General features: G+C 68.4%; 55 protein-coding genes (1 of these 55 only partly in view). 24 read left to right on the top strand and 31 right to left on the bottom strand.

Features of this window, described 5'->3' with window-relative positions; genetic code table 11:
- From NL1_RS05265 to NL1_RS05250, 4 genes are all read right to left on the bottom strand, one after another.
- Positions 1-128 carry the 5' portion of a hypothetical protein gene (locus NL1_RS05265; RefSeq protein WP_067834876.1) on the bottom strand. It extends 70 nt beyond the left edge of the window, so 128 of the gene's 198 nt are visible here — the first part of the coding sequence; it begins with the start codon at positions 126-128; the stop codon falls past the left edge of the window.
- A 152-nt stretch (positions 129-280) separates the two neighbouring features.
- A complete protein-coding gene (locus NL1_RS05260) occupies positions 281-520 on the bottom strand; it encodes a DUF397 domain-containing protein (protein ID WP_067834874.1) in 240 nt (79 codons plus the stop codon).
- Positions 517-720 carry a DUF397 domain-containing protein gene (locus tag NL1_RS05255; RefSeq protein WP_067834872.1) on the bottom strand — a complete coding sequence of 68 codons (204 nt, stop codon included), beginning with the start codon at positions 718-720 and terminating at the stop codon, positions 517-519. The genes NL1_RS05260 and NL1_RS05255 overlap by 4 nt, the downstream gene beginning before the upstream one ends.
- Positions 717-1,562, bottom strand: coding sequence for a helix-turn-helix domain-containing protein (locus tag NL1_RS05250; RefSeq protein WP_067834870.1), 846 nt, complete (start codon positions 1,560-1,562; stop codon positions 717-719). The genes NL1_RS05255 and NL1_RS05250 overlap by 4 nt, the downstream gene beginning before the upstream one ends.
- A gap of 430 nt (positions 1,563-1,992) precedes the next feature.
- On the opposite strand from NL1_RS05250, the gene NL1_RS05245 reads away from it, so the two are divergent.
- Complete coding sequence (locus NL1_RS05245) at positions 1,993-2,313, top strand: hypothetical protein (protein WP_067834868.1); 321 nt, start codon at positions 1,993-1,995, stop codon at positions 2,311-2,313.
- Complete coding sequence (locus NL1_RS05240; protein ID WP_067834866.1) at positions 2,313-2,519, top strand: hypothetical protein; 207 nt, start codon at positions 2,313-2,315, stop codon at positions 2,517-2,519. The genes NL1_RS05245 and NL1_RS05240 overlap by 1 nt, the downstream gene beginning before the upstream one ends.
- 1 nt (position 2,520) lies before the next feature.
- On the opposite strand, the gene NL1_RS05235 is transcribed toward NL1_RS05240, so the two are convergent.
- Entirely contained in the window at positions 2,521-3,450 is a 930-nt protein-coding gene (locus NL1_RS05235) for a DNA-3-methyladenine glycosylase family protein (RefSeq protein ID WP_067834864.1), read from the bottom strand.
- Between the two features lie 331 nt (positions 3,451-3,781).
- Positions 3,782-6,778 carry an FAD-binding and (Fe-S)-binding domain-containing protein gene (locus tag NL1_RS05230; protein ID WP_067835052.1) on the bottom strand — a complete coding sequence of 999 codons (2,997 nt, stop codon included), beginning with the start codon at positions 6,776-6,778 and terminating at the stop codon, positions 3,782-3,784.
- 235 nt (positions 6,779-7,013) lie between these two features.
- On the opposite strand from NL1_RS05230, the gene NL1_RS05225 reads away from it, so the two are divergent.
- A complete protein-coding gene (locus NL1_RS05225) occupies positions 7,014-8,894 on the top strand; it encodes an ABC transporter ATP-binding protein (protein WP_067834862.1) in 1,881 nt (626 codons plus the stop codon).
- A 57-nt stretch (positions 8,895-8,951) separates the two neighbouring features.
- Here the strand turns inward: NL1_RS05225 and NL1_RS05220 are convergent, their stop codons facing one another.
- Entirely contained in the window at positions 8,952-9,947 is a 996-nt protein-coding gene (locus NL1_RS05220; protein WP_067835050.1) for an acrylyl-CoA reductase family protein, read from the bottom strand.
- 102 nt (positions 9,948-10,049) lie between these two features.
- On the bottom strand, positions 10,050-11,117 hold the full coding sequence (locus NL1_RS05215; protein WP_067835048.1) for a DNA polymerase IV: 1,068 nt from the start codon (positions 11,115-11,117) through the stop codon (positions 10,050-10,052).
- A gap of 111 nt (positions 11,118-11,228) precedes the next feature.
- Here NL1_RS05215 and NL1_RS05210 point away from each other — a divergent pair, with 111 nt between their 5' ends.
- Together NL1_RS05210 and NL1_RS05205 are read left to right on the top strand one after the other, a co-directional pair.
- Positions 11,229-11,810, top strand: a complete 582-nt coding sequence (locus NL1_RS05210) for a TetR/AcrR family transcriptional regulator (protein ID WP_067834860.1) — start codon at positions 11,229-11,231, stop codon at positions 11,808-11,810.
- Positions 11,807-12,244 carry a PaaI family thioesterase gene (locus NL1_RS05205; RefSeq protein ID WP_067834858.1) on the top strand — a complete coding sequence of 146 codons (438 nt, stop codon included), beginning with the start codon at positions 11,807-11,809 and terminating at the stop codon, positions 12,242-12,244. Before NL1_RS05210 ends, NL1_RS05205 begins: the two co-directional genes overlap by 4 nt.
- A 45-nt stretch (positions 12,245-12,289) precedes the next feature.
- Here the strand turns inward: NL1_RS05205 and lon are convergent, their stop codons facing one another.
- Together lon and NL1_RS05195 are read right to left on the bottom strand one after the other, a co-directional pair.
- Complete coding sequence (gene lon / locus NL1_RS05200) at positions 12,290-14,716, bottom strand: endopeptidase La (RefSeq protein ID WP_373862523.1); 2,427 nt, start codon at positions 14,714-14,716, stop codon at positions 12,290-12,292.
- Positions 14,717-14,819: 103 nt separating this feature from the next.
- Positions 14,820-15,515 carry an SDR family NAD(P)-dependent oxidoreductase gene (locus NL1_RS05195; protein ID WP_156094669.1) on the bottom strand — a complete coding sequence of 232 codons (696 nt, stop codon included), beginning with the start codon at positions 15,513-15,515 and terminating at the stop codon, positions 14,820-14,822.
- On the opposite strand from NL1_RS05195, the gene NL1_RS05190 reads away from it, so the two are divergent.
- The 7 genes from NL1_RS05190 (at position 15,492) to NL1_RS05160 (ending at position 22,137) form a co-directional block, all read left to right on the top strand.
- Positions 15,492-16,217: a TetR/AcrR family transcriptional regulator gene (locus NL1_RS05190; protein WP_245673097.1), complete on the top strand. Its 726-nt coding sequence runs from the start codon at positions 15,492-15,494 to the stop codon at positions 16,215-16,217. The genes NL1_RS05195 and NL1_RS05190 overlap by 24 nt on opposite strands.
- Before the next feature lie 157 nt (positions 16,218-16,374).
- Positions 16,375-17,730, top strand: a complete 1,356-nt coding sequence (locus NL1_RS05185) for a DUF445 domain-containing protein (RefSeq protein WP_067834852.1) — start codon at positions 16,375-16,377, stop codon at positions 17,728-17,730.
- A gap of 109 nt (positions 17,731-17,839) precedes the next feature.
- A complete protein-coding gene (locus NL1_RS05180) occupies positions 17,840-18,625 on the top strand; it encodes a TIGR03084 family metal-binding protein (RefSeq protein WP_067834851.1) in 786 nt (261 codons plus the stop codon).
- A 355-nt stretch (positions 18,626-18,980) separates the two neighbouring features.
- Positions 18,981-19,658: a hypothetical protein gene (locus NL1_RS05175; protein ID WP_156094668.1), complete on the top strand. Its 678-nt coding sequence runs from the start codon at positions 18,981-18,983 to the stop codon at positions 19,656-19,658.
- Positions 19,659-19,748: 90 nt separating this feature from the next.
- Entirely contained in the window at positions 19,749-20,927 is a 1,179-nt protein-coding gene (lhgD, locus tag NL1_RS05170) for an L-2-hydroxyglutarate dehydrogenase (protein ID WP_067834847.1), read from the top strand.
- 123 nt (positions 20,928-21,050) lie between these two features.
- Positions 21,051-21,521, top strand: a complete 471-nt coding sequence (locus tag NL1_RS05165) for an SRPBCC family protein (RefSeq protein WP_067834845.1) — start codon at positions 21,051-21,053, stop codon at positions 21,519-21,521.
- A gap of 10 nt (positions 21,522-21,531) precedes the next feature.
- Positions 21,532-22,137 carry a ribonuclease H family protein gene (locus tag NL1_RS05160; RefSeq protein ID WP_067834843.1) on the top strand — a complete coding sequence of 202 codons (606 nt, stop codon included), beginning with the start codon at positions 21,532-21,534 and terminating at the stop codon, positions 22,135-22,137.
- A 94-nt stretch (positions 22,138-22,231) separates the two neighbouring features.
- On the opposite strand, the gene NL1_RS05155 is transcribed toward NL1_RS05160, so the two are convergent.
- The 9 genes from NL1_RS05155 to NL1_RS05115 all read right to left on the bottom strand — a co-directional run bounded on the left by NL1_RS05155 (position 22,232) and on the right by NL1_RS05115 (position 31,797).
- Positions 22,232-22,990: a hypothetical protein gene (locus tag NL1_RS05155; protein WP_084510322.1), complete on the bottom strand. Its 759-nt coding sequence runs from the start codon at positions 22,988-22,990 to the stop codon at positions 22,232-22,234.
- 102 nt (positions 22,991-23,092) lie between these two features.
- Positions 23,093-24,271: an MlaD family protein gene (locus tag NL1_RS05150; RefSeq protein ID WP_067834841.1), complete on the bottom strand. Its 1,179-nt coding sequence runs from the start codon at positions 24,269-24,271 to the stop codon at positions 23,093-23,095.
- Positions 24,268-25,359 (bottom strand): MCE family protein, encoded by a 1,092-nt coding sequence (locus tag NL1_RS05145; protein ID WP_067835043.1) that lies wholly within the window; start codon positions 25,357-25,359, stop codon positions 24,268-24,270. Before NL1_RS05145 ends, NL1_RS05150 begins: the two co-directional genes overlap by 4 nt.
- 8 nt (positions 25,360-25,367) lie before the next feature.
- Positions 25,368-26,477: an MlaD family protein gene (locus tag NL1_RS05140; RefSeq protein WP_067834839.1), complete on the bottom strand. Its 1,110-nt coding sequence runs from the start codon at positions 26,475-26,477 to the stop codon at positions 25,368-25,370.
- Positions 26,477-27,475 carry an MCE family protein gene (locus tag NL1_RS05135; protein ID WP_067834837.1) on the bottom strand — a complete coding sequence of 333 codons (999 nt, stop codon included), beginning with the start codon at positions 27,473-27,475 and terminating at the stop codon, positions 26,477-26,479. The genes NL1_RS05140 and NL1_RS05135 overlap by 1 nt, the downstream gene beginning before the upstream one ends.
- On the bottom strand, positions 27,472-28,515 hold the full coding sequence (locus NL1_RS05130) for an MCE family protein (RefSeq protein WP_067834835.1): 1,044 nt from the start codon (positions 28,513-28,515) through the stop codon (positions 27,472-27,474). Before NL1_RS05130 ends, NL1_RS05135 begins: the two co-directional genes overlap by 4 nt.
- Before the next feature lie 73 nt (positions 28,516-28,588).
- The gene (locus NL1_RS05125) at positions 28,589-30,067 is read right to left on the bottom strand and encodes an MCE family protein (RefSeq protein ID WP_067834833.1); all 1,479 of its coding nucleotides are present in this window, start codon (positions 30,065-30,067) and stop codon (positions 28,589-28,591) included.
- Between the two features lie 7 nt (positions 30,068-30,074).
- The gene (locus NL1_RS05120) at positions 30,075-30,938 is read right to left on the bottom strand and encodes an MlaE family ABC transporter permease (RefSeq protein WP_067834832.1); all 864 of its coding nucleotides are present in this window, start codon (positions 30,936-30,938) and stop codon (positions 30,075-30,077) included.
- Positions 30,939-30,942: 4 nt separating this feature from the next.
- Positions 30,943-31,797, bottom strand: a complete 855-nt coding sequence (locus tag NL1_RS05115) for an MlaE family ABC transporter permease (protein ID WP_067834830.1) — start codon at positions 31,795-31,797, stop codon at positions 30,943-30,945.
- A 491-nt stretch (positions 31,798-32,288) separates the two neighbouring features.
- Between NL1_RS05115 and NL1_RS05110 the strand changes: the two genes are divergently transcribed.
- On the top strand, positions 32,289-32,963 hold the full coding sequence (locus NL1_RS05110) for a S1 family peptidase (RefSeq protein WP_067834828.1): 675 nt from the start codon (positions 32,289-32,291) through the stop codon (positions 32,961-32,963).
- A gap of 60 nt (positions 32,964-33,023) precedes the next feature.
- Here the strand turns inward: NL1_RS05110 and NL1_RS05105 are convergent, their stop codons facing one another.
- Together NL1_RS05105 and lppU are read right to left on the bottom strand one after the other, a co-directional pair.
- On the bottom strand, positions 33,024-34,496 hold the full coding sequence (locus NL1_RS05105; RefSeq protein ID WP_067834827.1) for an MFS transporter: 1,473 nt from the start codon (positions 34,494-34,496) through the stop codon (positions 33,024-33,026).
- Positions 34,497-34,516: 20 nt separating this feature from the next.
- Positions 34,517-35,134 carry an LppU family putative lipoprotein gene (gene lppU / locus NL1_RS05100; RefSeq protein WP_156094666.1) on the bottom strand — a complete coding sequence of 206 codons (618 nt, stop codon included), beginning with the start codon at positions 35,132-35,134 and terminating at the stop codon, positions 34,517-34,519.
- Between the two features lie 209 nt (positions 35,135-35,343).
- Here lppU and NL1_RS05095 point away from each other — a divergent pair, with 209 nt between their 5' ends.
- The 4 genes from NL1_RS05095 to NL1_RS05080 all read left to right on the top strand — a co-directional run bounded on the left by NL1_RS05095 (position 35,344) and on the right by NL1_RS05080 (position 39,916).
- Complete coding sequence (locus NL1_RS05095; RefSeq protein ID WP_067834823.1) at positions 35,344-35,862, top strand: DUF6764 family protein; 519 nt, start codon at positions 35,344-35,346, stop codon at positions 35,860-35,862.
- Positions 35,863-35,922: 60 nt separating this feature from the next.
- Positions 35,923-37,266: a cytochrome P450 gene (locus NL1_RS05090; protein WP_067834821.1), complete on the top strand. Its 1,344-nt coding sequence runs from the start codon at positions 35,923-35,925 to the stop codon at positions 37,264-37,266.
- Positions 37,267-37,636: 370 nt separating this feature from the next.
- A complete protein-coding gene (locus NL1_RS05085) occupies positions 37,637-38,581 on the top strand; it encodes a L,D-transpeptidase (RefSeq protein WP_067834819.1) in 945 nt (314 codons plus the stop codon).
- 252 nt (positions 38,582-38,833) lie between these two features.
- On the top strand, positions 38,834-39,916 hold the full coding sequence (locus NL1_RS05080; RefSeq protein WP_067834817.1) for an ABC transporter ATP-binding protein: 1,083 nt from the start codon (positions 38,834-38,836) through the stop codon (positions 39,914-39,916).
- Positions 39,917-39,933: 17 nt separating this feature from the next.
- Here the strand turns inward: NL1_RS05080 and NL1_RS05075 are convergent, their stop codons facing one another.
- The 3 genes from NL1_RS05075 to NL1_RS05065 form a co-directional block, all read right to left on the bottom strand.
- A complete protein-coding gene (locus NL1_RS05075) occupies positions 39,934-41,961 on the bottom strand; it encodes a M13 family metallopeptidase (protein ID WP_067834816.1) in 2,028 nt (675 codons plus the stop codon).
- 99 nt (positions 41,962-42,060) lie between these two features.
- Positions 42,061-42,435 carry a DUF397 domain-containing protein gene (locus NL1_RS05070; RefSeq protein WP_067834814.1) on the bottom strand — a complete coding sequence of 125 codons (375 nt, stop codon included), beginning with the start codon at positions 42,433-42,435 and terminating at the stop codon, positions 42,061-42,063.
- Positions 42,436-42,445: 10 nt separating this feature from the next.
- Positions 42,446-43,297: a Scr1 family TA system antitoxin-like transcriptional regulator gene (locus NL1_RS05065; protein WP_067834811.1), complete on the bottom strand. Its 852-nt coding sequence runs from the start codon at positions 43,295-43,297 to the stop codon at positions 42,446-42,448.
- Positions 43,298-43,425: 128 nt separating this feature from the next.
- Here NL1_RS05065 and NL1_RS05060 point away from each other — a divergent pair, with 128 nt between their 5' ends.
- Positions 43,426-43,986, top strand: a complete 561-nt coding sequence (locus NL1_RS05060) for a hypothetical protein (RefSeq protein WP_067834809.1) — start codon at positions 43,426-43,428, stop codon at positions 43,984-43,986.
- Between the two features lie 6 nt (positions 43,987-43,992).
- On the opposite strand, the gene NL1_RS05055 is transcribed toward NL1_RS05060, so the two are convergent.
- Positions 43,993-44,487, bottom strand: a complete 495-nt coding sequence (locus tag NL1_RS05055) for a DUF4190 domain-containing protein (protein ID WP_067834807.1) — start codon at positions 44,485-44,487, stop codon at positions 43,993-43,995.
- A 138-nt stretch (positions 44,488-44,625) separates the two neighbouring features.
- On the bottom strand, positions 44,626-45,414 hold the full coding sequence (locus tag NL1_RS05050) for a pirin family protein (protein WP_067834806.1): 789 nt from the start codon (positions 45,412-45,414) through the stop codon (positions 44,626-44,628).
- 251 nt (positions 45,415-45,665) lie between these two features.
- Here NL1_RS05050 and NL1_RS05045 point away from each other — a divergent pair, with 251 nt between their 5' ends.
- Together NL1_RS05045 and NL1_RS05040 are read left to right on the top strand one after the other, a co-directional pair.
- Positions 45,666-46,139 (top strand): NUDIX hydrolase, encoded by a 474-nt coding sequence (locus tag NL1_RS05045; RefSeq protein ID WP_245673096.1) that lies wholly within the window; start codon positions 45,666-45,668, stop codon positions 46,137-46,139.
- 24 nt (positions 46,140-46,163) lie between these two features.
- The gene (locus NL1_RS05040; protein ID WP_084510321.1) at positions 46,164-47,507 is read left to right on the top strand and encodes an MFS transporter; all 1,344 of its coding nucleotides are present in this window, start codon (positions 46,164-46,166) and stop codon (positions 47,505-47,507) included.
- Positions 47,508-47,527: 20 nt separating this feature from the next.
- Here NL1_RS05040 and NL1_RS05035 read toward each other — a convergent pair whose 3' ends face one another.
- Complete coding sequence (locus NL1_RS05035; protein ID WP_067834804.1) at positions 47,528-48,169, bottom strand: hypothetical protein; 642 nt, start codon at positions 48,167-48,169, stop codon at positions 47,528-47,530.
- A 134-nt stretch (positions 48,170-48,303) separates the two neighbouring features.
- Here NL1_RS05035 and NL1_RS05030 point away from each other — a divergent pair, with 134 nt between their 5' ends.
- Positions 48,304-49,965, top strand: coding sequence for a glycoside hydrolase family 183 protein (locus NL1_RS05030; RefSeq protein WP_067834802.1), 1,662 nt, complete (start codon positions 48,304-48,306; stop codon positions 49,963-49,965).
- Here the strand turns inward: NL1_RS05030 and NL1_RS05025 are convergent, their stop codons facing one another.
- From NL1_RS05025 to NL1_RS05015, 3 genes are read right to left on the bottom strand one after another with little or no spacing between them, the layout of a single operon-like run.
- Entirely contained in the window at positions 49,966-50,823 is an 858-nt protein-coding gene (locus tag NL1_RS05025) for a 5-oxoprolinase subunit C family protein (protein ID WP_067834800.1), read from the bottom strand.
- The gene (locus NL1_RS05020; RefSeq protein WP_067834798.1) at positions 50,820-51,542 is read right to left on the bottom strand and encodes a 5-oxoprolinase subunit B family protein; all 723 of its coding nucleotides are present in this window, start codon (positions 51,540-51,542) and stop codon (positions 50,820-50,822) included. The genes NL1_RS05025 and NL1_RS05020 overlap by 4 nt, the downstream gene beginning before the upstream one ends.
- A 14-nt stretch (positions 51,543-51,556) precedes the next feature.
- Complete coding sequence (locus tag NL1_RS05015; protein WP_156094664.1) at positions 51,557-52,309, bottom strand: LamB/YcsF family protein; 753 nt, start codon at positions 52,307-52,309, stop codon at positions 51,557-51,559.
- Positions 52,310-52,476: 167 nt separating this feature from the next.
- On the opposite strand from NL1_RS05015, the gene NL1_RS05010 reads away from it, so the two are divergent.
- The gene (locus NL1_RS05010) at positions 52,477-53,292 is read left to right on the top strand and encodes a hypothetical protein (RefSeq protein WP_067834796.1); all 816 of its coding nucleotides are present in this window, start codon (positions 52,477-52,479) and stop codon (positions 53,290-53,292) included.
- 21 nt (positions 53,293-53,313) lie between these two features.
- On the opposite strand, the gene NL1_RS05005 is transcribed toward NL1_RS05010, so the two are convergent.
- Positions 53,314-54,771: a CCA tRNA nucleotidyltransferase gene (locus NL1_RS05005; protein WP_067835035.1), complete on the bottom strand. Its 1,458-nt coding sequence runs from the start codon at positions 54,769-54,771 to the stop codon at positions 53,314-53,316.
- 493 nt (positions 54,772-55,264) lie between these two features.
- On the opposite strand from NL1_RS05005, the gene NL1_RS05000 reads away from it, so the two are divergent.
- Together NL1_RS05000 and NL1_RS04995 are read left to right on the top strand one after the other, a co-directional pair.
- Positions 55,265-55,801 (top strand): NUDIX hydrolase, encoded by a 537-nt coding sequence (locus NL1_RS05000; RefSeq protein WP_067834794.1) that lies wholly within the window; start codon positions 55,265-55,267, stop codon positions 55,799-55,801.
- The coding region (locus NL1_RS04995; RefSeq protein WP_245673095.1) for a DUF6049 family protein at positions 55,798-57,162 on the top strand (1,365 nt) is incomplete at its 3' end. The genes NL1_RS05000 and NL1_RS04995, both read left to right, overlap by 4 nt.

The raw sequence follows: 57,162 nt of genomic DNA, 5'->3' as shown, positions 1-57,162 counted from the left end.
GAGCTGGTGAGTACATACACGCCCACCGATGACACCGCAAAGAGCAGCGCGACGATCAGCCATTCCACCCAATCGCCCGGCCGCAGCTTCTTGTACCGGGGTGGGGAGTTCTTCAACCCACGGTCCACAACCTCTGGGCTACCCGATCCTGTTCGGGGTAAACGTGATTCGTTGTCGAATCTGCTCTGTTTCGTGATCTTCGCGCAGAGATGATCACGAAACCGGGTACACCACGGCCCGGCCCGCGGGCTTTCGCACCGCCGGACCGGGCCGTCGAACGTCAGGCTAGGTCGAACTCGCCGTCGTGCACCCCCGCGGTGAACGCAGCCCATTCCCCCGGGGTGAACACCAGCACGTGACCGTCCGGGTCCTGGGCGCTGCGCAGGGCGACGTAGCCCGCCGCGAGCAGCGCCACTTCCACGCCCTCGGATCCCGCGCCGCCCGCCCCGCGCCACTCGGCGTCGGTCAGATCCACCTCGGCGCCGAGCTTTCCGTGGACGGGGTTCCCGGAAACGTTCACGGGCGGGCGAATTCGCCGTCGACGACGCCTGCCGAGAAGGCGTCCCACTCGCTCGGCGTGAAGATCAATGCCGGACCCTGCGGATTCTTGCTGTCGCGAACACCGACCTGCCCGCCGGGCAGAAAGGCCACTTCCACGCAGTCCCTGCTGCCGGACCTGGTGCTCTTGATCCAAGTCGCGCCGACGAGTTCGCTGCTCATACCGCACACTCCTTCGCTAGCTGCCGAAGCAGATGTCTACTGGGTTGGATGTCCAGCGCAGAGCGCTGGAGGCACTCGTGTGCCAGGTTGTAACGCTGAACATCGGCCGGTCTTTCGAGGTAGAGGTCTCCGGTGAAGCCTTCTACGTACACCACCGCAGGCTCGACCTGATGTCCCTTGCTGTCGGTGCCGAACCCTAGAACGGTGAACGGACCCGTGGAATCGCCGAGTGGGACGCCGGCCGCGAACGGCAGGATACGCAGGGAGACATTGGGTCTGGTGCTGAAATCGGCAAGATGACGTAGCTGCGCCGCCATCACTTTCGCGCCACCCACCGCGCGGTGCAACACCGACTCGTGCAGCACCACGTCCACCGTAGCGGGTGAGACCTTCCTGGTGACCAGCGCTTGGCGCTGTGTGCGCAGCTGGACGCGCCGCTCGAGCTCGTCCTCGGTGTCGTCGGGGTAGCAGAGCCGGTTCAAGGCTCGCGCGTAGTCAGGGGTCTGTAGCAGCCCGAGCACCAGCTCGGGTTGATAGGAGCGCAGCTCGCGCGCCGAGGCCTCCAAACCGACATACACGTCGAAGTTTTCGGGGATCAGATCGCCGAAGGCGTGCCACCAGCTCTTCACCGCAGCCTGTTGCGCCAGGCCCTTGAGTCCGTCACAGAGCTCGTCGGGGATGCCGTAGATGCGGCACAGCTCCTGGACGTCGATGGTGCGGATGCGGTCGGCCTGCCCCTTTTCCAGCCGCTGCAGCGTGCTGGCGCCCCACTCCATCAGGCGGGCGGCATCGGCGATGGTGAGCCCGGCCTGGGTACGCCAGTCCCTGAGGTATCTGCCCAATTGGCGGCGCGGTAGGGTAGACGAGCCGTTGTCGGAGGCCGCGGTCGTGCGGTGGGTCTCCGAGGCCGTGCACTCCGAATTCGCTGCTGCTCTTGCCGAACTCGCTGACACAGTACGCTCCGTTCTGTGCTCGGATCCTCACCCGAGGCGGTCCGGGGCGCACCCACAAGCTCGGTTCCCCGTGACTTCGCTTGGGCAATAAGGGCAATGGGGCTTCGTGTGGCTCTGCTGTGGCATTGTCCAACGTCGGTAGCGGACCTCCTCGTCCACTATGGAGAATCCTCCCCTCCCGTTTGGATTTCGTGCTGGGAATTCGCACGAAATCTTCGGAGATCCCCGAACAACGCCGTGTCGCGACGACTCCGGTGGTGTGCTGGAAGTGTGCTCGGATCGAGCGCGGCCCGGGAAACGGAACGAGGAACGAGGAGTCATGACCGTACACGTCATAGGGTCGTCGTTGATGACCAGCGACCTGACCCCGCATCGAGCGCGCAGCGTAGGGCAGGAGGGCTGGGTGGTCTCTTACCTTCCCGGGCGCACCCTCACCTGCGCGCAAGCGGTTGCCGCGCTTCGGGTTGCCGAAGTGGTGCCAACCCTGCTCGACACCGTCGGCGAGCTCGCCGACGAGGTGGGGCTCACCGCGCTCGAGGCGCTCGGCATGGCGGTACACCAGGCGCCGTGGGACGAGCATCCCACGCCCCGGCGCTCCCGACTATTCGGCGCCGCCCGCGAGCGGGTGGGAGTCGCCTGATGCAACTGACGAATCTGAACATGCATGTCGCCGGGCTGCTGGTCTGCGGACGCGACCCCGGTGTGATGACCGACGAACAAGCCCACGCGGCAATGCAGTTACACATCGACTGCACCGTCGACCGCTGCCTGGTGCGCCGCCGCGCCAGGACCACGCTGGTCGAATCGGGCAAATGCGTCTTGGACGAGCGGGCGCTGCAACTATGAGTCAGTGCCAGGTGTGATCGGTGAGCGGGGTGCGCGGACCGAATTTCGGCTTGTGGGCTTGGCCGCTGATCTCCAGCAGACGGACGGCCCGATAGCGATGCGGGCGAAGAGGTTCGAGGTACTCGACCATCGCCTCGTCATCGATCGGGCGTCCGAGCAGGGTCCAGCCAACGATGGCGGCCAGGTGGTAGTCGCCGACCGAGAGCGCGTCGGCGTCACCGTAGACGCGCTGGGCGGTCTCGGCGGCCGTCCAGATGCCGATGCCCGGCACCGAGCACAGCCGGCGCGCCGCCTCGGCCGGGTCCTGGTCTGCGGTGCGCTCCAAGGATTCCGCGAGCCGGGCCGCGCGCACGATGGTCTGCGCGCGCTCGGGTCCGACGTTCGCGCGGTGGAAGGTCCAGGACGGAATGCGCCGCCAGGTCTCGGCATCCGGGGGCAGGCGGAGTCCCTCGGGCGCGGGGCCCGGCGCGGGTTCGCCGAATTGGCGCACCAGCTTTCGCCACGAGGCGCGCGCGGAGATGGTGTGCACCTTCTGCTCGAGCACGGAGGGCACCAGTGATTCGAGGACGAGGCCGGTGCGAAGCATGCGCAGGCCGGGGAAGCGGCGGTGCGCCTCGGCGACCTTGGGGTGGTCGGGGATGAAATCGGACAGGTCCTCGTCGAGACAGAGCATGTCGTCGAGCCGGTCGAGGAATTCACCTGCTCCGGGACCCCAGGCCTGTCCTTGCACCGAACACTGATCGCCCTGGACGAGCCGGTAGGTCACCGGACCGCTCGGCATCCGGGAAGCGTGCCAGTGCGCGCCGTCGGCGGTCACCTGGTGACACGGGTCGCCGGTACCGCGGCGCAGCGGCGCGATGGTGTGCGCGAGATCGATCGGCCGGTCGGACGTCACCGTTCGAGCCAGGCCGGACCGCGCGGCCGTTGCCATCTGTTCGCGCACGGACCCATTGTCCGTGTGTCCGATGCGCCGGACGCACCCGGCCGGTCGTTTCGCGCACATCGGCCCGGTCACGGCCGTGAAACGCGGGCCCCGGATTTGTAATGTGACGAAATTTCCGTGCGATAGATTGTCCGATCAGAAAACAGCTGGCAGTCGAACCACCATGGAGGATTGAATGATCACCAACGTGCTGAACTGGTTGCTCGACGCTTGGGGCAGCATCTTCGCGGGTAGCTCTGGCTACCATATTCCCCCTGGCACGCTGCCTTTCGGCAGCTGAGGAAGCTGGCGCACGGTCCACAGCGCGCGCTCGAATTCCTCACTCTCCCAGGAGGAATTGCACCAGATGCCGACCGCGTCGGCCGGTGAGTTGGGCGCTTTGGGTGCGGCACGAGAATCCATCCGCGACGAATATCGCGTCTTCGGCGGCATCGCGGAGCGCGGGCAGCAATCCATTACCGGCTACCGCGACCGAAATGTCGTAGTGGCCCTTCTGCATACCGAAATTTCCTGCTAGACCACAGCATCCGGCGATTTCCGTTACCTTCGCACCCATGCCGGTCAATATCCGGCGATCCGCCTCGAAGCCGAGCACCGCATGCTGGTGACAGTGCGGCTGCACCACCACCGCGTCGGCTCGGTGCGGCGGGCGCCAGTCCGGGTGTTCGACCAGGAACTCGGCCAGCGTCCGGACGGCTGCCGCGGCCGGGGCGGCGCGCGGGTCGTCGGCGAGCAGTTCGGGCAGGTCGGCGCGCAGCACGGCGGTGCACGAAGGCTCCAGCCCGACGACGATGCCACCGCCGCGGACGTGTTCGTCCAGTTCGGCGAGCGTCGCGCGCAGCTTGGCGCGCGCGCTGTCGAGCTGTCCGGTGCTGAGCCAGGTCAGCCCGCAGCACAGCCGTCGCCGGGGGATTCGCACGCGGTGGCCGAGCGATTCGATCAGGGTCACCGCCGCCTGCGCGATCTCGGGATCGAAGGCGTCGGTGAAGGTGTCGATCCAGAGCAGTACGTCGGCTGGGGGTTGGGTACTCGCCGCATCGTCGCCTACGACCTCGATGGCCGCGGCGCCGGTCGGAGCGGCGTTGCCGCTCGGGGCATCGGCGGCGGTGGCAGTCGTCGCGGTGTCGCGTGCAACGGCGTCGCCGCTCCGGACATCGAAGGGTACGGCTGTCGTCGCGGTGTCGCGCGGAACGGCGTCGCCGCTCGGGGCATCAGCTGGTGTGGCGCTCGGGGGATTGCCGAGTGCGGGGGTCGGCGGTTCGGCCGACAACAGCGCTCGGGCGCGTTCGGTGCGGCGGAACGGACGGTCGGCCAGCCGGGGTACGTCGCGGCGCGGGTCGATGCCCGCCGCGCGCAGGCCGATCCGGCGCAACCAGCCGATACCGGCGATCGCGTTGGCGGTGCGGGGGATTCGGCTCGCGGGTCCGAGCCAGCGGGGCAGCCAGCCCAGTGCGTAGTGATCCAGCGGGCGCGGCCTGCCACGGTAGCGGCGATACATGGCCTCGGCCTTGTAGGTCGCCATGTCGACGCCCGCCGGGCAGTCGGAGCGGCAGGCCTTGCACGAAAGGCACAGATCCAGCGATTCCGCGACGGCGGGCGCGGACCAGGGCAGCGCGCCGCGCACCACTTCTTGCAGGACGCGGGCGCGGCCGCGGGTGCTGTCCTTCTCGTCGGCGGTGGCCAGGTACGAGGGGCACATGAAGCCGCCGGCGGCGGAGCTGTCGGCGCGGCATTTCCCGACTCCGACGCACCGGTGCACCGCGGCGCCGATGTCACCGTCGTCGTGCGGGAAGGCGAAGCCGCCCGTGGACGGCACCGAGGCCAAGCCCGCGACGCGCAGGTCGGCGTCGACCGGGCGCGGTTCGACGAGCACCCCGGGGTTGAGCACGGCATCCGGATCGAACAGCGCCTTGTATCCGGCGAAGGCCGCGAGCACGTCGGGGGAGTACATCACCGAGAGCAGTTCCGAGCGGGCCCGGCCGTCGCCGTGCTCGCCGGACAGCGAACCGCCGTAGCGCACCACGAGCTCGGCCGCGTCGAACAGGAAGGCGCGGAAGCGTTGCGGCGCTTCGGTGATCGGCAGGTCGAGACGCACGTGGATGCAGCCGTCGCCGAGATGGCCGTAGAGCAGGCCGTCCACACCGTGCTGCGCGGTGAGCTCGGCGAATTCGCGCAGGTAGGCGCCGAGGTGCTCGGGCGGGACGGCGGAGTCCTCCCAGCCGGGCCAGGCCGGTCGGCCGTCGGCGGTGCGTCCGGCCAGACCGGCGCCGTCGGCGCGGATCCGCCACAGTGCCGCGGCCGCCGCGGGGTCGGTGACGATGCGGGTGTCCAGCGCGTGCGTCGTCCGGCACAGCCGCTCGGCCGTCGCGAGCGCCTCCGCCGCGCTCGCGCCCGCGGTCTCCACGAACAGCCACCCGCCGCCGCGCGGCAGTTCGGGTACCGCGCCACGATGCACGCGCACCACGTCGACGAGGCGGGCGTCGATGCCCTCGACCGCGATCGGCGCACACGCCATGACCGCGGCGACATCGTCCGCGGCGGTGGCGATGTCGGGGTAGCCGAGCACCGTGAGCACGGTGGCGCGCGGCAGCTCGACCAGTTCGACCTCCGCGTCCAGCAGCAGCCCGCAGGTGCCCTCGCTGCCGACGAACGATTTGGCCAGCGCCGAACCGCGTTCCGGCAGTAGGTGTTCCAGGCCGTAGCCGGAGGCCTGCCGGTCGAAGCGGCCGAGATCGGTGCGCAATACCGCGAGAGCGGACCTGGTGAATTCGGCAAGCCCGGGCACCGCGGCCGGGTCGTTCCCGAGGACGCGCTCGGTTCCGGTTCCGTCCAGGATGCGCAGCTCACGCACGGTGTCGGAGGTGCGGCCCCACGCGACGGCGCGCGGCCCGCAGGCATTGTTGCCGATCATGCCGCCGAGGGTGCAGCGATTCTGGGTGGAGGGATCGGGGCCGAGCCGCAGCCCGTGCGGGCGGGCCGCGCTCTGCAATGCGGACAGCACCACACCCGGCTGTACCTCGGCGGTTCGCCGGTCCGGGTCGATGCGCACGATCCGGTTCATGTGCCTGCTGAAGTCGAGCACGAGGCCGGAGCCGATCGCGTTGCCCGCCACCGATGTTCCGGCGCCGCGCGCGGTGACCGGCAGGCCGTGTTCGCGAGCGAAGCCGAGGGTTTCGGCGACATCGGAGTCGGAGCGGGGGAACACCACCGCGGTCGGCGGCACGCGATAGTTCGACGCGTCGGTGGAGTACTCCGCTCGCCGCCTCGGGGAGGCGTCCACCTCGCCGTCGATCCGCCCGCGCAGCGCCGCCACCATCCGCTCCTCGGTCACCCTGTCAGCCTAGGCGCGGGGCGATCTCGGCCGACGGGGCGCGCCAGGCGGCCGGGGATAAGCCGCGGTCGTCGAGCAGGGGATTCGCTCCGACCGGCGGGCTGTGCGTTCGCCGAACGCGGAATTCGCGACGGCGCGGGAATCGACTTGCCCTCAACCTTTGTTGAGGTCCTACTGTCGGTGACCAGTAGTTGGATGGCGGGGTCGAGAGGGAACGATCGTGAGTATCGAATCGGTGGCGTGGAGCCAGATGTATCGACGGATGAACGCGCCCGACGAGCAGCGTCCGTTCAGCCTCGCCACCGCGCAGCGCATTCTCCGGTTCGCCGCGCCGCATCGGCGGCGGATCGGGGTGTTTCTCGTGTTCAGCGTGATCTCCGCGCTGCTCGCGGTGGCGACGCCGGTGCTTGCGGGGCGCGTCGTGAACGACATCGTCGGCGGGGCCGCGCCGCGCGTGGTGGTGACGCTCGCGGTGATCATCGGCGTGCTCGCGGTACTGGACGCGACGCTCGGGCTCGGCATCCGGTGGCTGTCCTCGCGGATCGGCGAGGGTCTGATCCTCGACCTGCGCCGAGCGGTGTTCGACCACGTGCAGCGGATGCCGATCGCGTTCTTCACCCGCACCAGGACCGGCGCGCTGGTGAGCAGGCTGAACAACGACGTGATCGGCGCGCAGCGCGCCTTCAGCGACACGCTGTCCGGTGTCGTCGCGAACCTGGTGACGCTGGTGCTCACGCTCGCCGTGATGCTCGGCATCTCCTGGCAGATCACCCTGCTCGCGCTGGTGCTGCTCCCGGTGTTCGTGATTCCGGCGCGGCGAATGGGCAACCGGCTGGCCGGGCTTCAGCGCGAGGCCGCGCGGTTGAACGCGGCCATGAGCACGCAGATGACCGAACGGTTCTCGGCGCCGGGGGCCACGCTGGTGAAGTTGTTCGGCCGCCCCGAACAGGAGTCCGACGAGTTCGCGCTGCGGGCGCGACGGGTGCGCGACATCGGTGTGCGCACCGCGATGCTGCAAACAGTGTTCGTCACCTCGCTGACACTGGTCTCGGCCCTTGCGGTCGCGCTGGTCTACGGACTCGGCGGCTGGTACGCCCTGCGCGAGCAGTTGGACGCGGGTGCGGTCGTCGCGCTGTCGCTGCTGCTGACCAGGCTGTACACGCCGCTGACCGCGCTGGCCAGCGCCAGGATGGAGATCATGGCCGCGCTGGTGAGCTTCGAGCGCGTCTTCGAGGTGCTCGATCTGCGGCCGCTGATCGAGGACGCGCCCGACGCGATCGCGGTGCCGGAGGGCCCCGTCGCGGTGGAGCTGGACGACGTGACCTTCGCCTACCCGTCGGCGGACAAGGTGTCGCTGGCTTCGCTGGAGGAGGTCGCGACGCTGGACACCAGGGGCGGGGTGGACGTGCTGCACAATGTGTCGCTGCGCGCCGAACCCGGTCAGCTGGTCGCGCTGGTCGGCTCCTCGGGAGCCGGGAAATCGACCATCGCCCAACTGGTTTCCCGCCTGTACGACGTGGACGGCGGCGCGGTGCGGCTCAATGGCGCCGACGTGCGGCAGATCGGTGCGCGCTCGCTGCGCGAGACGGTCGGCCTCGTCACCCAGGACGGGCACCTGTTCCACGACACGATCCGCGCCAACCTGCTGCTGGCCCGCCCGGAGGCGGCCGAGCCCGAGCTGTGGGACGCGCTGCGGCGGGCCCGCCTGCACGAGCTGATCGCCGGGCTACCGGACGGACTGGACACCGTGGTCGGCGAGCGCGGTTACCGCCTCTCGGGCGGGGAACGTCAGCGCCTCACCATCGCCAGGTTGCTGCTCAAGCAGCCGCGCGTGGTGATCCTGGACGAGGCGACGGCGTCGCTCGACTCGACCTCGGAAGCCGCAGTGCAGGAAGCGCTTTCGGAGGCACTGGAGGGCCGCACCGCGCTGGTCATCGCGCACCGCCTTTCCACGATCCGCGCCGCCGATCAGATCCTGGTGCTGGAGGACGGTCGCGTCGTCGAGCGCGGCACCCACACCCAGTTGCTCGCCGCCGAAGGCCGCTACGCCGAGCTGTATCGCACGCAGTTCGCGGACGACCCGGTCACGATCGCGGCCTGAGGGAAGCGCGGGAAAGGCCGCACCGGCGCTCGACCGGTGCGGCCTTTCACCGCGGGTTCAGAACTCGCCCGCGACGCCCAGCACCGTGCGGCCGGAGTGCTTCCCGCTCTTGATATGGGCGAGCACGGCCGCCGCCTCGGTGACAGGGGCGTAGCTCTCCAGCGTCGAAAGGTGCTGCGGGCGGAACTCTTTGCCGAGCTGAGACCAGAGCTCGCGGCGCTTCTCGATCGGCATGTTGACCGAGTCGATACCGAGCAGCGCGACGCCGCGCAGGATGAACGGCATGACCGTGGTGGGCAGATCGTGGCCGCCGGTGAGGCCGCTGACCGCGACCGCACCGCCGTAGCCGATGCAGCTGAGCACATAAGCCAGCGACTTGCCGCCGACGCTGTCGACCGCGCCCGCCCACCGCGCCTTGGACAGCGGGCGCAGCTTCGCCCCGGGATCCTCCGGCAGGCGGCCGATCACCTCGTTGGCACCGAGTTCGGCGAGCAGATCGCCCGCGTCCTTCTTGCCCGTGGACGCGATGACCTCGAACCCGAGGCGGGACAGGAGGTCGACGGCCACGGTGCCGACGCCGCCCGTCGCGCCGGTCACCAGGATCGCGCCGTCGTCGGGGGTGAGGCCGCGTTCGAGCAGGGCCTGCACGCTCATCGCCGCGGTGAAACCGGCGGTGCCGAGGGCGGCGGCGTCGCGGGTGTCCAGCCCGTCCAGCTTCACCACCCACTCGTCCGGCACCCTCGCGTATTCGGCGAAGCCGCCGTTGCGCGAGACGCCGATCTCGTAGCCGTGCGCGACGACCTGATCACCGGGCGCGAAATCGTCGGACTCGGAGGCGACGACCTCGCCGGTGATATCGATACCGGGCACGATCGGGTAGTTGCGGACCACACCGCCGCCCGGCGTGATGGCGAGTCCGTCCTTGAAGTTGGCGCTCGAGTAGTGCACCTTGATCGTCACGGTGCCCCGGCCGAGGAATTCCTCGTCGACCCGCTGCCGCGTCAACACGATCCCGCTGTCCGATTCCTGTGCCACCATCGCCCAGAACTCCATGCGGTCGAGCATACGAGGATCGGCCACGGCTCGAGGCGCTCCGGCGCGGCCCGCCCGTCATCGCGCGGGCGGCACCGCGGCTACGTCCCCGGCGCGAACCGACTACTTCTCGGGCACGAACTCCAACCGCACGCCGAGCAGGCGCACGGGGCGGTCCAGGTCGAAGCGGTCGATGATGTGCAGGGCCGTCTCGGTGATGGTGGCGACGTCGGCGGTCGGCTCGGGGAGTTTGGCCTGTTTGCTGCGGGTGTAGAAGGTGTTGGTCCGCACGGTGACGGAGACCCGGATGCTGATCCGGCCCGCTTCGGCCATTTCCTCGGCGACCTCGGTGGCGATCCGCGCCACCTGCGCGCGGATCTCGGCGGGGTCGGTGAGATCGTGCGGGAAGGTCTCGGATTTGCTGCGGCCCACCGGGATCCGCGGTTCGGTGGTCACTTCGGTGTCGCCCTTGCCGTGGCCGAGCACCCACAGGTAGGGGCCGGTGGACGGGCCGAACACCGCGGCGAGGCGGTGCCGGTCGGCCGCCATCAGGTCGGCGACGGTGCGGATGCCGAGTTCGGCGAGGCGGGCGGCGATGCGGCTGCCGATGCCCCACAGCGCGTCGGTGGGCCGGTCGGCCATGACCTCGGTCCAGTTGGCGGCGGTCAGCCGGTACATGCCCGCGGCGGCGCCCGCGCCGGGGACATCCGAGGATTTGCCCGCGGACTTGGCGAAGCCGGTGGCGAGCTTGGCGGTGAGCTTGTTGTCGCCGATGCCGATCGAGCAGGTCAGGTCCAATTCCGCGATGGCGCCGCGGATTTCGCGTGCGAGCAGTTCGGGATCGTCGGTGTCGGCGGCCAGGAACGCCTCGTCCCAGCCCCACACCTCGACCCGGCCGGGAAAGGTGCGCAGCAGCGCCATGACCTCGTCGGAGGCTTCCTCGTAGGCGGCCATGTCGAGCGGCAGGAAGACGCCCTCCGGGCATTTGCGCAGTGCGCTACGCAGCGCCATGCCCGCTCGGACGCCGTAGGCGCGAGCGGGATACGACGCGCAGGTCACCACCTTGCGCGGTTCGTTCGGGTCGCCGTGGCCGCCGACGATGACCGGCTTGCCGCGCAGTTCCGGATGGCGACGGAACTCCACCGCCGCCTGGAACTGGTCGAGATCGACGTGCAACAGCCACCTGGCCACCTGTCCGTCATACCGCACGCGTGTGACAACCAGGCACGATTCGCCGGACCACGAGCGGTGCGGCGGCCGAGTGACGTTGCGCCGGTCGAAAAACAGAACTAAATTCTGGTTATGAAGATCCGAGATCGGTTGTTGCTGGCGGCCGAACGCCAGTTCGCCGAGCACGGAGCCTTGGATGCGACGCTCGCGCAGATCCGCGAGGCGGCAGGCGCGAGCGTCGGCGCGCTCTACCACCACTTTCCGGACAAGGCGGATCTGTACCGGCAGGTGTGGGCACACGCGCTGACCGATTATCAGCAGCACTTCTGGGTGGTGGTCGGCCAGAGCACCGACGCGCGCGAGGGCATCACCGAGGGCGTGCGGGAACACCTGCGCTGGGTAACCGAAAACCAGCACCGGGCAAAGGTTCTCATCTCGGCGCGGCCGCCGGGCGTCCGCGAGAGCGAAAGCAACCGCACCTTCATGACCGATATCGCGCGCTGGTATCGCACGCACGCCGCGTACGGCGCGGTGCGCTCGCTGGATCTGGATCTCGTCTACGCACTCTGGCTCGGCCCCGCGCAGGAGTATTCGCGGCAGTGGCTGGGCGGCGACATCCGCACCGCTCCGACACAGGTCGGCGCGGAACTGGCCGAGGCAGCCTGGCTGGCCCTCGAAGCCCGATCGACACCGAAAAGAACGGAGCGGCAATGACCGTCGGCACGTCAGCACTCGATCTCGACCAGGCAAGACAGGTACTGGACGCGCAACCCTTCGCGGGTCTGGTCGGCACCGAACTCACCCGATTCGGCGACGGCGCCGCCACGCTCGTCATCCCGATCCGGCCGGAACTCGGCCAGCAGTTCGGGTTCGTGCACGGCGGGGTGCTCGCCTACACCGCCGACAACGCGCTCACCTTCGCGGCGGGCACCGTGCTCGGCGCGAACGTGCTGACCGGCGGGTTCACCATCACCTATCTGCGTCCGGCCGCGGGGGTCCGGTTGCGCGCGGAGGCGTCGGTGACGGGATCGACGCGGCGGCAGGCAGTGGTGCGGTGCGAGATCTACGCGGAGTCCGAGGACGGGGAGGCGGTGCTGTGCGCGGTGGCGCAGGGGACGACGCGCAGCGTCGAACGTGAGCTCGGATGACCAAGGGCCGGGCGCGGTTTCCCGCACCCGGCCCCATCGATCACCTCACGCAGTAGCGGCGAACGCAGGCCGATTCAGCGTCTGCTCGACAACCGGCTCGATGGCGTAGGCCAAGATCTCCGCCACGTCGGCGACCGGCCGCACATCCAGCGCCGCGAGCACCTCGGCGGGGACCTCGTCCAGATCCGGCTCGTTGCGAGCGGGAATGAACACGGTCTTCAGTCCCGCGCGCTGAGCGGCGAGCAGCTTCTGCTTGACGCCGCCGATCGGCAGGACCCGCCCGTTCAGCGTGACCTCGCCGGTCATGCCGACATCCGAGCGCACCTGGCGGCCGAGAGCCAGCGACACCAGGGCGGTGACCATGGTGACGCCCGCGGACGGGCCGTCCTTGGGCACCGCACCCGCCGGGAAGTGGATGTGGATGTTGCGGTCCAGCACCGACGGTTCGATCCCGATCTCCTCCAGGTGCGAGCGCACGTAGGTCAGCGCGATCTGCGCCGATTCCTTCATGACGTCGCCGAGTTGGCCGGTCAGGGTCAGCGAGCGCTCGCCCTCGGCGGCGTTGGCCTCGATGTAGAGGACGTCGCCGCCCGCGCCGGTCACGGCCAAGCCGGTGGCCACACCGGGAACAGCGGTGCGTTCCACCGAATCCGGGGTGAAGCGGGGACGGCCCAGGTAGTCCTTCAGGTCGCCGAGACCGATGGTCAGGCGGCCGGAAGCGATTGTCGGCGTGGCGGTTTCGGTTGTTTCGTAGCCGAGCTCGGGGTCGTAGCCGAGACCGATGCCGGTCACCGAAGCACCGTCGCCCTCCGAGAGCCGAGTGGCCGCCTTGCGCAACGCCTTCGCGATCAGGCGCTCCATCTGCCGCACACCGGCTTCCCTGGTGTAGTTCGCCGCGACCTCGCGCAGCGCCTCCTCGGTGATGGTCACCTCGTCGGCGGTCAGCGCGTTGCGTTCCAGCTGCCTCGGCACCAGGAAGTCGCGGGCGATGGCGACCTTGTCGGCCTCGGTGTAGCCGTCCACGGTGATCAGTTCCATGCGGTCCAGCAGCGGGCCGGGGATGGTCTCCATGACATTGGCCGTCGCGATGAACAGCACGTCGGACAGGTCGAGATCCAGATCCAGGTAGTGATCGCGGAACGTGTGGTTCTGCGCCGGATCCAGCACCTCGAGCAGGGCCGCCGCCGGGTCGCCGCGGAAGTCGGAGCCGACCTTGTCGATCTCGTCGAGCAGCACGACCGGGTTCATCGAGCCCGCCTCCTTCATGGCGCGCACGATGCGGCCGGGCAGGGCGCCGACGTAGGTGCGGCGGTGACCGCGGATCTCGGCCTCGTCGCGCACGCCGCCGAGGGCGACGCGAACGAACTTGCGCCCCAACGACCGTGCCACGGACTCGCCGAGCGAGGTCTTACCGACGCCGGGCGGACCGACCAGCACGAGCACCGCGCCGGAACCGCGGCCACCGACGACCTCCAGCCCGCGCTGCGCGCGCCGGGCCCGCACCGCCAGGTACTCGACCATGCGGTCCTTGACCTCGTCCAAGCCGTGGTGATCGGCGTCCAGCACCGCGCGAGCGGCCGCGACATCGGTGGAGTCGGTGGTCTTCTCGTTCCACGGCAGTTCCAGCACGGTGTCCAGCCAGGTTCGGATCCAACCGGATTCCGGACTCTGGTCGCTGGCCCGCTCCAGCCTGCCGACCTCGCGCAGCGCCGCCTCGCGGATCGGCTCGGGCAGGTCGGCCTGCTCCACGCGGGTGCGGTAGTCGTCGGCGCCGTCGGGCTCGTCCTCGCCCAGTTCCTTGCGGATGGCGTTGAGCTGCTGGCGCAGCAGGAATTCGCGCTGGCTCTTCTCCACGTTCTCGCGGACCTCGTCACTGATCTTCTCGGTGACCTCGGCCTCGGCGATGTGCGCCTTGGTCCACTCGATGAGCGTGGTGAGGCGTGTGGTGACATCGGGCGTCTCGAGCAGTTCGCGCTTCTGGTCCGCGGTCAGGTACGGCGCGTAACCCGCGGTGTCGGCGATCGCCGACGGATCGGTCAGCTGGTTGACCGCGTCGATGATCTGCCACGCCTCGCGGCGCTGCAACACCGAGACGACCAGCTTCTTGTACTCGGCGGCCAGCTCCTTGGTGCGGCCGTCCGGAGCCGGAGTCTCGACCGGCTCGGCCTCTACCCACAGCGCGGCGCCCGGTCCGGTGACGCCGTGGCCGATCTTGGCTCGCCGCTCCGCCTTCAGTACCGCCGCGGGCGCTCCACCACGCATCCGGCCGACCTGTTCGATGGTCGCCACGACGCCGTAGGAGGCGTAGCCCTCGGTCAGTCGCGGCGCGAGCAGCACCGCCTCTTTCTTCGCGGCGCGCGCGGCGTCGATCGCGGCCTGCGCCGATTCGTCCAGTTCGATGGGCACGACCATGCCCGGCAGCACGATCGGATCGGTCAGGAACAGCACCGGCAGATTCTGAGGTGTAGTCACGTGTTCGACCCTTCCAAAGGTTGAGCGATGCCTACTCAACCCCACCTCTTCCGGGTTTGTTCCACCCGTCCACGGACGTTCGCTCAGGGCGAAGAAGTGCGCCCTACCACGGGACGGTCTCGCCGTGGCGATCCAGGAACTGCAGGCCGGGGGCGCCTGCCTGCGCTTCGAGGACGTCGGCGACGGCAGGGATGCTCTCGCGGGGTGTGAGAGGCGCGTCGGGTCCGCCGAGCTGGGTCTGATTGTGGCCGGGGTCGATGAGCAGCTTGGTCTGCCCGTCGTCGACATAGCGGGTGGCATAACTGCGCATCAGCTGGTTGAGCGCGGCCTTGCTGGCCTTGTAGAGCTCGAAGCCGTGCTCGGTGTTTCGCGAGATGCTGCCCTGCTCGGAGGACATGACCGCGACGGTCCCGCCGGGCGCGACGAGTCCGCGGAGGGCCTCGAGGGTGCGCAGCGGGCTCAACGCGTTGGTGATCATCACCTCGCTGAACATGTCGGTCGATACCTCGCCGATTGGCAGATCGCCTCGGTCGATCGCAGCGTTGACGAAGAGCAGATCGAACCGACGGTCGGCCAGGCGCTCGGACAGCTCGGCCAGCTGGACCGAGCTTGTCATCTCCAGCGATTCGACCTCCAGCCGTCCGTGCGAGGCATCGGCATCCGCCTGTAGCCGGCCGCCGCTGCGGCGCGTCGTGGCGATGACTCGCCAGCCGCGTCGAGCGAGCTCGTTGGCGAGGACGAGCCCCAGCCCGCGAGAGGCACCGATGATGAGCGCTTGACGACCGGATGTGGCGGACACATTCACTCCTACGTGGTGATTCTTAGCCTAGACGAGACGTTGCGACTAGACTACATCCCGGCACCGCCGATGGGTATGGTGTCTCGCATGCCTGCCGCGAACTCCCAGCCCCGCAGGGCGCACTCCGGCCCTCGGCGCGACGAGGCTGCGCGTCTGGCTGTGCTTCATGCCGCAGACGATCTGCTGGTCGAGCACGGATTCGGGGCTCTCACCATCGAGGCGATCGCGCGTCGCGCCGGCGTCGCCAAGCAGACGATCTACCGCTGGTGGCCCTCGAAGGTCGAGATCCTGCTCGACACGCTCATCGAAGACAGCAACAAGCGCCTTTCCGTCCCGGCGGAAGAGCCCACGGCAGAAAGCATCCGCGGCTACCTACGCCGCTTCGCGCGATTCCTCACCCACGACCCCGCGGGCAAGGTCCTGCTCGCGCTCATCGCCGAGGCGCAGCACGATCCCGGAACAGCCGAAAGCTTTCACACGCGCTATCTCGGTCCACGCCGTGACCAGGAACGCGACATGCTCACGCGCGCAATCGACGCGGGCGAGATCTCGCCAAGCCTCGACCCCATCGCCGCGATCGACGCTCTTGTCGGCCCGATCGTCTACTGCGCCCTGACCGGGTCGAAGATCCCGCGCGGACTGGTGGACACCCTCGTCGAGAACCTGCTCAGGCCCCGCGAAACTCGAGCGTCCGCCGAGTAGCTCGCCGGGCCGATCAGCCGGGCACCGACCAGCCCAATCGCACGATGCCGGTTCGGTGCGGCCGTCTGTGACAGTGCCCGCCCCCGCGTTGACACCCTCGCGAACACAATGAGAATGTGGGGGCCTCTACAGCTCACGGCACTAGGGGGATCCCAGGATGACCACTCTCGCGTCCGGGGTGTTCATCGACTGGGAAGAGCTCACCGGCCAGACGAAGTTCGTGGTCGACCTGGTCACTTTCCCGATCTTCAGCGCCCTCGCGGGCTGGCTGACCAACTGGACCGGCGTGCTGATGCTCTTCTGGCCGGTACAGTTCCGCGGTTTCCACGTGCCGGGCCTGCAGGTGCTGTACCCGTACCTGCCGCGGCGGGTGCAGGTGCTGCCGACGTTTTCCGGTGACGGCCGCAGGCTCGGCTTCCAAGGTTTCATTCCGGCGCGCGCGGAGAAGATGGCCAGTATCTGCGTCGACAAGGCGCTGATGCGGATCGGCAGCCCCAAGGACTTCATTCACGAACTCGATCTGCACGGCATCGCCGACTACATCGCCGAACTGGCGCGCACGCAGGTGCAGCCGCTCGTCGACGAAGTGATGTACCGGGAGAACCCGGACCTGTGGCGCTCGGTGCCGCGACAGATGCGGCAGGTCATCTACCAGCGGGTCGACCGGCAGCTGCCGAAGCTTTGCCGCCGGGCCTTCGACTCCCTCGGCGACAACATCGATCAGCTCATCGATATCAAGAGCTTCGTCATCCGCTACCTGCGCGAGAACCCGTACATCCTCAAAGACCTCACCACCACGATCGCGGCCCCCGAGCTGCGGTTCATGGTCCGCATCGGCCTGCTCGGCGCGCCGTTCGGCCTGCTGATGGCGCTGTATCTGCATGTGCACGACAGCATTCCGGTGCTCGGCTGGGTGCCCGCCTGGGTGATCGTGCTGCTCAGCGCGGCGGCGATCGGCGTGATCGTGAACGTCATCGCGGTGAAGATGGTCTTCGAGCCGGGCGATCCGCAGCCGCGGTACAAGTACCTGTGGCGCCAAGCTCTGCTTGCCAAGCGTCAGCCGCAGGCCGCCACCGACCTCGCGCGCATCCTGGCCTACCAGGTGCTCACCCTGCCCAACCTGTCCGCGGAGCTGCTGGAGGGGCCGAACGGCGACAAGACCCGTCAGCTGATCGAGCACCTGATCTCCGAGGAGATTCACCGTCAGCTCGGGCCGACGCATTCGATGGTGCGCGCCGCGTTCGGCAGGCGGCAGTTCGACAACCTGAAGGTCGGCGCGGCAGGCGCAGCGGTGGCATTGGCGCCGAGCATGGTCGAGGACGAGGAGTTCGCGCGCGAGCAGGCGAAGAAGATCGACGAGTTCGCTGCGCGCAAGCTCCAGCAGCTCAGCCCGGGCGAGTTCATGGAGATGTTCTATGCCTCGGTGGAGCAGGACGCCTGGCTGCTGTACCTGCACGGCGCGGTGCTCGGATTGGCCGTCGGCGCGGCCCACCTGCTGATTTTCGGTTGGTGACGGCCTTCCAGAAATACAAGCACGCATGCTTGCATTTTTTCTGGCTCGCTGCGATGCTGGGTCACACCTGGCACACGCGGCGGTGTGCCCGCGATCGGCAAGGGAACTCATGGCTGACCTCGAGGCGCTGCTCGGCGATTTCGCCGACGAATGCGCGGACCTGGAACGACTGGTCGCCCCGCTGGCGGACTGGACCCTGCCGACGCCCGCGCCCGGCTGGAGCATCGCCCATCAGATCGGGCACCTGACCTGGACCGACGAGATCGCGACTATCTCGGCGTCGGACGCCGAGGAGTTCGCCAAGCAGGTGGCCGCGGCCGCGCCGAGGGTGCTGACCTTCGTCGACGAGGCGGCCGAGGAAGCCGCCGCCATGCCGCCCGCCGAACTGCTCGAGCGCTGGCGCGCCGGGCGCAAGACGCTGATCGAGGCGCTGCGCGCGGTGCCCGCGGGCACCAAGCTGCCTTGGTTCGGCCCGCCCATGAGTCCGGCCTCGATGATCACCGCCCGGCTCATGGAGACCTGGGCGCACGGTCAAGACGTGGCCGACGCGCTTGGCGTGACCCGCGAGCCGACCGCGCGGCTGCGCAGCGTGGCTCACCTCGGTGTGCGGACCAGGAATTTCGCCTACTCGGTCCAGGGCAAGGCGGCTCCCGCCGAGGAATTCGGCGTCGAACTGACCGCGCCCGATGGCACGATCTGGACCTGGGGGCCGCAGCACGCGGCGCAGCGGGTGACCGGGCCCGCGCTGGACTTCTGCCTGCTCGTCACGCAGCGCAGGCACCCCGAAGACCTGGCGGTACGCGCCGTCGGTGCGGATGCGCAGGAGTGGTTGACGATCGCCCAGGCCTTCGCGGGACCGTCCGGGGAGGGACGAGCCGCGGGACAGTTCGCCTGAAACAGCCCTGAATGGCGAGCAGCCCGGCCGGACACCGTCCGACCGGGCTTCCACCCGACCCGATCCGAAAGCTCGGGAGCGGGCGAGCGCCATACTTGGGTGCGCCGTTCGCGTCGACGGCCGGACGCCGTTGGCCGGGTGTCTAAGAGTGGCAGTCGAGAATGACGCTCGCCAGCTACCGGCTTTTTACCCCTTCTTCAGCGGGTGGAAACATCGGTAACGTCGCCCATTGTGATCCTGCTCGCACGAATGCGGCACCCGATCGTACGGGCCCGTAACCTGGACATGCGTTCGGCTTTCAACGATGCGGGCCGACGACGCGAGGGGAGTCGGGGCGGAGGGAAAGGAACGCATCGTGACGGCACACAAACCTGCTCAGATCGTGCGTCATACCGCGATCGTGCTGGCCGCAGCGGCCAGCCTCAGCCTCACCGTCGTCTCCGGCGCGTACATCGTGAACCAGATGGCCGACGCCCAGCGCTCCGACGCGGCACAAGCCGCACCGCCGCCTGCCGCGCCCATCGTCGAACCCTTCACGCCGCGCCCCGGCCCCAGGACCGCCGACACGGTGCTGACCGGCGAGTCGCACACGCTGCCGCCGACCTACCAGGCCGCCGTCTTCCCGGCCGGAATCATTGTGCCGCAATCGGATCCGGCCGACGCCCCGTCGCGGACCACCGAACTCGGCGGCCGATTGGGCCTCGGCACCGCCTATGTCGGCGCACAAGTCACCCCGGTCCGCACCAACACCGTCGCATTCACCGTGGACACCAACGCCTTGTCGGCCCTCACCGGCCTCGTGCTGTCCGAACCCGTCCGCGACCACCTCGGCATCGACCTCGACCCGGCCGGAATCACCCAGCTCCGCACCGAATTCGACACCCACACCGGCGAAATCGCCCTCATCTTCTCCGACGCCAACCTCGGCGAACACACGATCCACATCCATCCCCACCCCACCCCGTCCGACAGCAAGCCCACCACCCCGGACGCCCCCACCGGCCAAGACCCCACCTCCACCCTCACCATCTGACCCGAATCACCGGGCTCGAGCCCGGATATCTTCGTCGCCGCACCGGTCCATAGCGCGCGCCGCGGCGACAGGGAAGTACTGTCGGGTGGCGTGTACGACTTTTGCGTGGTCGGGGGCGGGATCGTCGGGGTGGCGACGGCTCGGCGGCTGGTGGAGCGGTATCCGGGGGCTCGGCTGGTGTTGGTGGAGAAGGCCGGGGGGCTGGGGGTGCATCAGACGGGGCACAACAGCGGGGTGATTCATTCCGGGATCTATTACGAGCCGGGGAGCCTGAAGGCCGAGTTGTGCCGGCGGGGGGCGCAGTGGACGAAGGATTTCGCTGCGGTGCACGGGATTCCGTACGAAGTGTGCGGAAAACTGCTGGTGGCCACCGATGCCGCGGAGTACGAGCGGATGCTTGCGCTGTACGACCGGTCGGTCACCAACGGGGTGGAGGTCGAGCTGCTCGATGCCGCCGAACTGGTCCGGCGTGAGCCGCGGATCACCGGCGTCGGTGCGCTGTTCGTGCCGGGCACCGGCATCGTCGACTATCGGAAGATCACCGCGGCGCTGGCCGAGCAGGTTCGCGCGGCGGGCGGCGAGATCGTGCTCGGCGCCGAGATCACCGCGATCGAGGAGAGCGATACGGCGGTGACGGTCTCCGGTCCGGCCGGCGCATGGACGGCGCGCACCCTCGTGGTCTGCGCAGGCCTGCAGGCCGATCGGATGGCGCGGCTTGCGGGCTTGCCGATCGACTTTCGCATCGTTCCGTTCCGCGGCGAGTACTACCGGCTGCCGCCGGAGCGCGCAGGCTTGGTGCGCACGCTGATCTATCCGGTGCCCGACCCGAAGCTGCCGTTCCTCGGCGTGCACCTGAGCCCGACCATCGACGGCGAACTCACCGTCGGCCCGAACGCGGTGCTCGGCTTGGCGCGGGAGGGCTACCGCAAAGGCAGCATCGATCTGCGCGACGCCAAGGAAATCATCGGCTTTCCCGGTATGCACCGGGTCGCCCGCGCGCACCTCGAGACCGGGCTGCGCGAACTGCGCAATTCTCTGTTCAAGCGCGGGTACCTGGCCGAATGCCGCCGCTACTGCCCGGAACTCACCGCGGCCGACCTGCGCCCGCGGCCTGCGGGCATCCGCGCCCAAGCCGTGCTGCGCGACGGAACCCTGGTGCACGACTTCATGATCGAACGCACCGCACGCTCGGTGCACGTCCTCAACGCGCCCTCGCCCGCGGCGACTTCGGCCATGCCGATCGCGGAGTACATCGTCGATCGAATCTGAATCGACCAAGCAACCGGCCGGTCGCAAATCTGGAAAGGCTGCTCCCCTGAATTCCTCCCAACCCCTCGAATAAAGAGGAGAGTTGTAGTACTTTTGTCCGCAGCCGTGGATCAGGGAGGGCCTATGGGCCACATCAAGTACGCGAGTGACGTCGGTGCACCGGTAGAAGTGGCGTTCACGTACACGGACAACCACCTGTTCGTGCCGGACTGGATGTTCGGCGTCGCCTCCTTCGAACCGACCGGCGACCTGGACCAAGGTCTGGGCGCCCATTTCGCGACCACGGCACGACTCGGACTGTGGCACCCCACGATTCCCTGCGAGATCACCCAATATCGCCGCAATGTGGTGATCGGGTATACGCTGCGTGGGCGGCTGTCGGGGACCCTGACGCTGCGATTCGATCCGCTCGGCTATGGACGGTCGGTGCTGACCTCCGAAGCGGAGTACGCTGCACCTCGCGGCGTCCTCGGTCGCATGTGCGCACGCTTGGTCGACAGTGCCGTGCGATCGGCGCTACGTCGTACCGAGTCCCAATTGCGAAGGGAGATAGAGGAATTCCACGGTACCGATCTTGTCGGTCGGATTGCGTAGGGTGCCACCCATGATCATCGTGAGCACCGACGGATCCTGCCTCCGAAACCCCGGCGGCGCTATCGGCTGGGCTTGGGTCAATCATCAGGGGGGCACTTCGCGCAGCGGGGGAGCCGCTACCGGGACGAATCAGATCGCCGAGCTACGCGCGATACTGGAAGCCATCGACGCGCACCCTGGTGCCGAACCCCTTCTGATAGAAAGCGATTCGCTCTACGCGATCAAGTGCGCGTCGGAATGGATCTCGAGCTGGCGGCTGAACGGCTGGCGTACCTCCACCGGCGGTGCGGTCAAGAACGTGGAGGTCATCAAGCAGATCGACCGTGCCATCGCGAGCAGACCGGGCCCGGTTCGATTCCGTTGGGTGCGTGGCCATGTCGGCAACTATTTCAACGAGATGGCGGACACGCTGGCCGGTGAGGCGGCCCGGAAGGCCGCTGCTTCGGCCGCCGCCGAAGGCGAAACCCCCGAACTGACCGCCGTGAGCGCAACCGAGAGCACGGTTCCGCTCACCAAGAAGACCGTGGCGAAAAACTCTGCACCGCAACAGACCACCGGGCCGCGGGCCTCGGGGAAGGCGGTCGCGGCGGCTCCTCAGACCTTGACCCTGTTCTGATCAGCTCCGCGACCGCAAGCAGGACCGCCCGAAAGACCTCCGGCGGTGGTGACTGGGCCCACCGCCGGGGGCGCTTTCGGGAACTATCGAACGATCAGTTGCCGGGCTGCGGCGCCGGTGCGGGAGCAGGCGCGGGAGCGCCACCGGGCAGGCCGGAGCCCTGGCCCTTCAGCATCGGCGAGTCGAGCTTGCTCACCTTCCACTTGCCGCCCTCGTTCTCCAGATCCGCGACGATCACCACGAACTGCCGATCCGGCTGCTGCTGGGTGAAATTGGTGCGGAACTGGGTCAGCGTCACGAGCACCTTGGCCTCGCTGGTGTCACCGCCCTGGTACCCGCACTGCACGTCGTCGGCCCAGGACTTGACCTGCGCCTGCACCATGGCGTCGGTGAGCGCCTTGGTCGCGTCGTCGAATTCCTTCAGGAACTCGCCGGTGGAGCCCTCCTTGACCTTCGTGAAGTAGCCCTCCAGGTCCTTGGAGTAGTCGTAGACCGAGACGTCGCGACCGAAATCGCAGGCCGCGCGCGTGGCGTTGTTGACGGCCTCCAGTTCGTCGGACTTCTTCTGGGCCTGCAGATAGAAGACCACCACCGCGGTGACGGCCGCGACGAGCAGGATGCCCGCCACGAATGCCGCGATCACCGGCAGCAGATTCGACCGGTCCTGGGCCGCCGCGGGAGCAGGCTTCGGCTTCGGTTCGCTCTGCTTCTCGCCCGCCTTCCCCAGGTCAAGCTTGGCCGTCTCCGCGTCGCTCTTCTCGGCCGCGGCGGCGCTTTCTGCGCTTTTCTCGGCGGGCTCGACGTTCTTCGTGGTCTCGGCGTCTTTATTGGTGTCGGCGTCGTCGGTGGACATCGATAAATCCTGCACTTTCCCGGCGCGCGGACGCACCGTATCGGCTGGCCGGTCCGCATGGGCGAACCGTACGCGTTCTACCAGCGAGTATGCCGGGCACACTCACCGCACCGGGGGGAGGGTCCGCTCGTTCGGATCCACGCCCGGCGGCATCTGGGCGCCGTTGTTCGGCACATCCGGCCGCGGGGCGTTCGCCGCACCGCGGATCTGCTGGCCCGGAGGCGGATTCACGCAGTAGTTCCACTTCGGGATGGAGCCGTCCTGCACCACCTCGTTGCGGATCTGCGGGGTGTTGTACGTGCAGTACGGCCGCGGCCAGATGTCGATGATCGCGTGGAACTCGCCGTCGTGCGCCGGGATGCCGAGCGCCTCGACGCCCACCGCGAGCGAGGGGAACAGCGCCCGCAGCGCGGGCAGGCGCAGCTGCGCGGCCTTGGTGGTGGCGACGAAGTTGGTGGCGAGGCTGGTGATCGGATCCGACGTCTTGTCCAGCACCGCGCCCAAGCTCTGCAGCTGCCCCGGGCCCGAGTCCAGGACGCTCTGCAGCTCCGCGTTGGCCGCGTTGAACTGCGCGAACAGCTCCCCGGAGTTGGCGGTGAGGGTGGCGAGATCCGGCTGCGCCTGCGACGTGGTGTCGGCGATGGTCCGCAGGTTGGTGATCAGGCTGGTCGTCTGCGGCAGCAGCGAATCCAGACCCGACGTGGCCAGGCTGATGCCGTTGACCAGGCCGCGCAGCTGATCCGGACCGCCGCTGAGCGCGATGTCCAGCTCGGCGAGGATGACGCTGAACTTGTCCGGATCGACCTGCGCGATCAGCTCGCTGGTGTTGTCCAGCACCGACCACACCGGGGTCGGCGTCTTGACCGTCTCCGGATCGAACTGGACCACCGCGCCGTCGGCGAGGAACGGGCCGTCCTCGGTGCCGGGACGGAAGTCGATGTACTGCTCACCGGCGGCGGACAGCGCCTGCACCGCCACGTCGGTGTCGACCGGGATCTTGTACCGGCTGTCGATCTCGGCCTTGGCCGCGATGGCCTGCCCGCGATCGGTCAGCTCGATCGAGGAGACCTTGCCGACGCGGTAGCCGCGCAGTGTCACGTCGTTGCCCGGCTGCAGACCGCCGGAGCGGTCCAGGTTCACCGTCACGGTGTAACTCGACCGGAGCGGGTTGATCCGCATGACGCTCACCAGCAGGTACGACGCGCCGACGAGCAGCACGAGCACCAGGCCGATCGCCGAGAGGATCAGCTTGTTCGTCCAGATCTTCGACAGCGCGCTCATCGGTGGCCGCCTTCCACCCGCTGCTGCACGAGTTGCAGCACCTGGATCAGGCTGCCCGCGAAGTCCTGCAGGTCCTCCAGATTCGGGAGCCTGCCGTGCTGCGGGTCGGTCAGTGCGCTGAGATCGAGGTTGGTGGCGGTGGCGTAGACGGCGAAGCTGCGGCCGCGGAAGGTGGCGTCCACCTTGGGGCGGATCTCGTGCAGACGGTCCATCAGGAGGCCGAAGTCGTCGCCCGTTCGCGAGAGCGCGTCCATCAGCGCCTGCGTATTGACCAGCAGGTCACCCAGCTGATCGCCGGTGGTGTCGGCGTAATCGCCGAGCGCGGCGCTGGCGACCGACACCTTGGTCAGCAGTTCGCCGATGGCCCGGTTGTTCTCGGCGATGGCGCCGATCATCTGGGGCAGCGTGTCGGCCACCTGACCCAGCTCCGAGCGCCGCGATTCGAGCGTGTTCGCCAGCGTGCCGAACTGGTTCAGCACCGCGTCGACCCGGGCGGTGTTGTCGTTCAAACTGCCGACCACGCCGGTCAATTCGGTGATCAGGTGCGCGACCTGCGGCCCGCGCCCGCCGACGATGGAATCCAGTTCCGAGGTCAGCTTGGTGAGCGAGGCGATGCCACCGCCGTTGAACAGCATGGACACCGAGATGAGCAGCTGTTCGACGGTGGCGCCCGCCGAGGTCTGCTCGAGGGTGAGGGTGTCGCCGTCGTGCATCATCGGCGCGCCCGGTTCGACCTTCGGCTTGGACAGCGCGACGAACACGTCACCGAGCGGGGTGGCCTGGCGCAGCTCGGCGGTGCTGCCCTTGGGCAGCTCGATGTCGCTGCGGATGCTCAGGTCGACGACCGCCTGGAAGTTCTTGGTCTTGATGTCGGTGACCACACCGACATCCGAACCGCCGATCTTCACCTTCGCCTGGTCGGGCAGGTTCAGCGCGTTCTCGAACACGGCGTGCACGGTGTAGGTCTCGCCCGCCTGCCCCGGCTTGGGCAGCGGCAGATCCTCGACGGTGAGACCGCAGCCGGAGGTGATGCCCACCCCGGCCACCGCCGCGATGGCGACGAGCGCCCTGCGTGCCTTGATCGTCATGCGGTACGTCATTTCGTCAGTCCGAGCAGTGCGGCGGTGAGCCCGTAGTCGGGTCCGAAGTCCTGCATATTTCCGGTGCGGCACCCGTCGGCCTTCATCTGGATCCGCTCGCAGAACAGCGCGACGATCTCGCCGTTGAGCGCGGTGCCGATGATGGCGTGCAGGCGCACGTAGCGGCCCTCGCGGTTCACGATCCGGTCGACGTTCTGCAGTGCCATCGGCGCCACGTCGGTGACCTCGGTGAGGCCGTAGGCGTTGTCCCTGAGCTGCTGGGTGACGTTTGTCAGCCCGGTCAGGCTGCCCGACAGTTGATCCTGGTAATCGACGAGCGTGGTGCTCGTATTGGCCAGGAAGTCGTTGAGCTGGTCGAGCGTGGCCTGCAGGCCCGGCGCCTGCTCGGCGAGCAGACCGGTCATCTGGGTCACCTTGTTGCTGAAATCGCGCACGGACTGGTCGTTTTCGGCCAGCATCGTGGTCAGCTCGTTGAGCTGGACGATGATGTTGGAGATCGCGTCCTTGTTGTCGACACCCACCTTCAGCGCGCCGGAGAGGGCGTTGAGGGTGTCCCGCATCTTCGCGCCGTTGCCGTCCAGCATCGGGTAGAGCACCCGGCCGGAGAGCGGGCCGAGTCCTTCGGTGCCCTCCTGCGGCGCGAGCGCGGCGGCGAACTGATCGATGGTCTTGATCATCGTGTCCAGCTCGACCGGGGTTCTGGTGCGCGCCTTGGGCAGATGCGTGCCTTCGCTCATCGCCTCGCCCTCGGTGTAGGCGGGGGTGAGCTCGATGTGCCGATCGGTGACGATCGACGGCGAAACGATCGCCGCCTCCGCGTTCTTCGGGATCTTCACCCCGGAATCGACCGACAGATGCACCTCGACGAGGGTGCCCTTCGGCACGATCTTGTCGACCTTGCCGACCTGGAGCCCGAGCACCGTGACCGGGTTGCCCTCGTAGATGCCCGCGATGTTCTCGAAGTCGGCGGTGATGTGCATGGTGCCGCCGAGCGCGTCGTTCACCGAGGTGGGCAACAGCGAGCAGCTGCCGACCGTCAGCGCGGCGGCGCTGACCGCGAAAAGCTTTGCGACGGCCTTGATTTTGCCTGTGGTGGCGGATTTCATCACTGGCACCCCTCGATGGCTTGTGCGAAGCACAACCAGTTGTCCGGGAACAGCCACGGCAGACCGACGTCGCCGTACGGGCCGCTGCCACCCCACGAGTTCGCCAGGTAGCGCACCGTGGGCGGCATGATCGACAGCAGCCGATCCAGGTTGTCCTTGTTCTTCTGCAGGCCCTCGGCCATGGTGTTCAGCTGCTGGATGGTCGGGCCGAGCTGACCCTCGTTCTGCGCGCCGATCTCCTGCAGCTGCTTGGTCAGGGCGGCGATGTTGTCGAGCAGCTGACGCAGCAGGTCCTGCCGCTCCATCACCCGGTTGGCGATGGCCTCGCCCTGGGTGATCACCAGCAGCACGCTGTTGCGGTTGTCGCCGAGGATCTGAGTGACCCGGTCCAAGTCTTTGAGCAGCCTGTCGACCTCGCCCCGGCGGGTGTCGATCACCTTGGCCAGCGCGCCGACGCTGTCCAGCGCCTGCGCCGTCAGCTCCGGCGAGCTGCCCATCGACTGGTTGATGACGTTCAGCGATTCGGCCAGTTTGGCGGTATCGAGCGCCTCGAACTTCGGGGTGCCGATCTGCACCACGTCGGCCAGGTTGTACGGAACCGCGGTGTTGGACAACGGGATCCGGCCGTCCTTCAGTCCGGAGCCGTTGCCGGGATCGAGGTCGACGTACCTGGCGCCGAGCAGGGTGGCCATCTTGATCGAGGCGCGCGCGTCGGGGCCGAGTTCGACGTTCTCGTCGACGTTCATCGTGATCAGCACGTGGCCGCCCTCGAGCTTCGCGCCGGTCACCGTGCCGACCGGAACGCCTGCGGCGTTGACCTTGTCGCCGACCTTGATACCGGCCGCCTGCACGAACTCGGCCTTGACGGTCTGATCGCCGACGCCGAGCATCCGGATGATGCCGGAGGCCATCAGCAGCACCACGATCAGGGCGGCGCCGATGAGGCCGAGCCAGAAGTAGCGGTTGCTGTCGAAGCGGTTCTTCATCTTCGCGATCATGGGCGGCACACCGCCGAGTGCTCGTTGCCGCCGATCTGCGAGAACAGACCGCGGGGGAAGAGCACACCGTACAGCGAGATGTCGAGGCCGCACAGGTAGGCGTTGGCGTAGCCGCCCTCGGAGGTGTGCCTGCCCGCCGCCGAGAGGATGTTCGGCACGTCGATCGCGGCCTGGTCCAGCTTGGCGCCGTTGTCCAGCAGCAGCGTGAGTGCGGCGCTCGTGGAGTTCTGCGCGGCCTGCAGCTTGGGCTGGATGTTGCCGACCATGCCGACCAGCGACGTGGTGGCGCTCGCGATCTGCTCGGTGGAATGCAGCAGGGTCTGGCCCTGCTCGTAGAGTCCGCCGATCAAGGCCCGGGTTTGCGTCACCAGGGTCTCCAATTCATCACCTCGTTTGGCCAAGCCCGCCATCACACCGGACAGGTTGGTGATCACGTCGGACAGGATCGCGTCGCGGCGCTGGAAATCGGTGGCCAGCTGGGCGGCCTGCACGATGAACGAGCTCAGCGAGACGTTGTCGCCCTGCAGCGCCTGGATGAACGTCTCCGAGAGGCGGTTCACCTGCTCGGGCTGCAGTACCTGGAACAGCGGCTGGAATCCGTTGAGCAGACCCGACACGTCGAACGACGGCTCGGTCCGCTCCAGCGGAATCGACGCGTTGTTCTTCAGCGGCGCGGGGTTGGACGCCTCGCCGGGGGCCAGCGCCACGTAGCGCTGGCCGATCAGGTTCTGGTAGCGGACCAGCGCCTTGGTGTCGTCGAAGAGGGTCTGGTCGCTCTCGACGATGAACGACACGTTCGCGACCGACTCCTTGGTCCGATCGTCGCGAGCCAGCTCGATCTTCTCGACCTTGCCGACCCGGACACCGGCCATGCGCACGTCGTCGCCTTCGCGGAGGCCGAGCACATCGGTGAACGTCGCGGAGTAGGTCTTGGTGTCGCCGGGGACCACGCGCGCGAGCGTGTTCCAGACGACCACCGTCACCAGGATCGAGACGATCGCGAAGAGTCCGAACCCGATCAGCGGCTTACGAATGCTCATGCCTGCGCCTCGCTAGCGCTCGGCTCCGGCATGTGCATTGCACGCTGGCACATGATTCGCTCACTGCGTTCGCTCATCGGACAGCACCCCTCTCCGACACTTGCATCGTTCCGCCCTTCAGGATCGAGCTCAGCAGCAGGTACTCCGCGGTGGTCGGCTTGCGGCCGAGCAGCTGCTCGATCGCGGCGTCACCCTGGTAGGAGATCGGCCGGGCCGCGGGGGCGTCCGCCGGAGCCGCCGCGGGCGCGGGGGCAGGCGGCATCAGGCCGGGCAGACCGGGGAGCACCGGGAACAGTCCCTCGAGTGGCGTGCCAGCAAACGGCTGCTGCGCGTTCTCCTGGAGGTCGGAGACGATGCGACCCGGGTCCGGCATGGTGACGCCGGGGATCAGCGGCAGACCGGGCGTCGGCACCACCGGCGGCAGTCCGGCGGCCGATTCCAGCGCGCGCGGCCGCAGGTTCTCCGGCAGCGGCGGCAGTTCGTTCACCTCGGGAGCGGTGGCGCAGCTCGGACCTGCCATCTCGCCGTAGTGCGGGCAGTCCGCGACGGTGTACGGGGTGTACGGCGTCAGCGTGATACCGGCGTTCCAGACCTGTTGCTGCTGCGGACCCCAGTGGAAGGTGGTACTCATCGCCCTGGTCGACTCGCTCAGGTTCAGCAGTGTCCTGGTGATCGCGTCGGGGTCGGCCGTCAGCGCGCCGAACATGTCGGCGGTGCCGACGGTGACCTGCTTGCCGACATCGGGGTTGCGGGCGAACAGGGCGTTCACCGTGTCCACCGTGGCGCTGGTCCCGGTGATCAGCGCGACGAGCTCCTCGCGGCGATCGGCGATGGTGCTCGCGGTCTGCACCGAGCTGCCGAGCACGTCGAGCAATTCGGGCGCCGACTGGTTCAGCGCGCGGAACGAGCCGGAGAAGTCGTCGAGCAGCACGCCGAGATCCGGAATGGACTCGTCGACGGCCAGCACCCAGCGGTCCAGCCGCTCGATGGTCGAGCCCGGCATCCGGCCGCTGCCGTCCAGTGCCTGCGAGAGGGTGCCGACGACGCGGCCGAACTGCACCGGGTCGATCTTGTCCAGGATGTTGCGGACCGTGGTCAGCGTGTCCTGCAGCGCGATCGTGCCCTTGCTGCGGTCCTCCTCGATGACCGACCCTTCCTTCAGGTAGGTGTCGGCCGGCCCGTTGAAGACGAGTTCGATGGAGGTGACGGCGAACAGGTTGCTCGGCACCACGCGCGCGGTGACGTTGGACGGGATGTCGCCCGCGTACTCCGGCTTCAGTTCGATCTGCACCTTCTGCAGTTCGCCCTTCGCCGCGACCTCGACCTCGTCCACCACGCCGACCAGGACGCCGCGGAACTTCACGTCGGCTTCCGACGGCAGGCCGTCACCGGTGGTGGTCAGACTGGCGACGACGTTCACCTTGGGCACGAAGTAGCCGGTGTAGCGCGCCATGAGGAAGCCGAGCACCAGCGCGAAGACGATCAGTCCGCACACGCCCGCGATCAGCAACTGCCGCATCGTGGGCCCGCGCCCACTGGGATCGATGATCATCTGGCCCTTACCCCGAGATCCGGATTCCGGGGTTGACCCCCCAGATCGCCAACGTCATGAAGAGGTCCGCGAAGACGACCAGGATGATGCACATCTTGATCGCACGCCCCGCCGCGACACCGACACCCTCCGGGCCACCGGAGGCGAAGAAGCCGTAGTAGCACTGGATGAAGGTGGTGATCGCGACGAAAATAATCGCTTTGAGCAGCGAATACAGAACGTCGGTCGGTATCAGGAACTGATAGAAGTAGTGCGCGTAGGTGCCGCTTGCGGTGCCGCCGACCAACTGCACGGTCAGCGAGCAGGAGAGGTATGCGGTCGCCAGACCGAGGCAGTACAGCGGGACGATCGCGATGATCGCCGCGAACATCCTGGTGCTGACCAGGTACGGCAGCGGCCGGATGGCCACGGACTCGAGCGCGTCGATTTCCTCGGAAATACGCATCGCGCCGAGTTGCGCGGTGAATCGACAGCCCGCCTGCGCGGCGAAGGCCAGTGAGGCGAGCAGCGGGCCGAGTTCACGGGTGGTCGCGAACGCGGAGATCGCGCCGGTGATCGGGCTGAGGCCGAGCAGGTTCAGCGAGGTGTAGCCCTGGATGCCGACGGTCATGCCGCCGAACGCGCTCAGGATCACGATGACGCCGATGGTGCCGCCGCCGACGACGAGATTGCCGTTGCCCCAGGTGACGTCGGAGAGCAGCCGCCACACTTCCTTGGGGTACTGCTTGAGCGCCAGCGGAATGGAGCCGATGGACCGCAGGAAGAAGAACACCTGATGGCCGAGCCGGGCGACGAGATCGACCGGCGCCTGCGCCGAACGCTTGAGGCCCTGGAGTGGCCGCAGCAGCGGCGGTACATAGGTTGATGACACCGGCTCAGACCACCTGTGGGGGGAAGAGTGCGTTGTAGACCTGCGTGATGATGAGGTTCACGCCGAAGAGCATCAGCGCGGAGCTCACCACCGCCGAGTTCACGGAGTTGGCGACACCGCCGGGGCCGCCGCGGGTGTTGAGTCCGGTATCGCAGGCGATGATGGCGGCGAGCAGACCGAAGATCAGCGACTTCACCAGCGCGACGAACAGGTCGCGGGTCACGGCGAACGACGAGAAGGTACTGACGTACGAACCCGGCGTGCCGCCCTGGGCGAAGATGTTGAAGATATAGCCGGTCAGGAAGCCGACGAAGACGACGAAGCCGCAGAGCAGGACGCTGACCAGCATCGCGGCGCCGAGGCGCGGCGCGACGAGGCGGCGCAGCGGATCGACGCCCATCACCTTCATGGCGTCGATCTCCTCGCGGATGGTGCGCGAGCCGAGATCGGCGCAGATGGCGGAGCCGACCGCGCCCGCGATCATGATCGACGTGACGAGCGGGGCGCCCTGCTGGATGATGCCGAGGCCGTTGGCCGCGCCGATGAACGACGTGGCGCCGACCTGCCCGGCGACCGCGCCGACCTGAATCGAGACGATGACGCCGATGGGAATCGCAACGAGCAGAGTGGGTGCGGCGGCCACATTCGCCATGAAGGCGCACTGGCGCACGAATTCACCGAAGGGGAACCGCCGACGGAAGATGGCGATGAACAGTTCCGCCACCGCGGCGATACCCATCGTGATCTGACGGCCGAAGGTCTCCAGTGAGCGCTTGGGATGGTCTTCCCAGTACGACCTCGTCCAATCGACCGCTTCACTTAGCCGTGATCCCGTGGGAGGACTCTTGGTCGACTGCACTGCCTAACCCCTCTCGACGCCGGTTGCTCACCCCGACGACTTGTTTGCTTGACGCACCTTACTACGGAGTAGTGCAGAGCACACCATCATCATGTGATGGCAGTCATAGATATGAGTCACTGTCGTGGAAACCTCACGAGAGCACCGCCCGCACCTTGTTGTCGACGCCAAAATTAAGCACCAAAATTTTAGAACTAGTTACAGTTGAGCTGCTCCTATATGGGCGGCGTCTCCTATCACCGATCAATTACGCGGAAATCGTTCATCTAAAAACTTTCGCCATTTCGAATGCCTGCAAAATGAGTTCTACTCCACTCGGAAACGTATTGGGCGTGTCGTCCAGACACCTCAGTAATAGAGACTTGCTATCGCGATTACGATTCGGCGGCACCCGCCGCAGCACCGGCGGTACGAGACGCGCCCGAGACCGAATACTGACACGATGTATGCGACAGATTGATATCGTGCGGACTTCCGACGTCTGGAGGGACATGTTCAGCAAACTCGCCAAGGCGGCCAACGCCGTCTTCGCCGTCGCCCTCGGCGCGGCGCTGCTCGGGACGGGCGCGGGCCCTGCGGCTGCCGCGCCAGGACCGCCGGTCATCGGGGGCGGATCCGGCATCATCATCGACAACATGTTCGAGTGCACCGTGACCACGGTGGGCCACGACAGCGCGGGCAGACTGGTCGGGCTCACGGCAGGACACTGCGGCGACGCGGGCGCGCAGGTGTACGCCGAGTCCGATCGCGGCGCGGGTGTGATCGGTCGCTTCGTCTACTCCAACTCGGAGCTGGACTACGCCGTCATCCAGTTCGATCCGGGCGCGATCACCCCGGTCAACCGGATCGGCAACGTCACCATCACCGGCATCGGCGGACCCGCTCAGTTCCCGATGATCGTCTGCAAGGAAGGCCGCACCACCGGCAACACCTGCGGCGTCGCCTATGGCGACCTGTTCGGCACCAATGTCGAGACCTGGAGCCAGATGTGCGTCGTGGAGGGTGACTCCGGCGCTCCCGTCGTGGCGGGCACGACCCTGGTCGGCATGGTGAACGCCTACCTGGCCATCGCCTGCTTCGGTCCCGAAGTGGGAACCAACATGAGCGCGATCATGAACGACCTCAACGCGCGCGGCGGTCCCGGCGCGGGCTACGTGCCGATCTGATCGGTCACGACGCAGACTGCGAAGGAGCGGGCGACATCGCCCGCTCCTTTTCTTTCGTCCCTAGCCGCGCGATGCGTCGCCGAGGACTCGATGCCGTGGCGCGACCGCGGGTCCCGCTACCGCGCACTGCGGCCTGCACTCGACGCTCGCCAGATCCGGCGCCCGGCGCGGCGCGCGCAGCAGCACGGCGGCGATCAGCGCGCCGGTCGCCAGCAGCCCGACGCAGATCCACATCGCGGTCTCGAACCCGTCGTCGAACGCGGCCGGGTCGGTGAGGGAACCGGAGATCCCCGCAAGCCCGGGCAGCGCGGCGACCGCGAGCAGCTGGGCGGTCCTGGCCACGGCGTTGTTCACGCCGGAGGCGATCCCGGCCTCGGACGCGGGCACCGCGCCGAGCACGGCTCCGGTGAGCGGGGCGACGAGCACCGCGAGACCGAGCCCGAAGACCACCACCCCGGGCAGCACGGCGCTCACGTATCCGGCGTCCGGTCCGATGCGTAGCAGCAGCACCGATCCCGCGGCGGCCAGCAGCGGTCCGAGTGTCATGGGAATGCGCGGCCCGTGCACCTGGGCCCACCGCCCCGCAGGCGCGGACAGCGCCAGCATGATCAGTGTGATCGGCACCGTGGCCAGCCCGGACAGCAACGGCGAGTAGCCCGCCACCAGCTGAAGCTCCAGCACGAGCAGGAAGAAGACGCCGCCGAGCGCCGCGTAGACGGCCAGCGTCACCAGATTGGCCGCGGTGAACACCCGCGACCGGAAGAGCGCGGGCGGCACCAGCGGATGGTCGCTGCGCAACTCGATCACCGCGAACAGCGCGAGCAGCAGCGCGCCGGACACGGCGAGCAGGGGCATCGCGTCGATCAGCCCGAAGGTCAGCGCGCCGAGCGCCAGCGCCACCACCACCGCGCCGGGGACGTCGAGCCGCGCGACGGCGTTCGGGTCGACGCTCTCCGGAACATGACGCAGCGCGACGACAACGACCACCGCGGCCAGCGGCACGTTGATGAAGAAGATGGACTGCCAGCCCACCCAGTCGATCAGCCAGCCGCCGAGGAACGGCCCGAGCGCGCCTGCCACCCCGCCGAAACCGGACCACAGCCCGATCGCCGCACCCTGATCGCGTTCGTCGAGCGACGAGGAGATCAGCGCCAGACTGCCCGGCGTCAGCATCGCGCCCGCCACGCCCTGCAGCACCCGCGCCGCCACCAGCATCTCGATGGTCACGGCCGCGCCGCACAGCACCGAGGCGACCGCGAAACCGACGGTGCCCCAGACGAAGACCTTGCGCCTACCGAGCTTGTCGCCGAGCGAGCCGCCGAGCAGGATGAACGAGGCCAGCGTCAGGGTGTAGCCGTTGAGTGTCCACTGCAGACCGGCCACGTCGGTGTCCAGGGATTCCCCGATGCGCGGCAGCGCGATGTTGACGACGGTGGCGTCCAGCGAGGCGACCGAGGAACCGAGGATGGTCGCCAGCAGGATCCACCGCCCGGTCGCCGAATGCAGCCGGGGTAGCTCCGAGGCGGTGCTCACCGGTCCAACCTAGTGCGGACTTACAGCTCCTCGACGCAGACGACGAACCGGCGCTCGGGGTACTCGAACCCGATGCCGCTGTCGCAGGCGCTCGCGTCGGTGGCGCCGTTCTGGATATTGGTCACCCGCACACCTTGGGTGCCGCGCTCGGTGCAGTCGATCCGCTTCGGGTCATCGCCGCCGACGTCCATGCAGCCGCCGACCACCCAGTCGATGTCCAGGCAGATCGCGCCCTGCTGCACGCCGTTGATGGTCTCGGCGTAGTAGTTGTCGCGGTCCGACGGGCAGGCCGAGCTGGTCGCGGTCTTGCCGATGACCTTGTAGTTCGATGCCCGGCTTCCGCAGGAGGCCTTCGAGATGGTGGCGTTGCTCATGGTGCCGCCCAGGGTGACGCAATCACCGATGGAAGCCTCGAAATCGGTGCTGCCGCCCGTCGGCGTCGGCCTGCCCGAGGTGGGCCTGGCGCTGGACTTGGGTACGGAGGTCTTCGGAGTGCTGGTGGTGACTGCGTCGATGGTCCCGCCGTCCACCGCTGGCTGCGCGGTGCCGCTGATGGTGGAGCTACACGCCACCAGGGCGAATACTGCGGCGGCGGTTCCGACCGCGAGCGCGAGACCGGATAGCAGTTGACGAGACACGTACAGTCCTCCCGAGCTGTAACGCTCCGAACTCACACCCCCGTAAGAATCCGAAGTTGACGACCTGAGCTTCAAATATCACGCCATGCATACACCATCAGCGACTCGGTAGTCGAGTCGGAAGACGCACCGCACAGGGCATACCTCGGCACGGCGCCGCCAGCAACCCTCTGGGTATGGTGAGCGCTACGGTGCGAAAGGGGTAAACCGTGAAGCTGATCAGCGCAATCATTTGCTCGACCGCCGCGGTGGGGACCTCGTTAACACTCCCGGCCCTGGCATCGGCAACCGACGTGCAATGCCATTCGGAGCAGGGCATCGATATGACCGTCATCGATGGTCACACCGGTTGCCGAGCCGCCAGCGACACGCTCGGGCAGGCGCGTTCGGCCGGTTTCGACGGTGTCGGTTATGCCCGCGCAACCTTCGGAGCCACCGCGCTCGGCATCGGCGCGGCGGGCGGTGTCGGCGCGAGCGAGGGCGCGGGCGGGATTCCGGTCGCGATCGGCGTCGGCCCCGACGCGCTGGCCCTCACCTCGATCACCGATCCCGGCGCCGAGGACGGCAGGACCATCGCGGTGTCCATCGCCTTCGAAGGGTCGCGCGCGCAGGTCAGCAGCGAGGAGGGCACCGTGGTGTGCCTGGGCTCGGCGGCCTTCGCCTGGAACGCCGCCACCGGCAGGTCCTGCCTCGCGACGCCGTTCGGGCGCTGGGCAGCGCTGCGCTGATCCGTCCGGTGCCGATCCGTCCGGTCGAACCGCCACCGCGGGCAACTCGTAGATAAGAGCATGGCGATCGAGACCGCCGCCCCGGCCTCGCCGCGGCTATTCCCCTTGCACGCGCTCGCGGCCGGGCTGGACTTCGAGCGGTATTTCCGCTGGCGGCGAGCGCGCGAGGGCGATCCGTTCTACGTACGGTTCCCCGGCTTCGGCGCGGTGCTGTTCACCGGAACACCGGCGGGTGCGCGGGAGCTGTTCCGCGCGCCTGCGGATCTGCTCGAACCGCCCCGGCCGAATCCGATCGAGCCGCTGGTGGGACCGGCCTCGCTGATCCTGACCTCGGGCGTGCGGCACCGGCGTGATCGGACGCTGCTCGCGCCCGCCTTCCACGGTGCGCGGATTCGCGCCTACGGCGAGCTGATCCGCGCCGCGACGCTGGACGAGATCGAGGGAGGCCCAGGGGAGTGGCGCCCCGGCACCCGGATCGATTCGCGCGCCGCGGCACGCTCGATCACGCTGCGGGTGATCTTGGAGGCGGTCTTCGGCGTGCGCGCCCGCGAGCGCCGGGCCGCCTACACCGCGGCGATCACCGAGTTCCTCGCCGCCTTCTCCGGCCCGCTACTAATGGTGCCCGCGCTGCGGCGCGGCGCGTTCGGCCGAGCGCCGTGGGATCGGTTCGTCGCCGCGCGCGACCGCTTGGACCGGCTGCTCCAAGCCGATATCGCCGAGCGCAAAAGCACTGCGCGCCAAGACGACTCCGACATCCTCGGCCTGCTGCTGAGCACCCGATACGACGACGGAAGCGCCCCCACCGATGCCGAACTCGGCGATCAGCTGCGCACCCTGCTCGTCGCCGGGCACGAGACCACCGCGACCAGCCTGGTCTGGGCGCTCTACCACCTGCACCGCACACCGGAACCCCTGCGCAGCCTGCGCGCCGAGCTGCGCGAGCCGGGTGATTCGCCCGCCGATCTCGCGGGGTTGCCTTATCTCGACGCCGTCTGCCAGGAGACCTTGCGGCTGCATCCGCCGGTGCCGATCGTGCTGCGCCGGGTGACCGAGCCCATCGCGCTGCGCGGCGTCCGCGTGGCCGCGGGCGACACGATGGGGCTCGCGCTGCCTCTGCTGCATTCCGACCCGGACACCTGGGACGACGCCGCGCGGTTCCGACCCGAACGCTTCCTGGACCGTCGCTACGGTCCGTTCGAGTTCGCGCCGTACGGCGGCGGCCATCGACGCTGCGTCGGCGCCAGCCTCGCCGACTACGAGCTGCGCATCGTGCTCGCCACGCTGCTCGGCCGCGTCCGGCTCGCTCTGCCGCCGCGCTACGCGCGCGGGCGGACTCCGCTCTCGGTGCCGCACAACATCGCGACCGGGCCGCATCGGTCGATCCCCTTCGACGTCATCGGGTGATTTCCGTCACGAATTTGTTTGATCTTGCACAAAATCGGACGGGCCGCAGGTTGCCGCACTTGCGCCGGACTTGGCGACCTGACCGGCTCGTTTGCCCAAAGGCACTGACTGTCAATGGCTTATGTGTCCTAGGCCACATCTGACCGAATGGACGAATAACCGAATAACGGCACTGGCTTCCTGCCCCGTCGGGACGGTAGGAATGAATGAGGTCGGGCCGTCAGATGCCCGTGGGGCGCTTCGCAGGCCTCCGGCAGTACCCGTGGCAGCCCCGATGGACTCGCGACATCGCTCGCGAACGCTCGAGCACCAAACCGATGAGACATCTCGCTCGCGTACGCGCGCGCGAGAGCTGGAATGGACGAAACCTATGCAAGCCGCTTCGAACAACAGGTCGCTGTCGACTTTCCGCGAGGAAGGAAGGCTAGCCCGCCGGATTCGGCGGGGCGTCCTCTTGTCCGCGGCGATCGCGGCGGCCGGTGCCATGATCGTCGCTCCCGCGCAGGCCGAGCCGGGTATTCCCGGATTCGGTCCGGGTATTCCTGGATTCGGTCCGGGTATTCCCGGATTCGGTCCGGGCTCGGCAGCCGTGAGCACCGATCCCGCGCCGGAGGCCAACTTCGCACCGCCGGCCATCAACATCGATGATGGCGAGACGGTCGGCGTCGCGCAGCCGATCATCATCACCTTCCAAGAGCCGGTGACCGATCACGCCACCGCCGAGAAGGCAATCAAGATCACCTCCTCCAAGGAAGCGCCCGGCCACTTCTACTGGTTCAGCGACAAGCAGGTGCGCTGGCGGCCGTACGACTTCTGGCCGGACAACACCGACGTGAAGGTGGTGGCGGGCGGCACGACCAGCTCGTTCCGCATCGGCGACGCGCTGATCACCACCGCCGACGACAACACCAAGACCATCACCGTCACCCGCAACGGCGAGGTGGTGATGGAGATGCCGACCTCGATGGGCAAGCCCAAGTACGAGACCCCGAACGGCATCTACATCGTCGGCGAGCGCCAGCGCAAGATGATCATGGACTCCTCGACCTACGGCGTCCCGATCGACGCTCCCGAGGGCTACAAGCTCGAGGTCGAGTACGCCACCCGCCTCTCCAACAGCGGCATCTTCGTGCACGCCGCCCCGTGGTCGGTGGGTCAGCAGGGCGTGTCGAACGCCAGCCACGGCTGCCTGAACGTGAGCACCGAGAACGCCCGCTGGTTCTTCGAGAACGCGCAGAAGGGCGACCCGGTCATCGTGCAGAACACCTCGGGCGGGACGCTGAACTCGCGCGACGGCCTGGGCGACTGGAACTGATTTCCGGGCGTTAGCCACCGAAACGCCGATCGCGCACTCCCGCGCGGTCGGCGTTTTCGCGCATTCGGCGATCTTCGCGGTGAAATATCCGCATACGGTTCGCGGTTCCGCCGTCTCACACGAACTGGTCGGATGCTCAGCGCGCCGCCGGGCGATGTTCACCGAAGATTTGCTGTGCGCGTCGTAAAGTCTCCAAGGGTGTGTACACGGCCGGAGCGAGTGCTACCGCAGCCGACACGAGGAGACGACAGCATGGCGACCGTGCGTTTCGACCGGGTGACCCACCGGTACTCCGGTGCGTCAGCGGCCGCTGTCGACGACCTGGAGCTCGACATCGCCGACGGGGAGTTCCTCGTGCTCGTCGGGCCCCGGGGGTGCGGAAAGTCCACCATTCTGCGCATGCTGGCCGGGTTGGAACCGGTGGCGAGCGGCCGCATCCTGATCGGCGGCAGGGACGTCACCGACTTGCCGCCGCGGGCCCGCGACGTGGCCATGGTGTTCCAGAGCTCCGCGCTCTACCCGAACCTGACCGTCGCGCAGAACATGGGCTTCGCACTGCGCAACACGGGAGTGAACGAGGCCGAGGCCACCGTTCGGGTTCGCGAGGCGGCGAAGCTGCTCGAGCTGGAGGATCTGCTCGATCGCAAGCCTGCGAAGCTCTCCGGCGGGGAACGCCAGCGCGTTTCCATGGGCCGGGCCATCGTGCGCAGGCCACAGGTGTTCTGCATGGACGAACCGCTGGCCGCGCTGGACGCCGAACTGCGCGTGAGCGCCCGATCCCAGATCGCCACGCTGCAGAAGCAGCTCGGCACCACCACCGTCTACGTCACCCACGACCAGGTGGAGGCTATGACCATGGGCGACCGGATCGCCGTGCTCCGCGAAGGCGGGCTCCAGCAGCTCGCCGCCCCGCGCGAGCTCTACGACGATCCGGTCAACACCTTCGTCGCCGGTTTCCTCGGCTCACCCGGCATGAATCTCCTCGACGCGCCCGTACGCAACGGCGCGGCGGTGCTCGACGACATCCGAATCCCACTGCCCCGCACCGCGAAGAAAGGCACGCGCGTCATCGTCGGCATCCGCCCCGAATCCTGGGAAGTCACCGCCGACCACGCCGGGAGCCTCACCGTCTCCGCCGAACTCGTCGAAGAACTCGGCGCCGAATCCTTCGTCCACAGCCACGGCGCGTCCGAGGACTGGCACAGCCGCACCGGCAAGGTGGTGGTTCGCGTCGACCGCGGCTTCCAGGTGGCCTCCGGCGCCCCGCTCCACCTACGCCCCAGACCCGACGAAGTCTTCTTCTTCCACTCCGAAACCGAATCCCGGCTCCGCTGAAGCGGTTTCGCCGGTGATTACCAGATCTTCACGCGTTCGGCGGGCTCCAGGTAGAGGGCGTCGCCGGGGTGGACGTCGAAGGCTTCGTGGAAGCTGTCGATATTGCGGACGACGGCGTTGCAACGGAATTCGGGCGGGGAGTGCGGGTCGACGGCGAGGCGGCGGATGGCTTCCTCGATACGCGCCTTGGTGCGCCAGACCTGGGCCCAGCCGTAGAAGACGCGCTGCAAACCGGTGAGACCGTCGATGACCGGGGGCTCGGCGCCGTTCATCGAGATCTTGTACGCCTCCAAGGCGATGGAGAGCCCGCCCAGATCGCCGATGTTCTCGCCGATGGTGAATTCGCCGTTGACGGTGTGCTCGTCGGAAAGGTCCTGCGGGGAGAGCACGCTGTACTGGTCGATCAACGCCTTGGTGCGCTTGGCGAATTCGGCGCGGTCGGCGTCGGTCCACCAGTCGATCATGTTGCCGTCGCCGTCGTACTTGGCGCCCTGATCGTCGAAGCCATGACCGATCTCGTGACCGATCACCGCGCCGATGCCGCCGTAGTTGGCCGCGTCATCGGCGTTCATGTCGAAGAACGGCGGTTGCAGAATCGCTGCGGGGAAGACGATCTCGTTCATGCCCGGGTTGTAGTAGGCGTTCACCGTCTGCGGGGTCATGAACCATTCGTCGCGATCGACCGGCCCGCCGAGCTTCTTCAGGTCGCGATCGTGCTCTGCCGCATAGCCGCTGCGATAGTTGCCGATCAGATCGGCGGGATCGATCACCACGGCGGTGTAGTCGCGCCAGCGCTCCGGGTAACCGATCTTCGGGGTGAACTTCTCCAGCTTGGCCAGCGCCGCCTTCCTGGTGTCCGGACCCATCCACTCCAGCTCGGAGATGTTGCGGCGGTACGCCTCTTGGAGATTGACGACGAGCTCCACCATCTTGGCCTTCGCCTCCGGCGGAAAGTGCTCGGCCACATACAGTTTGCCGACCGACTCGCCGAGCAGCTCCTGCACCACCGAGACGCCGCGCTTCCAGCGCTCCCGGTTCTCCTGGGCGCCGGTGAGCGTGCGGCCGTAGAAGTCGAAGTTCTCCTCGACGATCTCGTCGGTGAGATACGGTGCGCGCGAACGCAGGACGCGCCACGCGGCCCAGGCCCGCCAGTCCGCCGGATCCTCCGCGGCCCAGGTCTGCGCGAAGGTGCGCAGGTACGAAGGCTGGCGCACCACCACTTCGGCGAAAAGCTCGTCGACCGATTTGCCGGTGCCCTCGGCGAGCGCCGAAACCCAGGCGGCCCAGTCGAATTCGGGGTTCTCGGCGGTCAGCGCGTCGAAGGTGGTGAGGTTGTAGCTGCGTTCGGCGTCGCGGCGGCGGACCACGTCCCAGTGGCCTGCGGCCAGCTTGCGCTCCAGCTCGAACACCCGCTGCCCGACCGAGTCCAGGTCCTCCGGCAGCAGCGCGGCGACGCGCGGATCGGCCGCGGCGAGCGCGAACATGCGACCGATGTGCGCGATGTACTTCGTGCGGATCTCGGCGAATTCGTCCTGGCGGTAGTAGGACTCGTCGGGCAGGCCGATACCGGACTGGCCCGCGTGCACCAGGTAGCGGCTGGAGTCCTTGTCGTCGGTGTCGACGTAGACGCCGACCGCGCCGCCGACCCCGGTGCGCTGGAGCCGCCCGATCAGCGCGGCGAAGGCGCCGCGATCGGCAACCTCGCGCACGGCGGCGAGCTCGGCGGAGATCGGCGCGAGCCCGGCGGCGGTGACGGTGTCGGTGTCCATGAAGCTCGAGTACAGATCGCCGATCTTGCGCGCGTCGCTACCCGGCTCGGCCGCCGCCTCCGCGGCGTTCTGGATGATGACCTGCACGTCCAGCTCGGCCTGGTCGTACAGCGCGCGGAAGGCGCCGTCGACCGCGCGATCGGCCGGTATCTGATAGTCGTCCAGCCATTTGCCGTTGACATGCACGAACAGGTCGTCCTGCACCCGGACGGAGTCGTCGAGATGGGACAGGTCGAGGCCGGAGAGGCTGATCGGTTCGGAAGTCACGATCTCCAGTATGCCCAGTGGACGCGAGCGCGCAGGGTGATAGCCGCCGCGGAGGCGGCCCGTTCACGCAGAGTGAACCCCGGCCGCGCGGGCGGCCGGGGCGGGCGGTCAGGCGGGCAGGATGATGCGGTCGAACTCGCCGTCGTACGCGCCGGCGAGGAAGGCTTCCCACTCTTCGGGGGTGTAGACGAGGGCGATGTCGCCGCGGCGGAGCGTGGTGGTGCCGTCCGCGGCGGTGTGGACGATCAGGTCGGTGTGCGATCGCCCGCTGTTGAGCATGGTCAGGAACGTGGTCCATGCGCTCGCGGTGACGGTGATGATGGGCTCGTCGGCGGGGCGGTTGGCCGGGTTGCGGCGGTATTTGCTGTCACGGATGAGCACCGCATCACCATCGAACCGAACCTCGACGCATTGGTTGCCATTGTTCGATCGGGTCGACGTGAACCAGCCGGTGGAGCCCGGCGGGCTAGCGGTGGTGGCCATGGGCAGGATTTTACCCGAGCGCGTGCCGTCTGATCAGGGCCAATGATTCGTCACGGGTCAGCGATTGCTCCAGCGCGCGCAGGTAGGCGAAGCTCAGATCGCGCACCAGCTCGGGGTCGTCGACCGCGCCGCCGAAGACCGCGCTCTCGGCCCAGCCGAAGGTCGGCAGCTGCACGCCGGCGAAATCGATCAGGTGGAAACTGCAACCGCCCAGGGTCGCGCCCGCTGTCGCGGCGAACGGGATGACGCGCACCTCGACCGTGTCCAGCTCGTCGATCAGCTTGGCCAAGTGCTCGAGCTGGCCGTGCAGCACGGTCGGGCCACCGGTCTGCTGCAACAGCGCGGCCTCGCCGACGACGGCGGTGAGCTCGACGCGCTCCGGGCCGCGCAACCGGTCCTGGCGGCGCATGCGAATGGCCACCAGCTGTTCCACCTGCACGGGACGGATCATCACGTCGGCGCTGATGAGAGCGCGGGCATAGGCCTCGGTCTGCAGCAAACCGGGAACGATCAGGCTGTCGTAACTGCGGATGCTCTGCGCGCCGTGCTCCATGCCGTAGAGCCGCTGGAGTTCGGGACCGATCAGCGCGGAGGACTTCGCCCACCAGCCGCGCTGTTTACTGGCGTCCAGCAGGGCGAGCAACTCGGTGCGCTCCTCGGCGGTCACCTCGAGCAGTTCGAGCACGGGACCGATGGTGTTGCCGGTGAGCACGCGCCTGCCCTTTTCCACGTGCGACCAGTTCGCCGGGGTGAAACCGACCCGCTTGGCGAAGGTCGCGGAATCGAAGCCGCGCTGTTCGCGCAGCTCGCGAAGGCGCAGCACCAGTTCCCAACGCGCGACAGTAGGCGAGACGGGTGCCATGACACGCGATGCTACGCCTCGGCAACACGCCAGCGCGTGACTATTGTCAACCTAGTTGCGCAGGGCTAGGGTCGACACAGCGGCCGATTCACCCGTCACGTTCACTCCGCATCGAGGCGAGGTACGTCATGAGCACGTTCCGCACTGAATCAGGCAGTCACGGCCCGCTCGAAGCACCGGACGCCTCGCCATCGCACGCGGCCGCCCCGGAGTTCGCGGCCGCTCAGGAGTACACAGCCGCCCAGGACGCGTTCGCCCGATGTCGCCACTACCGCAAGGACAACGGGCTATATGCCGTGGTCGACCCTGCGCTCGGCCGCATCGTGCTCGAGGTCGGGGCCGTCGGCGCGGTCGTCATGCCCGCCTCCCTCGGCGCCAAGGTGCGTGCGCTGCTCACCGCGGGCGGACGCCGCGGCGGCCCGATCATCGCGCATCCGCGTTCAGGGCGCTGGACGTTCCTGACCGGTCCGACCGACAACTCCTACCTGGACATGGCGCTTTTCGCCGACCTGTTCCGCGTCTGCGCCTCGGTCGCCCTGCCGGGCAGCCGCATCGTGTTGCCCTCGCCCGCCGACGAACACAGCGGCTACCGCACCTGGGTCGCGCCGCCGGACCGGGACTACCGGCCGGAACTGCCCGAGGTGATCGCCGCTACCAGGGCAGCGACGATCCCGTCGAAGCACGAGTGAGCTCGCCTACGGCGTCGGCCGCGGCGTCAGCGTGACGCTGAAGCGATCCTCGATGTTCTGGTTCCACTTCCGCTCGCACTCATCGATCTTGGACTGATCGTTGCCCGCCTTGTCCAGGCAGTCGATCAGGTCCTTGCCGCCGGAATCGACGAAGAAGCTCCAGCCGACGATGGCGATGAGGATCGAGCCGATCAGGGCGAGCACGCTCAAGATCAAACCGGTGACGGCCATCCCGGTGCCGCCCGCGGTGCCCTTGCGCGCCTTGACGAAGGCGATGATGCCGAAGATCAGACCGAACAGGCCGAACAGGACGCCGCCGAGGATCGTCCAGAAGCTGAGCAGCGCCAGGATGCCGAGAACCAACGCGGTGATGGCGAGGCCCTTGCCCTTCGGCGACTCCTGCCAATAGCCGCCCTGTCCGGGCGGGGGATACCCGCCGGGCGGCGGCGGATACTGTCCGGGTGGCGGAGGGTATTGGCCGGGCGGGGGATATTGCGACATGGACTTCCTCTCAGTCGGTGCCGCTGGTCGAACTCGCTGCGGGTCTCGCGGGTCCTGCGGGTGCGCTGCGCGGCCGTCGCCTACTGATCGCGCTCCCTACGCTCGGATGTTAATCGGGCGCACCGACCGATGGACCGCTCATTGTCCGCCGAGTCTCGCGTGCATCTCCCAGACCAGGATTTCCGCCGGAGCGTGCGCGGTGATGCGCTGACCGCCGGTGCGCGTCAGGCGCACGGCGTCGCCCTCGTACAGCGGGCCGACGCCCTCCATCTCCACCTCGCCGCGGGCGACGAACAGGTGCAGGTACGGCGCGTCGGGCAGGTCGATCACCTGCGGCGCCGCGCCCGGCTCCACACCGGGCATGCGGGCCACGTGCAGCGCGGAATGGCTGCTGTTGATCGCGATGGCGGTGCGATCGCGGTAGCGCGGCAGGCCCGAGGCCACCGCGACAAGGCCGCCGCCCGCCAGCTCGTCATCGATTTCCAGCTGCTGGTAGCCGGGGGTCAGGCCCGGCTCGTCGGGCACCACCCACATCTGCACGAAATGCACCGGCTCCTCGTGCTCGGCGCTGTTGTCCAGCCGCCACGAGTCGTTCTTCTCCGAATGCAGGATGCCGGTGCCCGCGCTCATCCGCTGGGCGAGGCCGGGGTAGATGACGCCGCTGTGCCCGAGCGAATCCTGGTGCACCAGGCTGCCGCCGAGGACCCAGGTGACGATCTCCATGTCCCGGTGCGGATGGGTGTCGAAACCCTGCCCGGGCAGCACGATGTCCTCGTTGTTCACCAGCAGCAGGCCGTGATGGGTGTTCTCCGGGTCGTAGTGCTCACCGAAGGAGAACGAATGCTTCGAATCCAGCCAGGACACCCGCGTTTTCATGCGGTCGCCGCCACGGTGAACATCGATGTGAGGCGTCGTGAGTGTGGACATCGGGGTCCTCCTCTCTCCGACCGTGCACCGATCACCTTTCAGGGTAGGAGCACTCGAGGTCGCGGTACTCCTGATTACTAGTAAATTGTCCTGCACTCGGCATTTTACGCGAGCGACCAGCGGGTGAACGGCAGGCAACCAGTACCGACCGGTGCGGCGCAGCGGGAACAGGACACGTAGGGTAACCCGCGACGGAGCCCTTTCTCGACGGCACCGGGTTCGTAACACCATGCGCCCCAACGGAACCGGAGGTGAGAGCCGAATTGCGGCGTAACGCGCTCGATCGCATCGAACGGCAGCTCCGCACCGAGGCGCGCCGCGACGGCATCAGCGATTTCGTGGTCGGCGTCGCCGTGTTCCGCGACCGGAAACTCCTCATGGTCCGGCGGGTGCCCGACGACTATCACGGCGGCATGTACGAACTGCCCGGCGGCGGCGTGGAATCGGGGGAGACCTTCGCCGAGTGCGTGGCGCGGGAATTGTTCGAGGAAACCGGGCTGCGGGTACGCACCATCACCGAGTTCCTCGGCGGCATCGACTACGCCACCCGCACCAGGCCGAAGGTGCGCAAGTTCAGCTTCCTCGTGGAGGTGGAGCCGGGCGAGGTGGCGCTGGCTCCCGGCGAACACGACGCCTTCGCCTGGATCGACGCGAGCGCGCTCGACGAACTGCCGATGACGCCCGATATGCGGGCGGCGGTCAGTTCCCTGGTCAGCTCGGGCTGACCCGGGCAGGGCACAATCGGGGCGGTGTCTATCGGTCGCCCAGAAGCCAGCCCGCCCGCCGACGCGCCGCGCGTTCCGCTGCGCACGGCGCTGCGCGAGAGTCCCGGCGTGCTGCGCTTGGCGATCGTGCGCTTCGCCGGACAGTTCGGCGACGGGATGTTCCAGGCGGCGCTGTCCGGCGCGATCCTGTTCAACCCCGAACGCGAGACCGATCCGCTCGCCATCGCCGCGGGCTTCGCCGTCCTGCTCCTGCCGTATTCGCTGATCGGGCCCTACGCGGGCGCACTGCTGGATCGCTGGGACCGGCGCGCGGTGCTGCTGGTGGCCAATGCGCTGCGCGGCGTGCTGATCGGCGTGACGAGCGTCTGCCTGCTCCTCGGAATCGCCGAGCCGCCGCTGCTGCTGCTCGCGCTGGCCGTGGTCGGCATCAGCAGATTCGTGATGGCGGGCGTCTCGGCGGCGTTGCCGAAGGTGCTCGCCCAGGAGTGGTTGGTGCCGATGAATTCGGTGCTGGCCACGGTGGCCTCGGGCTGTGCTGCCGCGGGCGCGGCCATCGCGGTGGCCGTGATCGGGGTGATCGGGGCGGGTGATTTCGGTTCCGCCGTCGCCGTCGCGATCAGCGGAGCCGGGTCGGTGCTCGGCGCGGTGTTCGCGGCGGGCTTCCGGCACGGCGTGCTCGGTCCGGAGGACGGCAGCGCGGTGCGGGAGGGAACCGTGCACGCGATCCTCACCGGGCTGCGCACCGGCGCGACGGCGGTGTGGCAGTCGGTGTCGGTGACCACGGCGATGGTCGGCATCGGCACGCATCGGGTGGTGTTCGGGGCGAACACGCTGATCATGGTGCTGGTGTTGCGGCAGTCGGGTTCGGGACTGAGCAGCGGCCTGATCGGGTTCGGCGTGGCGATCGCCGCGACGGCGGGCGGCATGCTGGTCGCCGCCGTCGTCGCGCCCTTGGTGATCCCGCGGTTCGGCCGGGCGCGCACGGTGGTCGGCGGGCTGGTCGCGGCGATGATCGTGCAGCTCACCCTGGTGACGCCGATCGCCGTGGCCGAGGCGGGCGCGGCGACCCAGCGCGCGCATCAACTGCTGCTGGCGGGCGCCTTCCTGTTCGGGCTGGCCGGGCAGACGATCAAACTCACCGGCGACGCCACCATGCAGATAGATATCGATGACGCCAGGCGCGGACAGGTGTTCGCCCTCCAGGACACCGTCTTCAATATCGCGTTCGTCTCGGCCATCGCGCTCGCCGCCCTGATGATCCCCGACAACGGGCGCTCGCTGCCGGTGGTCGTGGCGGGCGCGGCCGGGTACGGGCTGGGGATTCTCGCGATCGCGCTCAACAGCAGGCGGCGGACGGCCGGACGTTAGTACTCCGCAGCGCTCGTGGATCAGAAGCGCGAGTGCGGATCCTCGAACAGGTCGGATGTCGTCGTGGGCGGTTCGGCGATCCGCGCGGTCTCCGTCGGCAGGGGCGCCGCGTCGTCCGGGCGGGCGGACCAGATCGGGTGCTCCGATCCCAGCGGGGCCGAATGATGCGGCGGTTCGGGATGATTCGCGGCGGGCGGCAGGTCTCGCGGCGATGTCGGGTGGTCCCACGGGGGAACCTGGTGCAAGACGCCCGCGGGCGGTTCCGGATGGATCGGGTAGTCGGCGAGAGCTTCGGTGACGGCGGGGCCCGCGCCGTGCTGCGGGGCGGCGAGCGGGTCCGGGCCGGTGCGCACGATCCAGTCGAGCGGTTCGCTGACCGCGTCGGCGGCCGCGCCGGTGATCTGGTGATTCCAGGTGCCGAGTCCGGTGGGATCGGTATAGAAGTGGTCGAGCACGCCGTCGTCGTCGAGGTCTAGCGCGGCCACGTCGGCGACGCCGGTGCCGTGCGAATCCCACAGTGCGTCGTCGGCAAGGCCGTCGTCGTCGAAATCCAGCTGGATGGCGTCGGCGGTCCCGGTGCTGGCCAGGTCGAGATCGGCCGGTGACGACCAGACCTCGACGGTGCCGTCGCCCGTCCCGAAGCCGTACTCGATGTCGTTCATATCTGGTTGGACGCGACCGGCCCCGATCCGGTTCCCTCACGATTGTGATCGGCTCCGCACGGCGCCCGGCCCGACCTCGTCCGTTCCGGTAAGTTGATCAAGCTGCGTCCGATTCGACCAGGGAGTCAACAGATATGGGAGCGCTGCCGCGGAAGCTGGAATCGCCAGCGCTCTTCGGGGTATTGCTCGCCGGAGCGCTGTCGGTCCCCGCTCCCGCGCAGGCCGCTCCCCACCCGTGGGCACCTCCGCCGGTCAATCTGTGCGGCGAGACGGGATTCGATCCGCTGGCCCGCCGGCCCGATCCGAGCCTGCCGCCGCCACCGCCGATCGTGCTCCCGCCGCAGATCGACATTCCCGTGCCGATCCCGGAGATCACTCCGGTGCCCGTGCCGGACCCGCCGCAGGACAAGACCCGCATCGTTCCCGAGCCGCTGCCCGAAGATCCGTGCCGCAACCCGTGTCCCGATATCCGCGACACGCCGAAGCCGGAGACGGCGGCCTCGGATCCGGAGACGCCCGAGGCGCCGGCTCCCGGCGGCACCGGATCGAGCTCGGGCAGCGGAAGCGGTTCCGGCTCGGGCAGCTCGGACACCGGCAGCTCGGACACCGGCAGTTCGGACTCCGGCAGCGGCTCTGGCTCCGGCTCGGGCAGCGCTGGAATCCAGTTGCCGCGCATCGAGTTCCGCCCCGAGATCGAGCCCATCCCCATTCCGGTGCCGGGCGGCCCCGGCGAGGAGCCGCAGCCCGCGCCACCTCTGGTCGTGCACCCGATCGAACCGGGGCCCGTGGCCGAGGGCGTCGGCACGCCGCGGGTGAACGAGGTCGAACTGGTCGGCCAGGTCACCGGGCACGGTTCGGACAACCGCACCGATATGCGCTGGCAGGTCGACGGCACCGACCTCGGCCTGATGTGGGAGACCAAGCCGGGCGAGGTCGCCGTCGTCTTCGGCGACACCTTCGGCGAGGGCTGGGTGACCGGCGGCGCGGGCGGACCGGACTGGCGCAGCAACGTGCTGGCCTACAGCACCGACCGCGACCTCTCCGACGGCTTGACCCTCGACACCATGGTGCAGGACAGCCGCTGCCACGCGGCCGAGATCCTGAGCAGCCGCAAGATCAAGAACTGGGAGACCACCGTCATCCCGACCTCCGGGTTCGCGATCGGGAAGCGCCAGTACCTGAGCTACATGTCGGTGAACAGGTGGAGCCGCGTCCCCGGCATGTGGTGGACCAACTACGGCGGCATCGCCTACTCCGACGACAACGGCAGCACCTGGACCAAGGATCAGTACGCCAGGTGGGACAACCTTTTCGGGATGGGGCGCTTCCAAGTCGCCGCGATGGTCCCGCAGGGCGACTACGTCTACATGTTCGGCACGCCCAACGGCCGGGTCGGCGTGGTCGGGTTGGCCAGGGTGCCCAAGAATCAGGTACTCAACAAGACCGCGTACCAGTACTGGGTGAACGGCAGCTGGGCGCCCGTCGCCGAGAACCACGCGACGCCACTGTTTCTCGGCATCGCGAGCGAGGTGTCGGTGCGCTACGACAAGGCCGCCGGCAAATGGCAGATGGTGTACTTGGATTCGGCGCAGGGCGCCGTCGTGCTGAGGGAAGCCGCTGCGCCGCAGGGTATCTGGACCGACACGGCGACGCTGGTCAACACCTCGGACTACCCGAAGTCCTACGGCGGCTTCATCCACCCGTGGTCCACAGGACGGGACCTGTACTTCACCATCTCGGCCTGGGACACCTACAACGTCTATCTGATGCGCGCCGACATCGGCACGCCGAAATGATCAGCTGACGCGCAGAAACCGTAGTCGCTGACCGGGTCTGGCCTGGGCCACCGCGTCGACGTCGGCGTCGAGTACCACCGCGATCACCGGATAACCGCCGGTGATCGGGTGATCGGCGAGGAAGATCACCGGCTGGCCGCTCGGCGGCACTTGAACCGAGCCGAGCGCCATACCCTCGGTGCGCAATTCGCCGGTGATCCGCCGCCGCAGGGGCGGACCGCTGACGCGGTCGATGCGGGCGCCGACGCGGTCGATGTCGCTGGACACCGACCATTCGCCCGCGAAAAGCGCTGCGGCGTCGTCGAACCAGTCGTCGCGCGGGCCGAGCAGCGCGCGCACCGTGACGACACCGTTGATCGGACCCGCGACGGGCGCGAAGTCGACGAGCGGAAGCTGGCGCGGAACGGGCCCGATCGGCAGCCGAACGCCCACCCGCAGCGGTTCCGGTCCGATGCCGGACAGCGTGTCGCGGCTGCGCGATCCGAGCACCGGCGCGACATCGATGCCGCCGCGCACCGCGACGTAACTGCGCAGCCCGCTCGACGCGAAGCCGAGCCGAAGGGACTGCCCCTCTTCGAGTTCCAGCACGCTGGCATGGCCGACCGGAGTGCCGTCCAGCACCGCCTGGGCGGGTGCGCCGGTCACCGCGACGGTGTGGTGCCGTTCGGCGCGCAGCACCAGGCCGCCGAGCAACACCTCGATCGCCGCGGCGCCCTCCGGATTCCCGACCAGTCGATTCGCCAGGCGCAGTGACGCGCGATCGGCCGCGCCCGACGGCCCGACGCCGGAATCGAACCAGCCGGGACGGCCGAGATCCTGGATGGTGGCCAGCGGGCCGACCCACTCGACGAGCATCATCCGGCCACCTCGAAACGGACCATACCGCCCACGCGGATCAGCGCGGGCGGATCGCGGTCGACGTCCCACATCGGCAGATCGGTACGGCCGATCAACTGCCAGCCGCCCGGCGTGCTGCGCGGATACACCGCCGAGTAGCCGCCCGCGAGGGCGACGGCGCCTTCGGGTATCGACGTGCGCGCGGTGTCCCTGCGGGGCACGGTCAGGCGACCGTCGGGGGACTCGAGATAGCCGAAGCCCGGTGCGAATCCGACGAACGCGCAACGCCATACGGTGCCGGTATGCGCGGCGATCACCTCGTCCTCTGTCATGCCGAGCAGGTCGGCGACATCGGCCAGGTCCGCCCCGTCGTAGCGCACCGGGATGACGATCGGTTCGGGAGAATCGTTGTGCGGCACTGTTTCACGGGAAACATCCGGCGAGTAAGCAGTGCGCTGGGCGTCTTCGAGCTGGGCATCTTCGAGCTGAGTCCCTTCCAGCTGTGCGTCTTCCAGCAGAGCACAGATCTCGCGGCGCACCGATTCGGCGTCGGCGGCGGAAACCAGAGTCACCAGCACGGTTTCGGCAGCGGGCAATACGTCCTGGATGCCCGCGGGCGCGCTGCCGCGCAGCGCATCGGCCAATGCGGCGGCCAGGCCGGGGTCGCTCGGGGCGACCAGAAGCGCTCGATCCCCGGCCGCTCGAATGTACTTCTGCCAGGGCGATTTCGGGTCTCTCATCGCGGCTCTCCGGTCTATGCGAACGGCTCGACCGGGACACCCGACTCCGCGAGTTCGGCGCGAATCCGCCGCGCCATCTCCACCGCGGCCGGGGTGTCGCCGTGCACGCACAGACTGGCTGCGGAGACCGCGACCTCACCGCCTTCGATCGTGCGCGCCGTGCGCGACGCCGCGATCGACATCGCCTGCGCCACTGCCTCATCCGCGTGCAGGACCGCGCCGGGCAGCCCGCGCGGAGCGAGCGAGCCGGACGGGGTGTAGGCGCGGTCGGCGAAGCCCTCGCCGACGAACCGGATCTTCGCTTCGGCGGCAGCCGTCTCGAGCTCCGTGGCCGCCGGGCCGAGCAGCACGAGTTCGGCGTCGTACTCGGCCAACGCGGTGAGCAGCGCCTCGGCCAGCTCCCGATCCGCCGCGGCGGCGTGGTAGAGCGCGCCGTGCGGCTTCACATAGCGGACCCGGTCGCCCGCGGCCTTGGCGAAGGCGTCGAGCGCTCCGATCTGATACAGCACCTCGTCGCGCAGCTCGGCGGGCGGCACGGCGATCGCGCGCCTGCCGAAACCGGCCAGGTCCCGGTACCCGACGTGGGCGCCGATCCGCACTCCCTTGCGCACCGCCGTCGTGCAGGTGGCGCGCATGATCGACGGATCACCGGCGTGAAAGCCGCAGGCGATGTTGGCGCTGGTCACGATGTCGAGCATCGCCGCGTCGTCGCCCATCGTCCACGGGCCGAAGCCCTCGCCGAGATCGCTGTTGAGATCCAGCGCCATCGGTGTCCTCCCGCCGTCGATTCTGCGCGTGCCCGTGACATTGTCGTCCTCGCGCGCCGCACCGGCCAAAGAATCGGCAGACCGGCGCCGCTGATCGCAACCGCACCGATGATCGCCCTCCGCACGGATGGTCGCACCGCGCTCCGGCAAGTACCCTCGGTGCAATCATGGCCACGTATTTCGATCCGAAGTCATGGTCACCGCTATGGGCCGTCGACTTCGGCAAGCGCCTGTTCGATCAGTCCTGGCTGGAGCAGTGGATCACGACAACCACCTCGTGGGTGGATCCCGTCGTCGACCTCGGCTCGGGCACGGTCACCGCGCTGATGCCCGACGTTCTGATGACGGTGCTCAGCGAAGGCATCCTCAGCCGGTTCGGCGGCCAAGAGGTCAGTGCCACCCTGCTCGGCCACGAGGTGAGCGCGACCCTGCAGGTATTGAAGGTGCGCAGGCGCGGAGCGCACTTCCAGACCAAGACGGTCCTGTCGCGGATGAGCTGGGACGACCATCCGATCGAAGCGGTCACGGTGATCGCGCACGGCGTCCGGCTGATCCCCGGGGTGCCGACCAAGTTGCGGGCGTCCCAGCTGGACCTGGAGGGCACCGTCACCACGGCGGCCCTGGTCGGCTGGCTGAACACCCAGCCGCTGGACTGGAAACTGAGCGTGCACGAGAACGGCCTGATCCGGGCCAGGCACCGAAGACGCAGGATGACCGCGCTGGTCGACGCCGCGATCGAGAACAACCTGCTCACCATCGACATCCACCGGGCCAACTGGCTCGGCCTCCGGATACCGCGGCGCATCATCACCGCGCCCGCGCTGCTGCTGGAGAACCTGCCGCAGCACGCCCGCATCGCACGCGCCTTCCGCGAGGACGACCTGGTCCGGTTCCACGTCGACCTGCCGGAAACGACCGGCTCGTTCGACCTGGTGCAGATCCGCAACGCCATCGTCGCGGGAACCACGCTCATCGTCTTCTGAGCCCGGGTCGCGAAAGCCCTTTCAGCTCTGCGACTTCCACCATTCCATCAGCGCCGCCTCGGCCTCGTCGCGCGTCATCGGGCCGCGATCGAGGCGCAGCTCCTTGAGGTAGCGCCACGCCTTGCCGACCGCGGGGCCGGGCGGCAGGCCGAGCAGCTCCATGATCGCGTTGCCGTCCAGGTCGGGGCGGACCCTGGCCAGATCCTCCTCCTGCTGGATCCGCTCGATGCGCACCTCGAGGTCGTCGTAGGTGGCGCGCAGGGCGGCGGCGCGGCGCTTGTTGCGGGTGGTGCAGTCCGCGCGCACCAGCTTGTGCAGCCGGGGCAGCAACTCGGCAGCGTCGGTGACGTAGCGGCGCACCGCGGAATCGGTCCACTGCCCCTTGCCGTAGCCGTGGAAACGCAGATGCAGGAAGACCAGCCGCGCCACGTCCTCGGTGAACTGCTTCGGATACTTCAGCGCCCGCATCCGCCTGCGCACCATCTTGGCGCCGACCACCTCGTGATGGTGAAAGCTGACGCCGCCGCCCGGCTCGTTGCGCTTGGTGTCGGGCTTGCCGATGTCGTGCAGCAGCGCCGCCCAGCGCAGCACCAGGTCGGGATCGCCCTCCTCGAGGTCGATGGCCTGCTGCAGCACGGTGAGTGAATGCCAGTACACGTCCTTGTGCTGGTGGTGCTCGTCGATCTCCAGCTTCATCGCGGGCACCTCGGGCAGCACGCGCTGGGCGAGACCGGTCTCACACATCACGTTGATGCCGTCGATCGGGTGCACGCCGCCGATGAGCTTGTCGAGTTCGACGCGCACCCGCTCGGCGGTGATGCGATCGATCTCCTCCGCCATCGCCTCGATGGCGGTGCGCACCCGGGGCGTGAGTGCGAACCCGAGCTGCGAGACGAAGCGGGCGGCGCGCAGCATGCGCAGCGGATCGTCGTGGAACGAATCCTCCGGCGCCGCAGGGGTGTCCAGCACGCCGGCCAGCAGCGCGTCCATCCCGCCGAGCGGATCGACGAACTCGAGCGAACCGTCCGCGGCGATCTTCACGGCCATCGCGTTGACGGTGAAGTCGCGGCGCACCAGGTCGCCTTCGAGGGTGTCGCCGAAGGTCACCTCCGGATTGCGCGAGACCCGGTCGTAGGTGTCGCTGCGGAAGGTGGTGATCTCCAGCTGCTGATCGGCCTTTGCCGCGCTGACCGTGCCGAACGCAAGGCCGCCGGTGTCCCACAGGTGGTCGGCCCACCCACGCATGATGTCCTGCACCTGCTCCGGCCGCGCGCTGGTGGTGAAGTCCAGATCCGTGCCGAGCCGCCCGAGCACCGCGTCGCGCACGCTGCCGCCGACCAGATACAGCTCGTGCCCGCGCGCCGCGAACAGTTCCCCGAGTGGCGTGAGCACGTCGGCGAGCCCGCCGAGCGTGACCGCGGCCGCCGCCAGCAACCGGGTACGCCGATCGTCGGAAGGCAGCTGGGCGGGATCGGTCACTTGCGCATCCTCGGACTTGGGCGAAACCACGAACAAGCAGCTTACCGAGCCGGGAAAAGCGATTTTCCGGCACGCGACCGAACACCCGGATCGAACGAGAAGAGATGCCGGTCCACCTGACAAACCGATGGTCACAACCACTCCGCGCAGCCCATGAAACGAACCGCCATCCCCACATTCCCAACCACCCCCGGGGGAGAGCCTTACGAGCCCGTTCGCGACAAAAGGGGCCGCGAACACGCGCGCCAACAACACGGTCGCGAATCTCGACCGAGCCAGCCAGTCGCAAAGATTTAAACGAACAGAACACATCGCATCCCCACCCGCCGACCACGGAGCGAGCCCGACGAGCGACCGTTCGCGGCCGTCTCGCTTCCCAGCGGTCGAAGCGCATGCGACGAAGTCGCGAGTCTCGACCGCTGGGAAGCGAGACATAAGGGCCGCGAACCCGCCGCGCGCCAGCGCGGCAAATCGAACACAGTAGGATTGCTTGGTGTCTCCGGCCGATCGCGCGAACAGTCGACGCCGCCAGCCTCGGCGCCGCGGTTCGGCGGCCAACGCGGCGAAACCGCGCATGCGTACCGTCCGGGAGACTTCCGCGGGGGGATTGGTCGTGGACGGTCTGGACGGACCGAGCGATAAACGCAGCGCTGCCTTGATCGGTCGCACCGATCGCCGCGGCCGGTTGCTGTGGTCGTTGCCGAAGGGTCATATCGAGGAAGGCGAGACGGCGGAGCAGACCGCGATCCGTGAGGTGGCCGAGGAGACCGGCATTCACGGCGTGGTGGTGGCCGAGTTGGGCAGTATCGATTACTGGTTCGTCACCGAGGGCCGCCGGGTACACAAGACCGTGCATCATTATCTTTTGCGTTCCGTCGGCGGCGAGTTGTCCGACGCCGACGTGGAGGTCACCCAGGTCGCCTGGGTTCCCTTGAGTGAGCTGGATTCTCGTTTGGCCTACGCCGACGAGCGCAGACTCGCCGAGGTGGCGAACCGGTTGATCGACCGGATGGAGACCGGCAAGCGATGACCCAGACTTTTCGGCATCGCGCAGCGATTCCGTGGGGGGTGGTGGCCGGGCGACGGGTGGGCCTGTTCCGGATCATCGTGGCGGTCCTGACCTTACTCGGTTCGGTGACGGCCGTGCCGGTGCTGCTCGCCGCACCGTCGGGTGCGCAGCCGAACGGGTCGAACAATTCCACGACGCCCAAATTCGTGAAGCTGTCGCTGGATTCGGTGACGCCCTCGGCAGTGACCACGACCAGTGATCCACTGCTCACGGTGTCGGGCACGGTGACGAACATCGGCGATCGCGTGGTCGACGACATCAGCGTCCGTATTCAACGGGCGGCGGCGGTGTCGGCGCCGAGCGGGTTGCGCTCGGCGTTGCGGCTGGATCAGGTCAACTACGAGCTGACCGGTCCGTTCGAGGACGTGGTCGAGCGGCTCAGCCCCGGGCAGCGCAAGCAGTTCACGCTGAGCATTCCGCTGCGGTCGGGCGATGATGCGTCGTTGCAGATCACCGAGCCCGGCGTGTACCCGCTGCTGTTGAACGTCAACGGCGAGCCCGCATACGGCAGCCAGGCGCGGCTCGACGACGCGCGGTTCCTGTTGCCGGTGCTCGGTGTGCCGCCCGCAGGGCCGGACGCTCCGGAGCCGGTGCCCGCGCCGACCGACGCTCCGGTGGGCACCACGTTGCTGTGGCCGTTGGCCGACCGGCCGCGGATGGTGGCGGGCGTGCCGGGCTCGGTGAACGGCAATGTCGAGCTGACCGACGACGAGCTGGCGGCCTCGCTGGGCAAGGGCGGTCGGCTGGAGCAGCTGCTCGGCGCGCTGGAGTCGGCGCTCGGCTCGGGGGTGAACCGGGATCGCGGAGTGGCCTCGGCGGTGTGCGTCGTGATCGACCCGGATCTGCTGCTCACCGTGCAGGCGATGACAGAGGGTTACCGCGTGCTCGCCAGCCCGTCGGATCCGGACGGCGCGACCAGGGAGGGCGCCGGATCCGAGCATGCGCGGGTCTGGCTGGACCGGTTGCGCGCGCTCGCCTCGTCGACGTGCACGGTGGCGTTGCCGTTCGCGCAGGTGGACGTGACCGCGCTGGCGGCGGTCGATGATCCCGAGCTGTCCGCGCGCGCGTTGGACGCGCCCGCGGAACTCGTCGATTCGATCCTGGCGACCCGCTCGCTGCGCGGGGTGAGCCTGCCGGATTCCGGCAGCATCGATGCTGGCGGCGCAATGTTGTTGCGCAGCCATGGCTTCGGCACCGTCGTGCTCGCGGGCACGGCCGCGGCGCCGGTCGGCGAGGCCGGTTCGGCGGATTTCAGCAACGGGCGCGGGTCCGCGAGCGCGACGACGGACGTCCCGGAGACCGCGGCGCCCGAACTGGTCCGG

Source organism: Nocardia lijiangensis NBRC 108240 (assembly GCF_001613045.1).
Classification (GTDB): Bacteria; Actinomycetota; Actinomycetes; order Mycobacteriales; family Mycobacteriaceae; genus Nocardia; species Nocardia lijiangensis.
This window is presented reverse-complemented; position numbering and strand designations above follow the sequence as displayed.

Coding starts and splice junctions, on each gene's coding strand:
- NL1_RS05140 (WP_067834839.1), bottom strand. CDS start 26,477: ATGAAATCCGCCACCACAGGCAAAATCAAGGCCGTCGCAAAGCTTTTC.
- NL1_RS05145 (WP_067835043.1), bottom strand. CDS start 25,359: ATGACGATCAAGGCACGCAGGGCGCTCGTCGCCATCGCGGCGGTGGCC.
- NL1_RS05085 (WP_067834819.1), top strand. CDS start 37,637: ATGCAAGCCGCTTCGAACAACAGGTCGCTGTCGACTTTCCGCGAGGAA.
- NL1_RS05210 (WP_067834860.1), top strand. CDS start 11,229: ATGAAGATCCGAGATCGGTTGTTGCTGGCGGCCGAACGCCAGTTCGCC.
- NL1_RS05185 (WP_067834852.1), top strand. CDS start 16,375: ATGACCACTCTCGCGTCCGGGGTGTTCATCGACTGGGAAGAGCTCACC.
- NL1_RS05125 (WP_067834833.1), bottom strand. CDS start 30,067: ATGATCATCGATCCCAGTGGGCGCGGGCCCACGATGCGGCAGTTGCTG.
- NL1_RS05230 (WP_067835052.1), bottom strand. CDS start 6,778: ATGGTGGCGGCGCTGCGCGGGCGGATCGACGGCGAGGTGGACGCCTCC.
- NL1_RS05205 (WP_067834858.1), top strand. CDS start 11,807: ATGACCGTCGGCACGTCAGCACTCGATCTCGACCAGGCAAGACAGGTA.
- NL1_RS05235 (WP_067834864.1), bottom strand. CDS start 3,450: ATGGCAACGGCCGCGCGGTCCGGCCTGGCTCGAACGGTGACGTCCGAC.
- NL1_RS05135 (WP_067834837.1), bottom strand. CDS start 27,475: ATGATCGCGAAGATGAAGAACCGCTTCGACAGCAACCGCTACTTCTGG.
- NL1_RS05130 (WP_067834835.1), bottom strand. CDS start 28,515: ATGAGCATTCGTAAGCCGCTGATCGGGTTCGGACTCTTCGCGATCGTC.
- NL1_RS05150 (WP_067834841.1), bottom strand. CDS start 24,271: ATGAGCGCGCTGTCGAAGATCTGGACGAACAAGCTGATCCTCTCGGCG.
- NL1_RS05165 (WP_067834845.1), top strand. CDS start 21,051: ATGGGCCACATCAAGTACGCGAGTGACGTCGGTGCACCGGTAGAAGTG.
- NL1_RS05035 (WP_067834804.1), bottom strand. CDS start 48,169: ATGAACGACATCGAGTACGGCTTCGGGACGGGCGACGGCACCGTCGAG.
- NL1_RS05110 (WP_067834828.1), top strand. CDS start 32,289: ATGTTCAGCAAACTCGCCAAGGCGGCCAACGCCGTCTTCGCCGTCGCC.
- NL1_RS05155 (WP_084510322.1), bottom strand. CDS start 22,990: ATGTCCACCGACGACGCCGACACCAATAAAGACGCCGAGACCACGAAG.
- NL1_RS05180 (WP_067834851.1), top strand. CDS start 17,840: ATGGCTGACCTCGAGGCGCTGCTCGGCGATTTCGCCGACGAATGCGCG.
- NL1_RS05245 (WP_067834868.1), top strand. CDS start 1,993: ATGACCGTACACGTCATAGGGTCGTCGTTGATGACCAGCGACCTGACC.
- NL1_RS05055 (WP_067834807.1), bottom strand. CDS start 44,487: ATGTCGCAATATCCCCCGCCCGGCCAATACCCTCCGCCACCCGGACAG.
- NL1_RS05015 (WP_156094664.1), bottom strand. CDS start 52,309: ATGGCGCTGGATCTCAACAGCGATCTCGGCGAGGGCTTCGGCCCGTGG.
- NL1_RS05160 (WP_067834843.1), top strand. CDS start 21,532: ATGATCATCGTGAGCACCGACGGATCCTGCCTCCGAAACCCCGGCGGC.
- NL1_RS05050 (WP_067834806.1), bottom strand. CDS start 45,414: ATGTCCACACTCACGACGCCTCACATCGATGTTCACCGTGGCGGCGAC.
- NL1_RS05080 (WP_067834817.1), top strand. CDS start 38,834: ATGGCGACCGTGCGTTTCGACCGGGTGACCCACCGGTACTCCGGTGCG.
- NL1_RS05090 (WP_067834821.1), top strand. CDS start 35,923: ATGGCGATCGAGACCGCCGCCCCGGCCTCGCCGCGGCTATTCCCCTTG.
- NL1_RS05030 (WP_067834802.1), top strand. CDS start 48,304: ATGGGAGCGCTGCCGCGGAAGCTGGAATCGCCAGCGCTCTTCGGGGTA.
- NL1_RS05010 (WP_067834796.1), top strand. CDS start 52,477: ATGGCCACGTATTTCGATCCGAAGTCATGGTCACCGCTATGGGCCGTC.
- NL1_RS05070 (WP_067834814.1), bottom strand. CDS start 42,435: ATGGCCACCACCGCTAGCCCGCCGGGCTCCACCGGCTGGTTCACGTCG.
- NL1_RS05065 (WP_067834811.1), bottom strand. CDS start 43,297: ATGGCACCCGTCTCGCCTACTGTCGCGCGTTGGGAACTGGTGCTGCGC.
- NL1_RS05220 (WP_067835050.1), bottom strand. CDS start 9,947: ATGGAGTTCTGGGCGATGGTGGCACAGGAATCGGACAGCGGGATCGTG.
- NL1_RS05025 (WP_067834800.1), bottom strand. CDS start 50,823: ATGATGCTCGTCGAGTGGGTCGGCCCGCTGGCCACCATCCAGGATCTC.
- NL1_RS05240 (WP_067834866.1), top strand. CDS start 2,313: ATGCAACTGACGAATCTGAACATGCATGTCGCCGGGCTGCTGGTCTGC.
- NL1_RS05060 (WP_067834809.1), top strand. CDS start 43,426: ATGAGCACGTTCCGCACTGAATCAGGCAGTCACGGCCCGCTCGAAGCA.
- NL1_RS05255 (WP_067834872.1), bottom strand. CDS start 720: ATGAGCAGCGAACTCGTCGGCGCGACTTGGATCAAGAGCACCAGGTCC.
- NL1_RS05020 (WP_067834798.1), bottom strand. CDS start 51,542: ATGAGAGACCCGAAATCGCCCTGGCAGAAGTACATTCGAGCGGCCGGG.